The sequence below is a fragment of the Priestia sp. YIM B13489 genome (assembly GCF_042787645.1).
GTDB lineage: Bacteria > Bacillota > Bacilli > Bacillales > Bacillaceae_H > Priestia > Priestia megaterium.
In genome coordinates this window covers 3,500,491-3,557,468 of the sequence record NZ_JBHZOQ010000053.1, presented here as the reverse complement: position 1 = coordinate 3,557,468, position 56,978 = coordinate 3,500,491, and the positions used below count along the sequence as shown (strand labels likewise).

Genomic DNA, 56,978 nt, shown 5'->3' with positions numbered 1-56,978 from the left:
CTGTGATTGGTTAATCATTTTTTCAACCATCTTTAATTGCTTAGCTTCAGAGTCTTGCAGCCTAAGATTGGACTCCGTAATAGCAGACATAAGCATCGAAGCGGCAAATAGCTGCTGACTAACGGAGTCATGCAGTTCTCTAGCAAGCCGATTTCGTTCCTGAGAAACAATTTCTTGCACTTGCTTTTGCTGATTTTCCACTTTTTCCGTTGCCATCTTTTGAGATTGCTGTGCTTGAAGAATCATTTTATGATCTACTTTATTTAAACGGCTTATAATTCGAGACGTTTCTTGAATAAGCTGTTCATTTGCCGACATATGCCGGTGGCCATTTTCTATTTCATATAATCGGTTTTCAACATATGTCCACTGCTGTCTCCACATAAACCCCATGATTCCTCCAATCACGCTTCCAATCGTAAGGCTCAAACTGAAGGAAAACAGCACAAAAGGCATGCCAAATACGCTTGTTTTCCATAAGTCGCTAAGTTGAAAAACAGGATATGCAAAAAACACGGTAAGGAGCACGGATACAAATACAAAAAAACTTAGGAAAATCCCCCATAATAACTGCCGTTGAAGAATACTCATATCCTTTGCACCTCTAAATCTCCAATCACAACAGTTGTAACAATCTTCACCCTATGAGTAGATTGATCAAATTCCTCTGTTTTGATAGACAAATTTTCATTGAACGAAAAGCCGCGCTGATGTCCAAAAACCGTTACGTTTCCTGCTAGTTTAGAATGATTCACAGATACTTCCGTTTCGTAAGGAATAAGCACTTTAATATTTCCAAACACTTGACGAATAAAAATAACCGCATCGCCTTTTGGCAGAACGGTATTGCTTAAATCAACCACAATGTCGCCCCATACGCTTTGAATATTAATATCATCCCATTCGTATACGGAGTCTTCGGTTCTTTGACTACCAAGAAGTTTATTCGTCAAAACCGGCCGGACCTGCACCAAACTTTGGTTTGGCTGCTGGGTAAATTCGTCAGTTGGTCTGAATTCAACCGGATGCTTTCTTGATTGAATAAATCTAAGTAAAAAATACAGAAAAAGAGCAATAACTAAAAACTTAAAGGCAACCGTATTAAATATATTCAACACAAGCCCAATAACGCCAATCCAAAATAAAATGCGCCCTAGTTTTCTTCTCATTTTTTTTCGCCCAATATACATGAACGCACCGGCAATTAATACAGAAAAGATCAAGCCGCTGTGAAAAAACATAATTTCAATAAACAGGACAAATAAACTGCAAATAAAAATGAACATAAGAGATTCTGTTTTGTTTACGCTTTGCACAGCTCTCTCTCCCTTCTCCTCGTAGATGACATAGCGTTCTTTGGATGCCGCAGGTATCTATTCTCTCACCTTAAAAAGACGCAGAAACCTACGCCTTTTTTAGAATACCATGTTTTATGCAGAAACACTGATTTTTTACGATGATTTTACTCTTTTTTCTAATTCAGCAATCTTGCTGTCTACCGTTTGTCTATAGTAATTTGTATTAATTTGATTTTCAAGCTGGTCAATATAGGTTTCCATTTCGTCAAACTGGCTGTAAGACGTATAAGATGCTTCTGTTTTCATTACTGAATTCATACGATGATGCGCACGAGCAATATTTTCGCGCCCCATTAGTTCCATACGGCGAATATGCATATCTTTTACCTTATGCTTCATTTCTTCATACTTTTGTTCGAGCTCTTCTAACTGCTTGGATGCATCTTCATAAGATTCTTTTACGCGCTTTGCTCTCTCTTCGTAGTGAGCATGTTCTTTTAAAATAAATTCATGTAATTCCGCTTCTTCAGCTGCTTGTGCTACTTGTGCTTGTTCATGGCGCTTTTTCATCATGTCAAGGGCCAGATGATATTCGCGATTAAACTGTTCTTTTAACGTGTGCTGTCGCTCAACAAGCTGCCTTACCTTTTCGGTCTCCTGCTCGCATTGACGCAAATAGTGGTTTAGTGCAGCAATTGGATTTTTTTGTTCTTTGTGATCAAGCAATTGATGAAGGTCTGCAGAAATCGTTTCTTTCATTCGAGTAAATAAGTTTCTCATTTTGTTCATCTCCTTAGATAATAAAGTAAACTTTTATTATTTTTGATTTAAGTCAGCCCACTGACGTTCAAAATGCTTAAACGGATCTTCTTTTTCCGTTTTTATAGGGCTGCTGCTGTTCCACTTTTTATATACAATGTAAAGTACGACTGCTGCGATGATACCAGCAAGGGCCGGGAGGTTTGAAACAGTTGTTAAGAGTACGACAACACCAATAAACCCCCAGAGCCATTTTTTAAAGGGGGTCTCTGCTTTAACAAACCCTTTAAATGCTACGTACAAAATAACCAAGCCAAGTGCAAGCCCTACCATCGGACCGGCATTTGCAAGAAGAACGATAGCAGCTACCGCTCCAATCAAAAACAAACCAACTTTTTTCATTTTGTCTCCTCCTTTCGCTTATCTATATACTTAGTTTAAGGATTATGACGTTTTTTCAAAACGAGCTAAAGCTTTATTTTCTCCTAAGACCTGAGGCTGACAACAAGCTCAGTCTGACTGTACAAAAAAATGACAGCTTATGATAAGCTGTCATTTTGACATAAAAAAAGCTCTTCCATTATACGAAGAGCTGGGTTGGATTAAAATATAGTGTATAACAACAAGTGTCGATTGCTTTTCAATAACGTTCTGTAAGCCATGTTTTGTACCATTGTACTGCAAGCGGCTAGCTACCTCGTACTCCGGTGGCAATTATCTATCTACAAAATGTAACCATTTTGTCCTTCCTTCCGTTCAGTTCCTTCCAGAAAGTTCCCCTACCATTATTTGGGTTTCTCGCTCGAGGGGTTTACCTCGTTCCACTCTTACCATTTCTGATAAGACTTCGTCACTGTGGCACTTTCAGAGTAGTCAAGCCATATCTTAAAAAAGACTTAGGCTTTTTCCCCGCCGTTAGCTTTTAACAGCTACCCTAGCTTATGACTTCGCTAGGCACGAACACTACAGACATCGCAGTCTGTGCGAGCATGGACTTTCCTCTACATCCTCATATGTGATGCAGCAATTACCCGAACGTTATTGATAACGACTTTCCTTAGTATAATAAAAATAGGAGTTGAATGCAACTCCTATTTTTAGGTTATTCGTATAATTTACTTCCAAACACATGTTTTTCTAAGTTCGACAAACGTTTTAAAATATCAAAGTTTGTCGTACCCGCTTGCTGCTGCTGTTGAGCCGGCGGCGGGGTAAACGAAGGTTGTTGCGGCTTTTTAGATAACTCTTCTACTTGCTTTTTTAAGCGTAAATTTTCGGTTTGTAATGCTTCAATTTCTTCATGAAATGCTTCATAATCTTTAATAACAGAATCTAGATACTTATCTACTTCTTCTTGATTATAGCCTCTCATGCCTGTTTTAAATTCTTTTTCTAAAATTTCTTTGGCCGTTAAACGGATTTTATCAGCTAACATCTCTATCACCTCGAATACGATAAACCTTATCTTTATTATAATTCATTTTTTCAAAAATAGCTTCAAATGTCAATTTATCTTTTAAAATGTTTCGCCAAGTGGCGTTAAAAAGACGAAAATTTTTCTTCATCCACGATATCCTGTAAGTCGTGAGACGTCACCATTATAATAGGGTATTCTTCTCGTTCAGCACGTTTTTTAGCCGTTTCTAACATATACTGAGGACTTCCTTCGTGCTCTTCGTCGTAAACTAAACAAATACCTTCACTTTTTTCTACTAAAAATTGATTTTTCAACCGAAACTGTGCTGGACTTTCATATTTCTTTTTTGTGATGCTATCTACATAATCTGCTTGACTTAAGACGAATTCATACAATTCTTTATTGACGTCATTCCATTTTTCTTCTTGCTCCAAAAACGGTGTTAAAACAGCTAACTGAAGCTCGGGATAATCGAGCTGAAGATCAAATACCACTTCTGCTGCCCAAATTTCTACTCCTAGCTGGCCGCTAATCAATACCCATTCTAATCCATCTTCTACTAATTCCTGTAATTTTTTATAGAGCGCTTTTTTTATATATGTAATACCTTGATGTTTTTCATTAAAAATGCCAAGTTCGAATGGCTTATAACCGGTAACTGTTAGCACCTTCATTATATAACTCCTTTGTAACAAAATAGAATAGGAACTGATGTAATCAGCTCCTATTAGCGTACATTATCTAAAATACCCTGAATTTGGTCCTTGATGCGCGCCTTTTGTATGACAGCTTCCTTGGCCACAGCCTTTGTGTCCCGGATAACTAGCACCTGCTACTTGACCTGGGTAGCCTGCTCCTGCCACTTGACCTGGATAGCCTCCCATTTGACCTGGATAACCAGCACCTGCTACTTGGCCTGGATAGCCTCCCATTTGACCTGGATAACCAGCACCTGCTACTTGACTTGGATAGCCTCCCATTTGACCTGGATAGCCTGCTCCTCCTACTTGAGTTGGATATTGCTGCGCGCCGCCAAAAAACTGTTGGTTTGAAGTTTCATTTACAACAGATTGCGTTTGCGGGAAGTAATGTACGTGCTTCACATTTGTATGATTCACCAATGTATTATGACTTGGATGAATGTGAGGTACTACTACCTCCTGAGAAGTAAACTGCGTGCAGCATTTTGTTGGATGCACAATTGGTGGCATACATTTTGTTGGTCTTGGATACATATCCTTTTTCCCCTTTCACTGTTTAGTTATTACACTATTACAATATGTGAAGGGCAATGTACATGTACTAAGACAAACACCTATTTTTGACCTACATAAAGGAGTTATACGAATTTTTTAAACTGCTTAAGACAATTACTGTTAAACAAATTAATGCGAAAAATGATACTAAAATCACATTTTTCATGGGGCCTCTCTCCATCTCACCAAAGTTCTATTTTTAAGCTGTAAGAATAAGTCTTACATTGACTAATTTTATCAATGACTGAAAAATAGAACAATATAAAACATCTACAAAAACAAAAGAATAATAATTCTGAATTTTTTAAAATAAATCAGCTGAAGTCTATGCTTTAGCTGATTTATTTTTTAGTCTAAGAAGTCTTTTTTCAAGCGCTTCCTTCGACGTTTTTTTAGTCATTCCTCTGAGTTGATTCCACTTCTCCAAGGCTAGCTCAGTATATAGAAGTGCTTGATGAACATCTTTGAGACGATGCTCATAAATTTTAGCTAGCTCAACCAATGCTTCTATAGCGACGTCACCTTCACATGTTTGAACCAAGGGTTCAAACATGTCCACTGCCTCTTTCCAACTCTTCTCTTTTTTATAATGATAAGCCATCGCTAGCTGAGCTTTTTCATGCTCTTCTTTTTCTTTTTCTGCTACGCCCTGATAAAGAGAGAAAGCGTGCTTGTTCTCCCCTAACTGCTCGTACCACCTTGCTACTTCGTACGTTTCTTTTTCTGTAAACTCCTCACTAGTAAGGAGATGCTTTGATAAATGAATGTATAAGGTAATAAGCGATAAAATATCATGTTCATTATGTTTCATAATATCGAATAAGCCTCTTGGATTCTTCGTTTCAATAAAATCAAAATAAATCATGGGAGCTAAAAAACCTGGAATATCATCAACTCGTTCAATTCCAAGTATTTCTTTTTCGACATTCGCAAGCTTCACCGAACTCATTTTGTGTTTCCACAGCCTTCTTGACGCATGCAGCAAATCAAAGTGACCGAACTTAGGCAGCTTGGGCAAATGATCTCTCAATAGCGTATGGCGAGTCTTCACGTGAGGCCAATCGAAAGATTTCCCATTATAAGTCACAAGCGTCGTATAGTCTACTTCTTTTAAAAAACTTTCGTAAAATGCTACTTCTCCACTTGGCTCCGTTAATATATGCTGACGAAAAACGACGGAATCTTTTAGCACCCTTGCATATCCTAGCAAAAAGATAGTCGTTCCCGTACCTGTACTAAGCCCCGTCGTTTCCGTATCAAAGAAAAATAAATCTGAATATGTGTGGCCTTTCGATGAAAGCGGATGAGCAACTGTAGACCGATTCCATACTTCCACTACTTTTTTCAGCTCATTAAATTCATAATGTCCATGTTTGTAGTCGAGCGGGTAAACCACTTCTCTAATCATACAGTAGCTGTCTTCCGCAAAGTAAGGCACAGCATAATTCCCCTTCCATTCCTGCTCATAGGGAATAGATGCGCTCTTAGGTCGCTGCGGGTTACTTTCAACCGGCGGCTTTGCTTCTGTAACATGAAGATGCTTTTTCATACGGTTTAATTTATTTTTAAAAGACAAGAGTTCACCTACTTTGCAGTTGTTGTAGCAGCACGAGCGCATCGCTTTTTGCGCGTTCTCCCTGTGCTTCCATACCGATACAAGACGGACAGCCGCTTTCGCAAGAACAATTTACAATTAATTGATTGGTTTGACTTAGCACATCATTCATTTGTTCGTACACTTTGTCACTTAGCCCAATGCCTCCCGGGTATCGATCATATAAGAAGATAGTCGGCTGTTCGTTGTGCACCGCTTTTACCTGAGGCACTACATGTAAATCAGACGGATCGCACATCACCATAAGCGGTGCAATTGACTGAAGGGCATTTGCCACGGAAATGAGCGCTTGTTCCAATCGTTCTTCAGATTCGTAAAACTGTTCTTTTTCAAAGCTTAGCCACACGGCATTTGTATGAAGCTCTTCTTCTGGAAGTGAAATGGGACCTGACCCTATGTTTTCATGCGTCTCAAACTTTATTTTTTTAAATATCGTAGCCATAGCGCTGACCATTACATCGCCATAACCAATTGAATATGTTCTCTCCATCCGTTCTTTATCAGCTTCTAGCACCTTTAAGTTAACCGCTAAGTTTGCATCGGTGAAATAGTCTACATCGACTTCACGAACATACGCTTTTTTCTCATCCCAGTCCAAGTATTCTACCTGATACTGAATGCCTTGATGCAAGTAAATCGCCTCATCATGAAGAAGCGTCATGGCACTAAAGCGATCCATTTCTCCAATTACTTTCACATTTGCAACGTCCGATTGATCAATGATGACAACATTTTCTTGGGATGCAGAACGCAGACTGATATTATGAGCTGGGAACGAATCATTCATCCAGTACCATTTGTCTCCGCTAAAATGAATCACTCGCTCTTCTTGCAAAAACTCCAGCACATCTTCAATTTCTACCCCATCAAATGTTTCTCCCTGCTTAAACGGCAGCTCATAGGACGCACATTTTAAATGATCGACTAAAATAACAAGATTATCAGGATTAATTCGAGCTGTTTCTGGGTTTCTGCTAAAAAAGTAGTCCGGATGCTGAATCATATACTGATCAAGCGGACTTGAACTTGCGACCATCACAATGACGGCTTCTCCGTGACGTCTCCCTGCTCGTCCTGCTTGCTGCCAAGCACTTGCAACCGTGCCTGGATAACCTGTCATCACGCACACCTGCAGCTGCCCGATATCCACTCCTAGCTCTAAAGCATTCGTACTGACTACCCCGTAAATACTCCCCTCTCGAAGTCCTCTTTCTATTTCCCGTCGCTGCTTCGGCAAATATCCTCCGCGGTAACCTTGAATAGACTTATTTTGAAGCTGGTTTTTTACGAGCTCCTGCAGATACGTTAAAATAATTTCTACTCGTACTCGGCTTCGTGCAAATACAATCGTTTGAATTTTATTTTTCAAAAACTCTCCTGCAATATTTCGCACTTCAAGCGTAGCACTTCTTCTAATGTTTAACGGTTTATTAACAATAGGCGGGTTATAAAAAATAAAATGCTTGCGGCCGCTAGGCGCTCCGTTGTTATCTACTAACATAACATGAGCTCCCGTTAAATGTTCAGCGAGTTCTTTTGGGTTAGCGATGGTGGCTGATGTACAAATAAAGATAGGATTGCTTCCATAGTAGCGGCAAATTCGCTTTAACCGGCGTATAACGTTGGCTACGTGGCTTCCAAAAACACCGCGGTACGTATGAAGTTCATCAATCACAATGTACTTCAGGTTTTCAAACAGTGATACCCATTTAGTATGATGAGGTAAAATAGCTGAATGAAGCATATCTGGATTCGTAATAACAATATGACCTGCTTTTCTTACCTTTTGACGGATATTTGCCGGAGTATCTCCATCATACGTGTAGCTATTGATTGGTACTTCCATTTCTTCAATGATTTCATTTAATTCACTTTTTTGATCTTGGGCAAGGGCTTTTGTTGGAAACAAATAAAGAGCTCTAGCCTGATCATTCTCCATAATACTTTGGAGTACTGGCAAGTTGTAGCACAATGTTTTCCCCGATGCTGTCGGCGTCACAGCCACAACATTCTTCTTAGCTGTCGCCAAATCAAACGCTGTTTTTTGATGCGTATAAAGCGAACCAACTCCTCGGTTCTCAAGTGCTTGCCGCAGTTTCGTATGCAAAGAAGCCGGAAATGGCGCAGTTTTAGCTTCTTTCTCTTCGATTGTATGCCAATGAACAATATTTTTTTGATATGACGGATTCGTTTGCAAGATATCCATTACTTCTTGTAAGTTTTTTCGTATTCTCATTTTCATCACCTGCTTCTATTTTAACGAATGAACGTTCGATAGAAAACCATAAGTTTTTGTATGTTTTTGGGGGATTCGGACATGGTATTAATACAGTAAATTTTTCAAGGAGATGTTAAAAATGGGAAGCCCTTATCTTTGCCCTAGCTGCAAAACAAATCGAACGCGCTTTAATATTATTGAACAAAATGCAAAACCTGTAAAAATGGACCCAAGAAGCGGAGACGTCGTAGAAGAATACACAAACGATACGCTCGATGCCTTTCACGCTGCTTATAACGGACCGCAAAAACGTATTCAGTGCGGAGCTTGCGGCTTAGTAGAAGATGAGACCATGTTTGTACGGCATGCTGAAACCAATAAACTTCAATAAAAAAGGTGAGGCTCTTTGGCCTCACCTTTAATCATGTAAATCTTTATGCTTTTTCTTGATCAAAAAGCAGACATTCTCATCTAAAAAATTCATGTCTTTTCTTATACAAACATGCTAAAATACCTAAAAAAAGATATGGAGATGATGGTCATGTCATTTCTTCTTTCGCTTTTACCTTTCTCCTTTCTGAAGAAATGTCATTTTCCTTCAGCAAGAGAAGTTAATGAAGATAAAATGTTCGATAAAACGAATGTAGAGATGCTTCAACAGAGAGTCAAGCTAGTTTCACTTGCTCTTGTAGTTTCCTATCCTATTTATATTTATATAGGGTTTTCTTTACTTCAACATGCGGGGACACCTCAGTTTAGACATACACTAATTGGTATTCATTTCACTAGTTTTGCTCTCTCCTCTCTTTATTTATTTTTCTATTATGTTAGTAAGAGAAAAGAACGGTTTGCTAACTACTTAAGCACCATTGTATATGGCTATATATTTTATTACGTATTTGCTGCAGCACTTTCTACTATTAACAGTCAGCTTTTCACAGGTCGCGTAGACGTGTATATGATGCTCTTGATTTCCACAGCTGTTTTATGTCCTATGAAATTAAAACATCTGTGCATCATTTTTATTCCTAACCATCTTTTTTTACTATACGGCTTATCACGATATGTACCAGATTCTTTTTCTCTTATTTCAAAGCAGATCAATACAACTGCAGCAGTTGCTATCGCTTTACTTATTTCGTACATTCTTTATACATACCGTCACAAAGAATATATGAATCATTTACAGCTAAAAGAAAGCGAACGTAATTTTTTTACGCTGTTCAAAATTAATCCCTATCCTTTACTATTAACGAGATTATCCGACCACAAAGTGCTGCTCATTAACAATAAAGCTATTCATTTTTACAATCTTGCTTCTCAAGATCTTGATCAAATAGACGGATTTATAATCTATCCTACTGATGAAGATCGAGAGGAGATTTTAAAACGTCTTCAACAAAAGAAATATGTAAAAAACCACATCCTAGAAGCACGTGAACATGGAGATTCTAAGTGGGTTATGATCAATTATGAATTACTAGAGTATCAAAGCGAAAGCTGCATACTCGCAGGTATTACCGATATAACCGATTTAAAAGCGGTTGAGCATGAATTGAGCTTGCACGCTTCAACTGATATGCTAACCGGAATTTTAAATCGAAGAAGCGGAATGGAAAAACTGCAGCTGGAACTGCTGAGAGCTAAAACCAATCATACATCTTTTCTATTATGTTTTATCGATATTAATTCTTTAAAACTAGTAAATGATCAATACGGTCATAGAGAAGGCGACTGGCTTATTAAAACAATAGCAGAATCAATTAGTGGTTATATTAGCAAAGATGATACGCTCTTTCGCTACGGAGGCGATGAGTTTTTATTAATTGCTCCTGAACAAACGGAAGAATACGTACAAGAGCTGTGGCAAAATATTAATGAACAGCTAGAAGATAAAAAGAAAGAATTTAATAAGCCATATGCACTGTCTGCGAGTTACGGATTTATTATATGTGCGCCTTCAGACAACACCAACCTAGATACATTAATTCAAAAAGCAGATGCTGCCATGTATAAGCAAAAACATACGCGCGTTTCTTCCGCCTTTAAGTAAATCATCGAAGTTCTTGCGCCATCGATTCGCTAAATAGAATGATCAAGGAATAAATCCGTGCATGGATTAAGCATGCACTTTCTTTCTTTGCAAAGAAAAACTATAATAGATGATGCAAGCATTTTACTGATATATGGAAAGGACGTACATATGTTTACAATTAAAGAATATACAGCTGAACAATTGCAGGATCCATTTGGTCTCCTTCTAGGTGAACGCTATGAATTTCATTTATACATTGAGGTAGAAGAAGATGATGAATTATATACGGGCAACGACCTAGCACTACGCTTAGTATATATTAAAGGCAAAGATAACACTTCTATTGCCCAAACTCATTTTTACGAAGTTTCAACAAATAAAGTATTAGACTTCGACCTTGAAGAAGAGGAAGAAGAAGCTGTAAAAGAGTTTTGCGGGAAGCACTTACCTTCAGAGGAAGGTACAAATAACGAGGAATAATTAAAAGAGACTGGGACAAACGTATTTTAGTTGAAGGAAAATCCGAACGATGAATCGAGATTCTTGGTGGAGAATCAAACTCGTTCGGATTTTTTCATTGGTAGAGTGAACATAGGTTTTATGTATGTAACTGCTTCTAGCTGTTGTGTAAAAAACGATCCCTACTAGCTCATTTATCTCATTTGTTCGTCTGTAGATTAAATTGATTGCGTTATGTCCAATCCTCATTTTTGATTTCGTTTTTCCATTAGCTTTTTAACTACTTCTTTTGGCTCCCAGCATGTAAACTGATAAGAAGGACGGGTTTCATAGCCCAGTCTTTTGCATCGATATTTCATTCCCTTATCCAATTTAATACTTTGAAAATGTTGACATGTGGCACAGCAATGAAATGAACTCATGCCTTCCCTTCTTCCCTACTTTAATCTATTTTCTTAATCATACAAATAAAACAAATTTGTATAAAAAAAGCTGCCTGTCGGCAGCTTTCATATGTAGCGTTGAATTATAATTTTACAACATTCTCCGCTTGAGGTCCACGTTGACCTTCAACGATTTCAAATTCAACTTTTTGGCCTTCTTCTAATGTTTTGAAGCCTTCAGATTGGATAGCTGAAAAATGAACGAATACGTCATTTTCGCCTGGTACTTCGATAAAACCGAAGCCCTTTTCACTGTTAAACCATTTTACTGTACCTGTAGTAGCCATGTAAAAAACCTCCAAAAAATGTAAAAATTTTAATATGTTACTCTATATTTACATTTATACCGCAAATAAAAAATTCACATATTATAAAAGAGACCTACGCGAAGTAGATCTCCTTTATAACAAGTGAATTTTCACTAAATCTAATTCGAGTGTATGGTCAAACGTAGTATTCATTACATTTATTAAATTTGGTTGCGTTTACATTATACTATACCTATATTTAAAATGCAAATATTTGGCCATTCTTAGTATATGGCTCAGCCGTTTTGCAAAATATTGATCTTCCTTACGTCAACATGTTATCAATATGGGCGTCGATAATTTCTTTTCGTTTATTTTGCAGGGTCTCAAATAATAACTTAGCTTCTTCTGAAGTTAGTGCAAACGTTGTTGTTTCTTCATGGTTTTCTTCTTTTGTATGAAGCACAAATATGCTTTGTTGAATTCCACTCATACATATTCCTCCTTTTTCGATAGTATAGGCTTTTTTATATTTTTCATGTATGCTTCACACGTTTTTAACAAATTATAAGAAAGGTTAAAACTTATAAGGAGTGATACTATGAAGAAATCGTTTTTGTTTGTTGTAGGCTGCATGACGACCCTTTCTTTATTCGGCTGCAGCACAGCAGATCAAGGTAAAGATGGCGTCATTGATGATGATACAGTCCGCAACGTCACATATGAAAATGGAAACAATAAAACGAAAATGAATGACGTGAACGATACGCAAGATGTACAGCGTAACGAAAAAGAACAATATAACCAGTCGGGCGGAATGAGAGTAGCCGATGTGGCGGCTGATCGTATCGTAGCATTAAAAAACGTTAAAGATGCTAACGTAATCGTAACCGATCATACAGCTTACGTAGCAGCTGTATTAGACGATAACAAAGAAGGTAATCTCACAAAAGATATGGAGCATAAGATCGCACATGAAGTGAGAAAAGCTGACGGCAGTGTTCATCGAGTGTTTGTATCAACAAACCCTGACTTTGTAAACCGTATGAACGGATATGTAGACAAGCTTCAAACCGGCAAACCAGTCTCTGGACTGTTTGATGAGTTTTCAGAAGTTGTTCGCCGCGTATTCCCGAACTCACGCTAATATACATGAATGTCAAAAGAGCATTTTACGAAATGCTCTTTTTATTTTATTTTTTGCATAAAATATTGCATAAAAAATGCGCTTATAAATTTCTGAATATTTTTATTTTACTTTATTTTGAAAACGATTTCATTTCTATAATATAAAGGTTTAGGGGATTTTAGACTTAGGTAATTTACGGTTTTGTGGGTTGATAGTAAGGGGAAAGTTTGTTAGTTTTAGAAACCATAAGATGTTTGCATGGCGAGCACCGCTCGTTTCATGCATAAAAAATGCATAAAGGGGAGATTTGGTGGATATTGGTGTTTATATTTCACTGGGCATTTATTTTGTAGGAATGCTTGGAATAGGATGGTATGCCTACACAAAAACAACTCAGGACGTATCGGGTTACATGCTAGGCGGACGTGGACTAGGTCCGGCCGTTACTGCGCTTTCAGCTGGCGCTTCAGATATGAGTGGATGGATGTTAATGGGGCTTCCAGGATCCATGTATGTGACAGGTCTTTCAAGTTTATGGCTTGCAGTAGGTTTATCTATTGGTGCTTATTTAAATTATTTAATCCTCGCTCCGCGTCTTCGCACTTATACGGAAGTAGCGAATGACTCCATTACAATTCCAGACTTTTTTGAAAATCGCTTTGGCGACCATGCCAAGATTCTTCGAACCGTATCAGCGATTGTTATCTTTATTTTCTTCACTCTTTACACTTCAGCTGGTATGGTATCAGGCGGACGATTATTCGAATCGGCATTTGGTGTGAATTATCAAATTGGCTTATTTGTAACAGCATCTGTTGTTATTGCCTACACCCTTTTCGGTGGATTTTTAGCCGTTAGTTTAACAGATTTTGTTCAAGGTGTTATTATGTTTCTTGCCTTAGTTTTAGTACCTATTGTAGCTTTCACCAATGTTGGAGGCGTTAACACAACAATAGATATTGTACAGGACATTAATCCAGCATACCTTGACATTTTTAAAGGTACGACCGTTTTAGGTATTATATCTTTCTTAGCCTGGGGACTTGGCTATTTCGGACAGCCTCATATTATCGTTCGCTTTATGGCTATCTCTTCTGTTAAGGAGTTAAAACCCGCACGTCGTATTGGAATGAGCTGGATGATTATTTCTATTATTGGTGCTATGCTGACAGGACTTGTTGGGATTGCATATGTAGAAAAAACAGGTATGAAATTAGCAGATCCTGAAACTATTTTTATTAAATTTGCGGATATACTCTTCAATCCGTTAATTACTGGATTCTTATATGCAGCTTTACTAGCGGCAATTATGAGTACCATTTCTTCTCAGCTGCTTGTAACGGCAAGCTCTGTTACAGAAGACTTTTATAAAACATTTTTCCGACGCAAGGCCTCTGACAAAGAGCTTGTAACGGTTGGAAGAGCTGCGGTTTTAGGTGTTGCAATTATTGGCATTTTGCTTTCTTTAAAACCTAGTGATACGATTTTAGGACTGGTTGGATATGCTTGGGCTGGATTTGGTTCAGCTTTTGGTCCTGCTATTTTACTAAGTCTTTACTGGAAACGTATGACTCGATGGGGAGCACTTGCAGGGATGATTGTAGGTGCTGCTACAGTATTAATTTGGGTAAATACTCCATTGAAGGATGCCCTTTACGAAATGATTCCTGGATTTTTCTTAAGCTTGCTGGCTGTTATTGTAGTAAGTCTGTTAACAAAAAAGCCTTCAAAAGCTGTAGAAGATCAATTTAGAAACATGGAAAGCGTATTAGAACAGCATACAAAATAGTAAAAAAAGTACACAAGTCGTAACTTGTGTACTTTTTGCTTTTAATGCAAGCCATGTTGTCATATATATGTACTAAAGACAGATTAAGGAGGGTTTTTACATGCAACATTCTTATTTCCCTTACGAACCTACACAGCAACTGCGCGTAGATACACAAAATAGAGAAATTAAAGTAATTGGTGAAGGAAGTGTTTCAGCAGTTCCAAATGAAATTTCCATGACGATTGGAACCCGTACGGAAAACCGAGACGTTCAAGAAGCCTTAAAAGAAAATTCAGCTGTTTCAAATACTTTGCTGCAAGAAATAAAAAAACTTGGAATCAATGACCAGCAAATTGAAACAGCTTCGTTCACCATAAATCCTAAATATGATTACAGTGATGGAAAATCGACTCTTACTGGATACGAAGTACAGCACTTATTTAGAGTAAGAGTACAAGATGTAAAACAAGCTGGCGATGTCTATAACGCTACTTTTTCAAGCGGAGCCAACGTAGCGCAAGCTCTTCAATTCCACGTTACAAATGATGATAAATATGAACAAGAAGCGATAAGTAAAGCTTTGCTTAACGCTAAAGAAAAGGCCTTTACCATTGCCAACACGCTGCAGCTCCCTATTAACCAAATCCCCATTTTAATCGAAGAAGGCCCCGTCTATCAGTCATCTGGCTCCTCGCCTAAGTTATTAGCAGCCTCTCCCCCTATTCAAGCTCAGTCCTTGACTGTATCTGCTTCTGTAAAAGTTACGTACACGTATTAATACTTATGGTAAACTATAGATTATTATAATGAAGAAACTAATCTAAAGGAGCTCTTTGCACAATGACTTCTGAACATTTACTAGCAGCTTATCAAACCCTATGGTTGAACCGTTCGTTCGCTTCTAAACAAGCCATGACAAGTGAAGATCAGCTTCACGAAGCCATTATGAAGGATTTAAAAGATGAAATGACTCATCCACGCGTCCGACAAACACCGTATGTAAAATATCACCTTGGCATAAAAAGAATTCTAAACAGCAGTCTTTCCTCTGATGAAAAAGTTGCGCTTACGTCCCTATACACAAACCTTTTAGATAGCTGTATATAACGGATATCAATCCAGTGTAAAGACGAACAAATGGGATAAAGGAGCTGAACCGCTAGAAGCAACGAAATAGATGAAACCTACGTTCACCGTGACAACAAAAAACAAGAACTATTAATCAGTAATTTTGATTAATAGTTCTTGTTTAACTTTAACTAGAATACTTCTGCCCCAGTCTCTTTTCTTTATTTAATTAACGCCTTTTCTTCTAAGCTTTGAAAAACAGCGTTAAAGTCTTGCTTCAAATCCTCAAATTCCTCTAACCCTACTGAAAGGCGAAGAAGTGAATCAGTAATTCCTTTTTCTTCACGCACTTCTTTTGGGATACTCGCATGAGACATTGTTGCAGGATGCGTTAGAATGGATTCAACTGCACCTAGACTAACGCCAATTGAAGCCAATTTGACTCCTTGTAAAATATGTCGCGCTACTTTTTCATCCTGTACTTGGAAAGAAATCATAGCTCCGTATCCATTTGCTTGTTCTGAAATCAGTTTGTGGTCCGGGTGACTTTTTAAGCCCGGGTAGTATACACGGCTCACTAGAGATTGTTCTTCAAGCCACTTTGCAAACTGCAGCGCTGTTTTTAACTGCTGATCTAAACGAACTTTTAATGTCTTAATTCCTCGAAGCAGTAAAAAACAATCCTGCGGTCCTAAGATAGCACCAAAAGCATTTTGTACAAACTTTACTTCTTCTGCTAGCTTTTCATCGCTTACCACAACTAGACCGCCAATGACGTCACTGTGACCGCTGAGATATTTTGTAGCACTATGAATCACAATATTTACACCAAGGTCAATCGGCTGCTGTAGATAAGGTGTTAAAAACGTGTTATCCACAATTGTAAGGAGGTTGCGCTCCTTCGCCAAACTTGCTACTGCTTTAATATCCGTTACCTGTAAAAATGGATTTGAAGGGCTTTCGATATAAATAGCCTTCGTATCTTTTGTGATAGCTTCTTCTACTTTCTCAACCTTCGTTGTATCAACAAAAGTTGTTTTGATACCAAACTTTGAAAATAATCGTGTTAATACACGATATGTCCCGCCGTACGTATCATGTGAAACTAAAATTTCATCCCCTGATTCAAAAATAGATAACACCGATGAGATAGCAGCCATACCTGATGAAAAAGCAAAACCAGCGTATCCATTTTCTAGCTGAGCAATGGTGTTTTCTAAAGCCTCACGAGTTGGATTTCCTGAACGAGAATAGTCATAGCGGCCGTTGTTCGTCTCATCTTCTTGGTTAAATGTAGATACCTGATAAATAGGTACGTTAACCGCTCCAAAATGACCGTCAATTCCTGTATTTGCATGAATTAAGTTCGTACCAAATCTATGTTTATTATTGTTGGTATGCATCAAATGCCTCCTTCAAATCTTTAATTAAATCATCTGCGTGCTCAATTCCAACTGATAACCGCAGTAAACAGTTTGTTACTCCGACACGATTTCGAATTTCTTCCGGAATATCAGCATGTGTTTGACGAGCTGGGAATGTCATTAAACTTTCCACGCCTCCTAAGCTTTCTGCAAATGTAATAACTTTGACATTTTCTAAAAGTACTGACACGATGTCAGGGTGTGAGACAGCAAAAGAAATCATGCCTCCAAATCCAGTTGCTTGTTTCTTCATGATTTCATAGCCTGGATGTGTTTCAAGACCAGGGTAATACACTTTTTCCACGAGATCATGAGCAGTAAGCCAATTTGCAATTTTCAGTGCATTTTCATTATGCTTTTCCATACGAAGCGCTAGCGTTTTAACACCGCGTAATAACAGCCAGCTATCCTGTGGACCTAAGATTGCCCCAGCTGCATTTTGATAAAAACGAATTTTCTCTCCTAAGCTACTACATCGAGCGACTACAAGACCAGCAACTACATCATTATGACCCCCAATGTATTTGCTTGCACTATGTATCACAATATCTGCTCCAAGCTCTAAAGGACGCTGATAATAAGGGGACATGAAGGTATTGTCAACGATGGTAAGCAAATCATGCTGTTTAGCTAACGCAATTGCTTCTGGCAAATCAGTCACGTGCATCATTGGATTCGTAGGTGTTTCAATAAATAAAGCTTTCGTATTGGGACGAAGCGCATCTTTTACTTGTTCGAGATGGGCTGTGTTGACGTACGAAACAGTAATTCCTTGCTCTGAAAAAATTTCATTTAGTACTCGGTACGTTCCTCCGTATAAATCCTCTGATACAATTAAATGATCTCCGTTTTTAAATAGTGCTAAAACTGCCATTACACCCGCCATTCCTGAAGCGAATGCTACTCCTACTTCTCCTTTTTCCAAAGCAGCAATTGCTTCTTCCAATGCTGTACGAGTAGGATTTGCCGTACGTGCATAGTCAAATCCTGTACTTTGCCCTAAAGCAGGATGAGCAAATGTTGATGCTTGGTAAATGGGGGTTGTAATAGAACCTGTTGAAGGGTCACGACCTACTCCTGAACGAACTAATAAAGTTTCAATTTTCATCTATTTCTCTCCTTAACTCAAAATAAAAAACACTCTTCACAGATGGAAGAGTGTTCGTTTATACACGATTTCTCTCATCTGTTAGAACAATACTGATGTTCCACAGGAATTAGCACCGTTCAAATGAATGTTTCATTTGATGGTTGCCGGGCATCGCAGGGCCAGTCCCTCCGCCACTCTGGATAAGAGTTCTATATAATTGTTGGTGGTTAACGTTTGTTGTTAATAACTTTAATAAAGATTTTCTATATTGTCAACATAATTTTCTAAAAAATTTAAATCGTCTCATTTGTTTATTCAATATACTTGTCCTGATAAACACATAAAAAAAGAGACGAAAGCGAGGTCTCTTTTTTTAAGGCAAGTGTACAGATTTTACGTGAGCTAACTTCCAATACATACTTTCTCCATTTGCCGTAATTAGTTCAACAATATTATTAGAAACTTCTTTAAGTACGCCAATCTTTTCTGATTGATCCCCTAAATCTAATACGACCAGCTGATTTTCATATTTTTTAAGCTGCTCTTCAAAGTTTCTGACAAAAGGTGCAGAGGCGGGCCTTACGGGGAGCTCTTTGTCACTTAAAGAATAAGGGGTTAACTCATTACTGTAAGGGGTAAGCCATTTCAAATGATGCAGAGAAACAAAGACATTTTTATACACTGGAGAATAAAACACAAGATAATCATTCAGCACGCTTGTGATATAGCCATGCAATGATTTCCCTCCCGTTACATAAATTTCAATAAATTTCCCTTTTGCCTGCTGTAAAATATTACGATAAGAAATCCGCTGACTTTCTTCTATCAAATTCTCTTCTATTTCACGTAAAACCGTATAGTCTTCTTCGGATACTTCCCGCAAACGATGCATGTGTAAAAGAGGAATATACAAATAATCATGTCCATTATACAAAACCATAATATCTAATCCAAGATCAATAAGTCTGCCAACAAATCTCGTTTTACCTGAAATATCCAACTCCACAATTTTATTGATATAATGATTCATACTCATACTCATTCTCCTCCTTTTTCCTATATGTTAGAAAAGGTGCTTTATAAGCACCTTTTATGTTCCATTTCATCATGCTTTCCAACGATAATTTTTCGTTTTAATAACTTTCTCGGCCGGTGCTGAAGAGCGTGAACCCGTACGGCGTCCTCGAGAGCGATCGTCTGTGCGTCCACCCGTACGGCGTCCTCCCGAGCGATCGTCTGTGCGTCCACCCGTGCGGCGTCCTCCCGAGCGATCGTCTGTGCGTCCACCCGTGCGGCGTCCTGTACGTTCTCCCGTACGGCTTCCTGTACGTTCTTCTGTAGACTTCGCAGCTTCAGCCTCTCCATTTTCTTCTGTTTCTTCATTATTTTGATTGTTATCGTTTTGCTTAAAAGCCCCTTTTGCTCCCACACAAATGGTTTTAACGTGTCTTGGCTGTAAGCGTAATACTTGATTATTCTGCACAAGTGTAAATGTACCATTTCGGCTTTGTACTAACACGCCCTCTACAGCTTCAGGTCCTCCATTATTGATTGATACCCATTTATGAGAAAGGTGGGCAAAAAGATCGTTAAAGCTTTTGGATTTCATATATTCTGGTTCTTGGCTCACTAAGAGTTCATTTGCAGATTGACTAGTTTGATCTCCGTTGTTGTTTTGATATTCACTCACACTCTTAACGTGTTCAGTATTAATATAGACGACACCGTCGTCCTCTGTGAGTAATACTATATAAGCAGATTCAAATGAACCTAAGACATCAAGAAGCTGACCTGCTTTTTTCTCAGGTCCACCTTGGTTAACCTGCACATATTTAGTTTTCATCAATGATAAAGTTGTAGCAAAAGTTTTTCCTCGATATAATTCTAATTCTGCGCTAATTCCAGTAAACGTTTGTGCCGAATTTGACATAGTATCTTCAGTGATACTTTTTACATGCGCTAAGTGATAATATACAAGTGTATATTCTTGTTGATTATTATTTTGGTTGTTTTGGTTGTTATTTTCACCATTATTGTTATTATTGTTATTGTTGCTTTCCACTGCTAAGATTAAATAATCTGATTGCACGTCAACCAAATAACCTGTTTTAGATTCAGGTCCTCCACGATAAACGGTCACCACTCTTCCTTTTAGGGGTTTGAAGTGAGAAGAATAGCCTTTATCAGGCATTTGTATATTTCGGCTGCGTTTTTGGCTTGATTTTTGGCGTGGATTTTGATTTTGCCCTTGTTCTTGGCCATAGTAATAGTTACTCATTGTTTTTCCTCCTTATTAGTTATCCTTATTGGTCATTCATACTGTATATATACGTATCATGTACAGCTATTGATTTCCTGCATTTGCCTATTATTAACAAAATCCACTGTTGCCTATAAATTGCCTATAAATCTACCTCTTTTTAAAGAGTCAAAAGGTTATTTTCAATATATGCTGTTCGTTCTTTTATAAAAGACAGCATAAATTCCGGTTCTTTGTGAAATTGTTCCAAGTTATCTTTTACGTAAGGATCTTTTAATACATAAGGAGCAATATACTCATGCAGTTGATAAATGATTGGTTTCATGTATTCTATTGTAAATTGATTATTTAGAACATTGTTCATTTTTTGAATATATCGCTTTTTAATGCTGTTCACGGCCAGTAAGCGAGCTGTAAGCGTATTAAATCCTTGTGCGCGGACATAGTCTCCTTCCATTACTTTTCCATTTACATCTCTTCCCCAAGTTGCATCATAATCCCATGGAATCAGTTCAAAGCGCCCGCTTTCATGATTTAGATAGAGGGCATAGTTATGGACAAAACCGTCGTAATTCTGCATACAAATAATACCGACTAACCAAGATAAGTAGCGGTCGACGTTCAGGTACTTCTCAATATTCTGTTCGAATTCCGTATTTGTCCACGTATTAAGATTAAATATAAACTTTTCTAATTTTTCCTCATCCCCTTCTTTCACTGCTTTATCTTCATATCCAGATAACAAAGTTGTTTTCGGCCTTTTATCCAAATCGCTCATCAAAGAAAAATTAGCATCTCCGTCCACTGCATAAAATATGGATCCATCCGCTAAATTTCTTTTTTTCAAAAATAGTTCATCTACCGATTCGAGTTGAAGATATATTCCTTCATTTTTCCCATTAATCTTAAGAGTGACAAACTGAGAATGAGGAGATAAAACGTCTAAAGAAGAGAAAAAATCGAGGGACAATTTGTTGCGCATAAGCGATGGATCTTTGTATTCAGCGTTTAGGTGTATTTCTTTGGCTCGCTGAAATATTTTTGGAGAATAAAATTCAATATAATATGACTTTTTTTTCATCTTCCGAATGTGGGAGCCTCTTAGCAGCAAATCAATATCGTAGCGTTTTTTGTTAAACTTCATCGTTGCCTGAACCGCTTCTTCTGACCAAATATCTCTTTGCATTTCCTTTAAATCTTTTACATTCACAAACAGAGCGTATTGAGGGATTTCTTTTTGCTTCATTATTCGACCACCTTTCTTCAATTATTAAAGTATATGAAGGGTAAATTCTCCATGATACCCCACCTCATCAACTATTTGCGCAAACTCCACTTTTGACTCATATCAAGGACAAGCATCAGTGCGTATTCTATTAATGCAAGACCTAGTCCAATTGACAAGGAGGTTTTTGTATTGCATATTACACCTGAAAAAATTAAAGAGGCTGCTGAAGCCCTGGAATGTACAGAACTGAAATCTTTTATGTTTCAAGAGCCAACTGCCGGTCCACTAACAAAGCCGCGTCGCTCTTCTCGTAGCACTGGCCGCTCTCGTCGTTCTACTCGTCGTTCTACTCGCCGTTCTACTCGCCGTTCTACTCGCCGTTCTACTCGCCGCTCTCGTCGTTCACGTCGTTCACGTCGTTCTTCTCGCCGCTCTCGTCGTTCTTCTCGTCGTTCACGCCGTTCTACTCGCCGCTCTCGTCGTTCTACTCGTCGTTCACGTCGTTCTTCTCGTCGTTCTTCTCGTCGTTCACGTCGTGCTCGCCGTTCACGCCGCTCTTAATTTCTCTAAACACTCATCTTTATTGCAAAAAAAAGCCGAAGAACCATGAGTGTCTTCGGCGTTTTTTTCCACTTATAGTAGGGCACATTTGGAAATATACTAAGATGGGATGTTATTCATTTTACATAGAGAAGGAGAGGTTTTATGAAAAAAAGCAAGCATCAAATTTCAACTTCATCAACAACAGATGTCGAAGAAGTCAAACGTTTAAATGCTCAGTCTGGATTAACTTACAATGAAGTATTTACACTTCTTGGAGAAACCTATTTGAAAAATCAAAAGAAAAAATAATAAGCAGGGACTAGAAAACACCTTCTAGTCCCTATACTTTGAAAATCCCGGAAAACCCTTTAACTAGGGATGTTAATTGGTTCATGGCTCCCATCATCTGCCCCGCAGTATTCATCATCTTGTTCATATCGTAATTGCCATCACTCGATTTAAACTGAGACATTAATGACTGAAATTGAGAAGGCTGAGGCTTTTGTTGCTGAGCTTTAGGGTATGGATTAAAAGGCGCACCTGCATTATTGTACATGGGCTGCTGGTACATTCCGTTCATGTAGGGAATTTGCTGAGGACCAAAAGGCATTTGTTGCTGAGCGTACGGATGTTGCGGCATATAAGCTTCCGTCCATGGCTGCTGATGATACTGCGGAAATGGATGTACCTGACTTAAATCAAAACGTTCTGGTTGATGTTGCTCATAATACGGATAATGCTTACTTGTATACATGCAAAATCAATACCTCCTTTTTAATATTACATAATATATAGTATGTATGCAGAAATAAGAGGTGACGTTCGTCTACTTGTACTTTTGGAAAACACATTCAAAAATATGTAGGTTTCTGTCGAAAGTTTAAATTTTTCAAAAAAACGAGATTATTTAAATATATGGTACGATAAGAACAAGTGATACTACGATACGTAGTGGCACAAATGGGGATTAGGAGGGAATTTACATGTATGTGAACGAACTTCAAGAAGCTTTTATTGCGGTGAAACAGTATGAGCCGCAGTCAAGTAATGAATTACTCGATTTTGCTCAGCAGCAGTATTTAAAAGGTTTTTTAACTCCTATGAATTACAAAGCCGCTGTACGTGAACTCGAACAAATTGGAGCTACTAAGCCCGATTTTAGTGCACAAGATGATTAATTTTTTTTACTACCACCGAGAAATCGGTGGTTTCTTTGTTTCCTATAAAGTGGACACATACTTCTTTTTTGACTTGTTTATACTATAAAAGCTTTAACGTAGTATTCAATAAAGGAGGTCTATCTCATGAGTCGTGGAAAACATTTTGATCATAAAAAGCAAGGCCAAAGTGCAGTAACTAAAACAAATAACGCCGTTGCTTCTAAACATACTGAAAAAGTTGATTATCATATCGATACAGTCGCTTCACAAGATCACCCAGCTGTTTCTATCCAATCTCAAAAAGATTTTGATTAACTTTTTTGATTGATATGATAAAAAGAGGCTGGGACATAACAAAATGAATCCAATCTTGAGACGAACAAATGGGATACATGAGCTGAACCGCTTATGACACCGCAGTTGATCTCCGTGCAAGGCTTCGCTTTCCGCGGGCGGCCGATGAGCCTCCTCGTCGCTTGCGCTCCTGCGGGGTCTCATCTGTTCCGCTTTTCCCGCAGGAGTAGGAGCCTTCGCCTTGCTCTCCAATCAACTGCTAGAAGGAACAAAACAAATGAAACCTATGCTTCTCATCAAAAAAAAAACGAACTACGAATCAAAAATTTTGATCGATAGTTCGTTTTTCATTTCGTGTAAAATACTTTTGTCACAATCTCATACATAGAAAATCCCCACCTTATAAGTCTCAACGGAAGGCCGGGATTAATTATTCAATATCGACTCGAGCACATACTTATTTGAGTGATACATCTTTTTAAATCGCTTTTCTCGCGTCTCGGGATAAAACGACTGTAGTACAACGTTTTGTAAATTTTCTTTTAACGTCTCTACTTGATTAACATGAATATATTTTGGTCGCTCTTTCTTCAGCCATTCCGTTACGAGACTAGCCCATTCATCAAGTTCTTTGAAGAAAATATCTCCATAAGGCTTTACTTCTTCAAAAAATTTCACTTCATAATTTTCTTCCTGTTGAATAGACGCTAATCGTTCTACAGCTACTTCATTATATTGAAACATGATCTCCGTACTTTTTTTCACATCTTCATTCATCGTTATTCGTCACCTCTACGATGACTATTGTAACATAAACAGTCTTTATACTGTATGAAGAACCATTTCTCTTCGGCTTCTATTCCATTCTGTTTCGGAAGGCATGCTTTCATACACAGCTACTTCAATTTCTTGCAGTGATTGGTCAATGCGATGAACTTGTTCCATATATGTTTCTTCACAATGTGTAAATGCTTCATTTATAGATGTAGACATCGTTTTATCCACTAAATCTACTTGCTCTAGTAAGCTATCTAATAAAGTCATCATTTCGCTTGTTTTAACCATACTTTGTTTCATCGCCATCCCTCCAAATTTTCCTTTGCATAACGTATTCTCTCTTTTCTTCATTGTCCCTTCACACATGACAAAACTAGTTTCTATTCGTCAAAGAAAGATGTTTTCGACATTTTCATTTATGGTGAATCGAAAGTGAACATATTGAAAACACTAGTATAGACATTTCAGCTAAGCAGATACATTCCGCTGCTGAACGTTTATTACAACATGATAGGAGGTGCCTAGATATGGCCAACAAACAGCAAAAATCACAGCCTAAAAATAAGCCTGAAACAAAAACCTACGGTGATCCTAAAAAGTTAAACGGTCCTAACCAGCCTTCTACTTAAGAACAAAACGGTCACTTGTGACCGTTTTTATTTACATTAAATACTTGCGCTACTTTCATTAATATATACAGCTGCTTTTGCTTTTGAAGATACCACTTTGTAAAATGAACTTTCTTTGGAAAAGACGGCTTTTTCATGAGCTTTTGTTCCTCTTTTTTCGTTAAAAACCACTCTTCTCTCTTCTTTTCATGATGTCTAATAGCCGGATACACCTTTCGAAGAGCAGGTGTACGGCAGCTGGCTTTATTCACAAAATACTGCTCATAATCGTATCTCGAACCCGTATGCTTTGTTTTCAAAGAAAATTCATAAAACAAGGGATAATACTTTTCATGAAATAATAAAGCCGCTAATTTCTTCCCCAAATCAATCCGATTATTTACTTTTGTAAAATCATGAACAGAACAACCGTATAATTCCCCTTTTGTAGTAGGAAAAAGGACGGAACTAAAGTGGAATATATCTTGAAAAAAAAACAGCGTACTTTTAAACACTCTATCTTGATAAAAAGGCTGTTCAATAACGGGCTGTTGAATAACATGCTGCTCATTCACAATTAACGCATGAATAAGCTGCAGTTCACAAGGTCTGTGCATAAATTGTCTCCACTTCTCTTCGATAAAAGATGAAACATTTAAATAGGGAAGTAAATGAACGTAAGTGACATGTTTTTTACGTGAAACAGCATACAATAGTAATTGCGGGAAGACATCTTTAAAAATAAGCCAATTTGCTCTTTCATACGTCAAAAATAATAAATCGCGCGTTTGCTTTGATAACGCTTTTTTCATGTTTTCCCCTTGCAAATCACACATATTCCATCCTGCGTTTCGTGACACCATACTTGCGAGAAATGCCCACTTTACTTCAGGATATCTATGATAAAAAGTTGCATAAGCCTGGGTTCTTGATATATTATCAATATTCAGCTTGTCTGTGGTTTTTTTAATCGCCGTCAACAGCGCTTGTTCCGAACTATTGAGTGACATCTCTTCATCTTCTTTCATCTATTTTTATTTGTAGGATTTGGTATAATAGAATTTGTTTGTTTAATAGATTTACACTAAAGGAGTGATGGTTATGATTCGCTATCCTAACGGAAAGGCCTATAAGCCATTGAATACCAGCAGTCCTTCCCCTAAAAAGCTAGAAGCTAGCTATAGCAATCGTGGTATGACGCTGGAGGACGATTTAAACGAAACAAACGAATACTATGTTTCAAAAGGAATAGCCATTGTTCACAAAAAACCAACCCCTGTTCAAATTGTAAAAGTAGACTATCCGAAGAGAAGTGCCGCTGTTATTAAAGAAGCTTATTTTAAACAGGCTTCTACTACAGACTATAATGGAGTCTATAAAGGAAAACACCTTGACTTTGAAGCAAAAGAAACGAGAAATAAAACCTCATTTCCGCTGCGTAATTTTCATGAACATCAAATTGAACATATGAAGCAAATTGTGAAACAAAACGGGATTTGTTTCGTTATATTAATGTTCTCTACTTTACAAGAAATATACTTGTTCGAAGCACAGTTCCTTTTTCCTTATTGGGATGCCATGAAAAAAGATGGACGAAAATCAATCCCTAAGGCAGATATTGAAAAAAAAGGACATTTCATCGAACTTGGTTACCATCCGAGAATCGATTACATAAAAACTATAGATAAATTATACTTTTAAGAGTATGATATATATGTTTACGGAAATCATTCTCTTACAATGCGTTGAAAGGTAGGAGTTTTTATGTCAGATAATTATCGCTCTCGTGAAGAACGACGAAGAGCTTTGAATGACAACAAACCAGAAGGTAAATCTCAAGGAAAACCGAAAAAGAAGAAAAAAGGAGGCCTATTTCGTAAAATTGTTGCCGCAGTTTTACTGATAGGAATCATCGGGCTCATTGCCGGAGTCGGAACTTTTTTTGCTATGATAAGCGATGCTCCAAAAGTTGATGACTCGGTATTAAAAAACTCTTTTTCATCTAAAGTATATGCAAACGATGGAAAGACAGTTGTAAAAGAAATTGGAGCTCAAAAACGTACATATGTGCAATACGATGAAATCCCTCAAGTCGTCAAAAACGCATTTATCGCTACGGAAGACGTTCGTTTTTATAAACATCATGGCGTCGACTTTTACCGAATTGGCGGAGCATTAATGGCGAACTTTAAAAACGGCTTCGGTGCTGAGGGCGGTAGTACGATTACTCAGCAAGTGGTAAAGAATTCGTTCTTATCACCAAAGAAGACGGTTAAACGTAAAGTACAAGAAATGTGGTTAGCTTACCAGCTTGAGCGTAAATATTCCAAGCAACAAATTCTTGAAATGTATTTAAACAAAATATATTTCGCATCAGGTGAAGTATACGGTATTGAACGAGCAGCTGAGAAATTTTACGGAGTTAAAAGCGTAAAAGATTTAACTCTTGATGAAGCTGCTATGTTGGCAGGCTTACCAAAAGCGCCAACTACTTATAACCCAGTTACAAACCCAGAGAATGCTACTAAACGCCGTAACACAGTATTAAACTTAATGGCTAAGAACGGCTTTATTACACAAGCCGAGGCAGACAAAGCAAAACAAGTAGATGTACAAGCTCACTTAGCTAAACAAACTGAATCAACATCTAAGTACGATGTATTTATTGATCAAGTAATCGAAGAAGTAAAAAAGAAAACAGACGCAGATCCATTTTCTGCGGGCTTAGAAATTTATACAACGCTTGACACTAATGCTCAGGACTATGTGGATGATGTGATGAATAACAAAGTAGTCAACTTCCCGAATGATAAATTCCAAGCAGGTCTTGTCGTTGTAGATAATGAAACAGGCGGTATTCAAGCAATTGGAGGCGGACGTAATCGTGTGTCAGGCGGCTTAAACTTTGCAACAAATATGAGACGCCAGCCCGGCTCAACCATTAAACCGATCTTAGATTACGGCCCAGCGATTGAGAACTTAAAGTGGTCCACTGGACAACCGATAAAAGATGAAGAATATCATTATTCAAACGGCACGCCAATCCGAAATTTCGGACGCAATTATAAAGGGTGGGTTTCAGCGCGTGAAGCTTTAGGACGCTCACTGAACATCCCTGCTTTAAAAGCGTTTCAAGCAACCGGGGCAGACAAAGCAAAAGAGTTTGCTACGGGCCTTGGGCTAAAATTAGACGAAGAAGACGGCGAAGCTTATTCTGAATCTTATTCTATCGGAGGCTTCCGTACAGGTGTTACACCGCTACAAATGGCTGGAGCCTATAGCGCTTTTGCAAATGAAGGTATGTACAATGCACCTCATACAGTGACAAAGGTAAAATTCCCAGATGGAACAGAAATTGATTTAACACCAAAATCAAAACGCGCAATGCAAGATTACACGGCATTTATGATGACGGACATGATGAAATCTGTTGTAAACGAATCATATGGTACAGCTCGTGCTGTTCGTACACCTGGATTAGAAATTGCGGGTAAAACCGGAACTTCAAACTTTAGTGCTGACGAGAAAAAACGATACAACATTCCAGACGCTGGTGAAAAAGACGTTTGGTTTAATGGGTTTACGCCAAACTATACGATTTCCGTATGGACAGGCTATGAAACTGCTAAAGACGGCTATATTTTAAGTCCTAATGAAACAGGCATGGCAAAAAATATCTTTAAGCATGTTATTACTCATATTTCTGAAGGCAAACCTAAAGGAAGTTTCAAGCAGCCGGACAGCGTAGTTGAACGTTCCGTGGAAAAACCAACGGGCAAAGACTTAAAACGCCCAAGCGGCTCTACTCCTTCGAGCTTAATTACTAAAGAATACTTTGTACGCGGTACTGCACCGACAAAAGTATCTCAAACGTTTGTGAAGAAAGAAAAAGAAGAAAAGAAAGAAGATAAAAAAGAGGACAAAAAAGAGAAAAAAGACAATAAAGATGTGAAGCCAAAAATTACTGCTTCGTATAGCGGAGGAGCAATTTCAGTTAACTGGTCAGCGTCAAACGCAGCCAGTGATACGACCTTTACAGTCACAATGTCATCTCCTAACGGTTCTGAACAACTCGCATCTGGCGCAGGAGCCGGTGGAAAAACAATTTCCAACCCAGCACCAGGCGCAACGTATAGTTTCACCGTAACAACAAATACGGGCGAAAGCGCTAGTTCTTCTGTAAAAGTCCCTGATTCATCAGATCAAGCTACCGAAGATGATTCTACTAAGCCTGAAGATGACGGAACAACGAACGATAATCAAAATGAAGACAATAGCAACACTGATCAAAACAACGGCTCTGATCAAGGGGACGATTCATCTACTCAGCCGGATGATAACCAAAACAACAATAATGGCAGCAATAACGGCGGTAACAATAGCGGCAATACCGATAATAACAATAATAACAATAATGATAGCGGCAACAACAGTAATAACGGAGGCACAACAACTCCTCCAGCAGACAACGGTGGAAGTGACTCAGGAAGTCAGACACCACCAACAACCCCTGCTACACCATCGACGCCGTCAACACCTGCTACACCGCAGCAAGAGCCAACAACTGAAAATTAACGTAGCAGTAAAAAGCCCCTACACGTGTAGGGGCTTTATTTCTTGTGAAGAATAAGCATTTTTGCATACTGCTTACGTAGCTCATTAAATAACTCTGTCAGCTGAATATACGCTTGATAAGAAGAAACTCGCTGCAGCAAAAACATAAGTCTCTCAGCACAGTTAATAGGCTTATAGGTTAGGTCCGCTATATCTTCTTGCAGCCGATTTAAACGCCGAACGGGCTGTCCGTTAATCCAAAACAGTAAACTAATATACATAGCAGCAGCTTGTTTCATACAAGGGGCTGCTTCTTTTGCTTTTCGCAGAGAAAAAAGCGTATACAGTTCTTCCCTTTGAGTTTCCCACTTTTCAAAAAATGGCCGTATGTTCTTTTGAACATCCCTCCAAGGTGTTTTCGTTTCTTTATGTACATCGTATAAAATATCATAAGCAAAATAATTTTTTCCACCCACTTCAAGAATCCGGTCTTCTTTTGAATAGAATGGTTCGCATATGAAATGTGACGGCACTTCAATCGGTAACATCTGTCTTCTTCTCTCTTCCTTTCATTCGTTTCTTTCCTTCTCGGCAAAGATCAAGGAGCGGGCAGACATGACATTGAGGAGACTGTGCTTTACAGTGATAGCGTCCAAAAAAGATAAGTCGATGATGCGTGACTGACCATTCATCTTTCGGAACTTTTCTCATTAGCGTTTTTTCTACTTCCAAAACAGAATCTTTCCACCTGCAAATCCCAAGGCGTTTACTTACACGTTCTACATGCGTATCTACTGCTATTGACGGTACTCCAAAAGCTACGGATACAACAACATTAGCCGTCTTACGCCCTACTCCTGGAAGATTGGTCAGCTCATCACGATCTGTTGGAACTTCTCCTCCATACTCATCAATGAGCATACGGCAGAGCTTTTGAATATTTTTAGCTTTGTTTCTATATAAGCCGATTGATCTAATATCTTGCTGCAGCTCTTCTAACGAAACGGCTAAATAGTCTTCAGGCGTTTGATATTTTTTGAATAAATCCGCTGTTACGCGGTTGACTAGAGCATCTGTGCACTGAGCAGATAGCGCCACAGCAATGACTAAATCAAAGGGATTCCGATGATTTAACTCACAGTGGGCGTCAGGAAACATTTCCGCCATAGCATCTAGGCACTGTCTGATTTGTTTTAACGTTAACATACTAGTTCTCCTTCTCCTTACAGGTAGTTCCCTCCTATTTTACAATAGGGTTCCTGTCAAATGCTACTTTTGTCCATATTCTTTTAAAAAAGCTGCTTCAAGATTCAATTACTTGGATCTTGAAGCAGCTTTTTATCCTGTCATTGCTCTAGCCAGTTAAAAAAAGGAATGGCTGATGTAGACTGAGAAGGGTTAACAGAAGATAGTTTTTTGGGCTGTTGATTTTGACGAAATTTTTGGCTATGCTTGCGGGCTTGATCAATGGTCTGAATACCATTTTTCTTCCATTCAAATAAAATCCGATCAATATACCGGAAGTTTAATTTTCCAGACATCACCGACTCTCTTAGTGCCGCTTTAATAATAATGGGATCATGATGATCTTGATCAATCCACATCGCTAGCGTTTCGCATTCAAACGGAGACAATGCTCTGCCGAACTCTTTTTCAAACATTGTATATAAATTAAGCTCTTCTTGTTCTTCTTCACTTTTTTCTACTTCCCTTGTTTCTTGCATCATATGATGAATAAGCTTTTCCCAAAGCGGTTTTAATGAATAACGTTCACAAATAAGGGCGTTTTGCTGTTGATCTTGCTCAATAGATAAAAAGCCGCGCTGAATTAATGCTCGCAGCGTATCCATACAGACAGCACTTGAAATACTCATTTTTGCCGCCAATTCGTTAGGTGTCGGGAAACCTTCACCGCCTTCAATGGAAACATAAATATGCATTAACGTCATGAATTCCGTTTCGTTCATTCCCAAATCGCTATAGTGATTAAACAGCAGCTTCGGAATTGAAACTGTGCCTTGTTCAAACCATTCAATTAACGTTTCTTTTTTCATATCCGAACACCTCAGTAGTTAGTATATCATGAAGTTTATAGTCAAAGTAATAATTATTCGAAGCTAAAAAAGCTTCTATGTAAAACTTTCCGCTGAAACCGTACCATTGCTCTGCACATATAAAATATATACGAACGATGACTTCCTTCCAAGAATATTACACTAACTTATTTTTTCGAGAATTGCAACTCCCTTTTAAGTTAGGCTCTTTTCTATGTTTGCCTTTGTTTCCTTATGATATAAGTAAAATCCACGTTTTTCTTTTCTTTTTATAATTCATAAAAAAAGCTAAAAAAGTATCCTGACTACAAGAGTCAGAATACTTTTTTCACTTCCTTACGGGTATAGACGGTTTAATAAGCGTGGGAATGGAATCGTTTCACGAACGTGTTCTACGCCGCTAATCCATGCTACCGTACGCTCAAGGCCTAAACCAAATCCTGAATGTGGAACTGAGCCATACTTACGAAGCTCTAAATACCACTTATACGTTTCAGTATCTAATTTGTGCTCTTCTACACGCTGAGCTAAAAGCTCTTGATCATGAATACGTTCAGAGCCTCCAATGATTTCCCCGTAGCCTTCTGGTGCGATTAAATCTGCGCATAATACTACGTCTTCATTTGTTGGATCTGGCTGCATATAAAATGGTTTTAATGACGTTGGATAGTGTGTAATGAATACCGGCTTGTCATAGCTTTCTGCGATAGCCGTTTCATGCGGTGCTCCAAAGTCATCTCCCCACTGAATGTCTGTAAATCCTTTTTCATGTAAGAATTTAAGAGCGTCATCGTACGAAATACGAGGGAATGGCGCTTTAATTTGTTCTAACTTAGATGTATCACGGCCTAGTACATTTAACTCTAACTTACAGTTTGTTAAAACAGACTGTACGACATGAGACACATACTCTTCCTGTACTTTCAAGTTATCTTCGAATTGGTAGAAAGCCATCTCTGGTTCAATCATCCAAAACTCAATTAAATGACGGCGTGTTTTAGATTTTTCAGCACGGAACGTTGGACCGAATGAAAATACTTTTCCAAGCGCCATTGCCGCTGCTTCCATATAAAGCTGTCCACTTTGAGAAAGATATGCATCTTCGTCAAAATATTTCGTGTGGAATAATTCTGTTGTTCCTTCAGGAGCACTTCCTGTTAGGATTGGCGGATCTACTTTTGTAAACCCGTTTTCGTTAAAGAATTCATACGTTGTACGAATAATTTCGTTACGAACCTTCATAACAGCATGTTGACGTTTAGAACGCAGCCATAAATGACGGTTATCCATTAAGAACTCTGTTCCATGTTCTTTTGGCGTAATTGGATAATCAACAGCTTCATGAATAACTTCAAGGCTTGTAACTGTTAATTCATAGCCAAACGGTGAGCGCTCATCTTCACGTACTACACCTGTTACATATAGTGATGATTCTTGCGTCATAGATTTAGCTAATTTAAAAGTTTCTTCTTCTACTTCAGCTTTTACAACTACCCCTTGCATAAATCCTGATCCATCGCGCAGCTGTAAAAAGGCAATTTTACCACTTGAACGTTTATTCGCTAACCAAGCACCAATTGTTACTTCTTTTCCTACATGCTTGCTTGCTTCTGAAATCGTAATTTTCACGATTAATATCCCTCCAAAAAACTTACATTTCGTAATTATGTATGCCATCCTATTATACATTTCGACAAACATAATAACAAGTAACAAACCAAAAGAGCCTTCTAACACGTGTGATTTGTGCTAAAAGGCTCTTTTGTTTCTACCTATTGTTACTTTTTTATTTCATGCGACGAGTCATGAATGATTGAATTCGTTCCAATGCCTTTTCTAGCAAATCTAGTGATGTAGCATAAGAAAGACGTACGTTTTCTGGTGAACCGAATCCTGATCCAGGCACTAGCGCTACCTTCTCTTCTTCTAAAATAGCTTCTACCCATGCATCAACTGTATCAAAACCAGTTAACTTTGCAGCTTCAATTGCATTAGGGAATAAGTAGAAAGCACCCTGTGGTTTTAAGCATGAGAATCCTGGAATATTAATCAGCTTTTCATGAATTACGTTTAGACGCTCTTCAAAAGCTTGTCGCATCATTTCCACCGGCTCCTGAGTGCCGTTATAAGCAGCAATTGTTGCATATTGAGCAATAGATGTTGGATTTGACGTGCTGTGACTCGCTAGGTTTGTCATCGCTTTAATAACTGTAGCATCACCAGCTGCATATCCAATGCGCCAGCCCGTCATGGAATGTGACTTAGAAACACCGTTAATGATAATTGTTTTTTCTTTTAACGCTGGTGAAAGCTGTGCAATCGATACATGTTCATTTTGACCATATACAAGCTTTTCATAAATTTCATCTGATACGATAAAAATATCGTGCTTCAAGCAAACTTCTCCTAAAGCTTGAAGCTCTTCTCTTGTGTAAATCATACCTGTTGGGTTGCTTGGTGAATTGATAATAACAGCTTTGGTTTTAGCAGTAATAGCCGCTTCTAATTGTTCAGGTGTGATTTTAAATTCGTTATTTTCAGAACCTTCAACGAATACTGGTGTACCTTCTGCTAACTTTACTTGCTCAGGATAACTCACCCAGTAAGGAGTTGGGATAATCACTTCGTCACCTTCGTCTAACAGAACTTGAAATAACGTATACAGTGCGTGCTTAGCACCTGTACAAACAATAATTTCAGAAGGTGAATACGTCAGGCCTTGGTCGCGTTTGAATTTTTCAATTACCGCTTCTTTTAATGGTGCAAGGCCGCCTGCTGGCGTATATTTTGTCTGACCATCATTCATTGCTGTAACAGCCGCTTCTAAAATGTGCTGCGGCGTATTAAAATCAGGTTCCCCTGCTCCAAGTCCAATCACATCATGACCAGCCGCTTTCAATTCTTTCGCTTTTGCTGTAATCGCTAATGTTGATGATGGCGTTAATGCTGATACACGTTTTGCTAACTTCACTAAAATCTCCCCCTATGAACTAAAGCTATAATCAGCCCGCGAGCTGATTATAGATAAAAAATTGGCTTCATTTTCATAAAGCGCTGAAACCTTATATTATGACACATATGGTATTTCATATGGTATAAACGATTTATGATTGAGATAAGCTGTATCGTTTTATAAATTCACCGCTAGAGAAATCAAGATAATAGTATGTTAAATGTTTTTTATCTTTATCCACATATGTTACTTCCCACAGCGGCTTTTTATTTTCAATGCCTAGGCGCACCGACTTAATTTCCTGCGGGTTTTTATCATTTTTCACAATGGAAATGGCTTTCTCTTTTGTGATCCCGCTGCTTGCTTTCTTTAAAACAGCTGTTTGCTTTTTGCTTTTAGGCATCCAAGCAATTACCTTTTGATTGCTTCGGTTTGTACCTTCTACTACATAAAATGCATGATTGCCGAAATATGGCTGGGTGCTTGTGACAGATTTCAAATTAAATTCTTTTTTTGCTTGGGATGCTGCTTTTTCCTCAGCAGACTGAACATCCTTCACGGACGAGTGATAAATGCTAAAAGAAATGCCTCCGATAATTAAAAGCACAGCAGCTACCGCTACAATAATTAACTTTTTCATAAAATCCCTACTTATGTACGATAAATTGTAAATACAGCTTTGCTTTGATCTTCTTCATCTAACGCTAATCCGAACATCAAATCTTGCTTTTTCAACGTGCGATTCAAACTATCAACAATTTTATATAAATCCGAGGAATTTTCCACGCGGACAGTTGATAATACTTCAATCCTACTTTCCATTGTAAACCTCCTAGCTCGTCTATCACGACGCAAAAATGACGATATTCGTATTATAACAGGTATCAAAAACCATCGTCATCTTTTTCACTCATCAATCCCGTCTGTACGTTTTGCGTAAAAACCGAATAAATAAGTAAACATATATAATATTATAAGGAATTTACCTCTTTTTGCAAAAGGAAATTTGTTTATTTTGCAGAAAATTTCATCACATCATAGGATTTTAGCGACATTTTAATAGAGTAAGCGCTCCCCTCTCTTACGTCATACAATTCAATCCATTCAGCTGTTAAATTTGAAAGCAGTCGAGGGGAATAGGAACGGCCTGGTTTCGTAAAAGAAACGGCAAGCTGTGTATCTAATTGCTTCAAAAATGCATTCGAAAAAAACGTTCCCTCTCCAAAATCAGGAATTTTCAATACATCTACATGGGTAAGAGGAATGCGTAAAAACTTTTCTTCTACTTCATCTGAGCTGCTCATTGCATATAGGATCCGATGTTCTCCGATCGTAAATAATAGATCCATAGCCGCTATTTTTTGCTTCGATGCATGCAAGATATCAACGTGTATATTATTTGTTAACTGAAATAAATCATTTTCTTTCCACTTCTCTGTTTGAAATTCCGCCTGGTACTGAGCGGGGACAATAATACGCTCTATATGATAATCATTCACAGCTCGCTGAACATTTGAATCATAGTACTTTTGCTGTTTCGTAATCACTAATTGGTTGATTTTTTTCACTTTATATCGCTTCAACCACTTCTTCAGCTCGGGATAGGAAGATGCATTCCCGGTATTTATCAAAATAGTCTCACCGCTTCCGTCTTGAATCAGACTCGCTTCTCCAGCTGAAAGAGGTAAAAAGGTGATCACTACTTCATCAGCTTGTAAACCAAAATCTACGTTTTTAATGACGGCTGCTGAAACCGAGCAGTTCATAAAACTAAAAAACAGTACGGCGCTTATTAATATTTTAATCATACAATGTCCTCATTTGCTTATCATAGTATATTACTATCGTCTCTCAAGTGAAGAAACAGTATGCATAAAAAAAGACTTAAGCGTATGCTCAAGTCTTTTCATTCCACCATTCTTTGTAGTCCAGTAAGATATTCGAAAACGTTTTTTGAACAACCTGGACTTTTGGAAGTGAGTGAAGGAAATGGTACCCATATGCTGTTCGCGTAATACGATTATCAAAAATAAATATAGCTCCTCGGTCACTTTTCGAACGAATCAACCGTCCAAATCCTTGTTTAAAACGGATAACGGCCTGAGGAAGTGAATAATTCATAAAAGGACTTTTTCCTTCTTTTTTCATCTGCTCAAATTTAGCTGTCAGCAAAGGTTGATTTGGAGATGAAAAAGGAAGTCTGACAATTACGAGACATGATAATAAATCTCCTGGCAGATCAATTCCTTCCCAAAGGCTGTTTGTACCTAATAGAATGGAATGCTCAAACTGGCTGAAGTCCTTTAGCAGTCTATTACGATTTCTAGTTGTGACTCCTTGACCGAGCAGTACAAACTCTTCAAGATCGTTTAACTCTTTTAAATAACCATACGTAGCTTTCAGCATGTCATATGAAGTAAAAAGCACCAGCATACGACCATTTGTTACTTTAGCTACGTCAAGAATACTTTCTGCCATCATAGCGCTATACTCATATAATGATACTTCGTTAACAGCAGGCATATCTTGAGGAATATAGACTCTAGCTTGCTTCTCATAATCAAACTCAGAAGGGAGAATGAGTTGAGCAGGCTGAAAGTCATATAACCCTAGCTCTTGAATTAAATAATCAAATGTTCCATTCACCGTCAATGTAGCCGATGTTAAAATAACGCTTTGTTTCTTGGCGAAAAATTCATCAGCCAGCGTATCGGCAATGGAAGTAGGCTGACTATAGATATACGTAGCATTCGCTGCTCCTTTTGGTTCAATCTCAAACCACGTTACGTGATGACTCTGCTGTTTGAACAAAAGCTTTTCTATTTGCTGAGATATGTGTTCAAATCCTTTAACAGCCGTTTGAAATTCATGAAGAGACGACTGTTCATTTTTTGTGACTTTGTCATATAGTTCGTCAAAGGAATGTCTTGCCCCATCATTCCATGTAAAAAGATCGTGAATTAAAAAACGAATGCGCGACGCTGCTTCTTGAATAGCCGTCCAGTAATGCCCATGCTCTTTTTCCACTTTATATCGATAGCTGCTTCTTCCAATCTCGCCCTGCTGATTGCCGATTCTTTTTTGGACAAAAGAATGAATCAAACGAAATAAGTCATCGCACTCAGAATGGAGCTGCACAAACAGGTTTTGAAGAAATTCAGTGTTAAGCTCGATGCTATACTTTACAAACGTATGATGAATTTTTTTTAACAGCCCTTTGTCTTGAATGGTTCCGATTCGGTTTAATAGCGCATGAACCGCAAAATAATCTAAGCGCTCCCCCAGCTCTTCTCCAGCAATGTCTTCTAAGTGATGAGCCTCGTCAATAATAATCTGTTCATACTCAGGCAGCAGCTCATGATTACTCATCACATCCATCAACAGCAAGCGATGATTTGTCACTACTATATGGGCATTTTGCGCTCTGTTCTGCGCTCGTTCATAAAAAGAATAAAGTTTCCAAGGATGCTTAAAGTCACTCGGAGACGGATTGCTTTCATTTAGCTGTTCCCAAAAAAGTTTGCCGCCAGAAGGCAGGTTGATTTCATCGCTATCGCCCGTTTCCGTTTCCGTCAGCCAAATAAGCAGCTTCGCTTTTGTAAGAATTGCATCGTAATTATTATTGCGCTCTTTTAAGAGCTGAATAAATTTTCTTATACTAATGTAGTGTTCTCTTCCTTTTAAAACAGCTGCCGTAACAGGAAACGGAACAATCTTTTCTAGAATGGGCACATCTTTTTCGATGATTTGCTGCTGAAGCGTTACCGTGTTAGTTGAGATAATAACTGGGCGGTGATGAACAGAAGCATAAAACACGGCAGGAACTAAATAAGCGTAGGTTTTACCAATACCGGTCCCGGCTTCAATTAAAGCATGCTCATTACCTGCAAAGCACTCTTGTACAAAGTTCATCATCTCCCACTGCCCTTTTCGTTCTTCAAACAATGGCAGAGCCTGATGGAACAGCTTTTGCTTTTCAGTTTCAAATATTTCGTAAGTATGAGAGTGCTGCTTTTCATTAGCTGAATGCGGCTGATATTTGTTTAGCGCAATGCCATGTATAAATTCATAAGAATCATCCTCGGCATAGCTTTTATCATCTATAACTTGTTGAATCAGTTCTCCAATTTCACTTTTAAAGTGCAAGCTTAGCGCATACAGCTGCTTTAAGGTTGTTAGAGGTAGCTTCTTTAATTTTTCAATTAGTAACAGTAAAATGCGTGCCGTTACTTCTGCATCACTATCTGCTTGATGAGGGTTTTCATGTTCAATATGTAAATACTCAGCTAATTGGCTAAGTTTGTACCCATCAACTGTAGGCAGCAAAATCCGGGCCAGTTCGACGGTATCTACGGTTGAATTATAAAGCGTCTCCTCTCCGCACTGATAGAGTTCTTCTTGTAAAAAAGTTAAATCAAATGCCACATTATGCGCAACAAAATAAGCATCATCTAGCAATTCTATAATTTTAGGTGAAATTTCTTCAAATAAAGGCGCATCTTTCACCATATCATTTTGAATGTTAGTTAGTTGTGTAATAAAAGGCGGAATATCCATACCAGGATTTAAAAAACTAGAAAAACGTTCAACAATATTGCCGTCTTCTACTATGACAGCAGCAAATTGAATCATTTTATCTCCTTGTTTTGGAGAATGTCCCGTCGTTTCAAGATCTACCACAACAAAGCGTTTATTCACGGTCAACACCTCGCAAGTCTGTCTTTTTATAGTATAAAGTGAAAGCCTGCTCTATATGCTTTAAAAGCGCAACTCCTTCTCGTAAAAACAGAGAGGCTTTCATACATAGAGTTTTACTTTAGTGTGTATAGAGGTTTATACCGTTCACTTACTAGCGTATGTATTCAAATAAAAATCCCCCTCATAAAGGGGGACTGTTCTTATAGAATTGTACCAGCTGGTTCTTGTTTAAGCAATTGTTGGATTTTATTCTGCTCATTCATAATCGCTACGGTTGGATGATGGTGGGCTACTTCTTCATTTGCCACGAGCGCATAAGAGATAATAATGATAATATCTCCAGGCTGCACAAGTCTTGCAGCAGCTCCATTTAAACAAACTACGCCGCTCCCGCGTTCGCCGGGAATCACGTAAGTTTCCAAGCGAGCTCCGTTATTATTGTTTACAATTTGGACTTTTTCGTTTGCTGCTATTCCTACTGCGTCGATGATATCTTCATCAATGGTGATACTGCCAACATAATTTAAGTTGGCTTCAGTTACATGAGCTCTGTGTATTTTAGCGTTCATCATCGTGCGAAACATTTAGTTATCCCCCTGTACGTCTACAATTACATTATCAATCAAACGTGCTTTAGAGAATTGAACAGCTAAAGCAATAATGATTTTGCCAGCGGCTTGTTTAATCGGTTTTAGCTTTGGATACGTATAAACCTCGATATAATCCACTTTACCGCTCGTATATTGCTCAATTTCTTTTCGAATGGTCTGTTTAATAATTTCTACGTGCTTCTCTCCGCTTTCAAGCAGCTGCAGAGCGCTTTGTAAACTCTTAAATAAAACAGGTGCCTCTTCTCTTTCTTTATCTGTTAAATATACGTTACGAGAACTTTTAGCTAAGCCATCTGCTTCTCTCACCGTATCTACTGCTCTAAGCTCCACTGGGAAATTAAAGTCTTCAATTAAGCTATCTACTACAGCAACTTGCTGTGCATCTTTTTTACCAAAGTATGCACGATCTGGTGTTACAATGTGAAAAAGCTTTGTTAGTACCGTGGCTACTCCGTCAAAATGGCCGGGACGCTTCTGTCCACACAATACGTCTACACGATCTGTCACGGTTATAGCAACTGAATGGCTTGACTTATACATTTCCTCTACTGAAGGATAAAATAAATAGTCGACGTTAGCTTCTTTTGCCACGCGCTCATCGCGCTCAAAATCTCTTGGATACGTATCAAAATCTTCATTCGGCCCAAATTGAGTCGGGTTCACAAAAATACTTAGCGCCACTACTTCATTTTCTGTGCGGGCTGCTCCAAGTAAAGTAGCATGGCCTTCATGCAAATAGCCCATCGTCGGGACAAATCCAATTGAACGTCCAAGCTGCTTTTCTTTTTTCATCTCCTGCTGCATGTCTTTAATTGTTGTAATGACTTTCATCTTATTTTCCTCCGTACAGTGCCGTTAACTGCTCTTCTTTCATTGAAAAAGTATGTGCTTCTTTCGGAAACTCTCTTTTTTTCACTTCACTTACATATTGAGAAAGCCCCTGTAAAATAGGCTCATTTATTTTCGCAAATGACTGAACGAATTTTGGCACACGCTCTACTCCGTACGTTAATACATCGTGGTATACAAGTACTTGACCATCCGTATCAGCTCCTGCTCCAATTCCGATTGTTGGAATGCTCAAGCGTTCAGCTACTTGTTTTGCTACTTGTTTAGGAACACATTCTAATACAACAGCAATAGCTCCCGCCTGCTCACACTTGATCGCGTCTTGGATTAGCTGTTTAGCTTCTTTTGCTTCTTTTCCCTGCACTTTATAACCGCCCAGGACACCGACAGACTGAGGAGTTAACCCGAGATGTGCCACAACCGGAATACCAGCTTGCGTCAATTCTGAAATTGTATAAAGAACATCCTTTGCACCTTCTACTTTTAAAGCATGAGCCCCGCTTTCCTGCATAATGCGAGCAGCATTTTTCATCGTGTCTTCTTTCGACACGTGATAGGACATAAATGGCATGTCGGTGACGATAAATGTATCAGCAGCTCCTCTTTTAACCGCTTTTGTATGATGAATCATATCATCTACCGTTACAGGAATCGTAGAGTCATATCCTAAAACGACCATTCCTAGAGAATCGCCTACTAAAATCATGTCTACGCCTGCTTCCTCAGCGTACTTAGCTGACGGATAATCGTAGGCAGTCAGCATCACAATTGGTTCATTGTGCTGTTTCATACGTAAAAAATCTAATTTTGTTTTCACTAACTTTCTCCTCCTTCTCAGAGGAGATGAGCGCACGTCTGCACACAAAAAGTCCTTCTACCTATAAAAGGAAGAAGGACTTTGACAGACTTCATCTATAAAAAGCACACTTTACCTAATGTGCTTACCTACGCGTCATCCCTCTGTCCTAGTCCTTAATGGATCAAGGCAGATTTATTATCGTATTTAAAATAAAAAAACGAGTATCAAGTGAAGTTCTTGCGATACTACCTTGATACTCGTATTATAATAAAAATTTCTTTATTTTTCTACTATTTTTTAGCAGAGAGCTCAATATCTGCAGAATGAATTCGGTGTATAACTCCTTCATCATCTTCAATTAATAGAACGCCTTCATCTGTTATACCTTTTGCAAAGCCTTCAATGTTGGCTGTCATCGTGCGTGCTATAATTCGCTTGCCAATACTGATCGCATACGTTTCCCAAAGAACTTTAATTAAACCAAAGCCATTTTTTAAGTATTCTTCGTAAAGGGTTTCTAACTTTAAGAAAAACGCTTGCATCAAAGCCGCACGATTAATTTCTTCACCTTTTTCAATACGTAAAGATGTGGCAATGTGTTTGATTTGTTCATTAAAATCCGTTTCCTGCTGATTCACATTGATGCCGATTCCAATGATGACTGAGTGAATCCGGTCAAAATCAGCCTGCATTTCTGTTAAAATCCCAACTAGCTTCTTCCCATTTAATAAAACGTCATTAGGCCATTTAATGTCTGGAGAAAGGTTCGTCACTTCTTGAATGGCCTGTACAACAGCCACTGCTGATAGTAGAGTCAGCTGAGGAGCCTGCTGCGGAGGGATAGAAGGACGCAGTATAATACTCATCCAGGCACCAGTATATTTTGGGGAATACCAAGCTCTATCAAGTCTTCCTCTCCCTGCCGTTTGCTCTTCAGCAACTACGACCGTTCCTTCTTTTGCTCCTTCTTGAGCAATTCGATGAGCAATTTTCTGAGTAGAATGCACGCTTTCCTCATAATGAATATACTGACCGATTTTTGTTGTTTGGAGCCCTAATAAAAGCTCGTTGCTGCTTACTTTGTTCGGCTTCCCTACAATGCGATAGCCTTTTTTACGAACAGCTTCAAGTTCATAGCCGTCTTTTCGCAGCTCTTCGATATGCTTCCATACAGCTGTTCTTGAACAGCCTAATAAATCGCTGATCTTTTGGCCGGAGACATAGTCCCCATCTGCGTTCGTAAACATTTCAAGCAGCGTTCTTCTTATATCTGACTGCAAGACTGCACCCACTTTCTTATTGAAGATTTCGTGTTCATTAACTCATTGTATAGAACTTTCTCCTCAATTTCTTTTAACAGTTGAGACACCCATGGACCACCCTTTTTACCTGTCCACACTAAAAGATCTTGACCATTTATATCTAAATCTTTTAAAGAATGAATAGGCAGCTCGCTATAGATGTAAAGAAGCTCATGTTCATTCATATGCTCATTGCTTCGAAGAAGTTGTAAAATACGATTCACGCTTACGCTGGCCTGCTCTCCAATTGTATACATGATGCGTTTTGACCATCCATTTTCCAAAACGTCTCGAAGGCCAATAGACTGAAGCTGAATATCTTTAATTTGCTTATTAGATAATTTCCAGCTTTTAAAAAATGCCTGCTTGTCTTGAATATCGAGTAGATGTACCAGAAGTGTCCATGACTCCGATACTCGCTGAAGCATCATCCAATCGTGTGCACAAACAGACCGGAATTTTTGCGGATCTACATTCAATTGGGGCAAGTAGCGATACAGCTCCGTATCTGCTACAAGTGCTAATGCTAAAGACGGACGCTTTCCGCTCAGCATTTTTTCGAATTCAACTGTAATGCGTTCAATAGAAACATGCCTCAGCAGTTCACCGTATTGCTGAATGGCTCTTTTAGTTTGATCAGACAGCGAAAACGCCAGCTGACTGACAAAGCGAACGGCTCTCATCATACGAAGAGCATCTTCATGAAAGCGTTCTTTAGCATTTCCGACAGTGCGAATCAGCTGATTTCGCAAATCTTCTCTTCCATTAAATGGATCAATGATTTCTCCTTTTGCATTCATAGCCATTGCATTGATTGTAAAATCGCGACGCTGCAAATCTTCTATCAGAGATGAAATAAACGTAACGGAAGAGGGACGACGAAAATCATCATATTCTCCCTCAGAGCGAAAAGTGGTTACCTCATAGGTCTCGTTCTCATGGACAACGACAACCGTACCATGCTCGATTCCTACATGAATCGTCTTAGGAAAGAGTTCCATCACTTGTTCAGGCCTAGCCGACGTAGCGATATCAATATCTCCAATCGTGCGATTTAAAATGAGATCCCTGACCGCTCCTCCAACAAAATACGCTTCGTAACCGGCTGTCTCCAGTTTTTCAATAATATAAAGCGGATGAATGAACGGTTCTTTCATAACTTCCTCCATTCTTCAACCCTGTACCAATTTATAATAAAGTTTTTCATATTGACTCACAATCTCTGTTGAATGAAATTTATGATTAACTGCGCTTAGAGACGCTTCCCTCATTTGGTGATGCAGCTGTTCATTTTGAAGTAGCTGAATTGCTTTGCTCGCTGCCTCTTCGACGTCTCCCACTTCGCAAATATATCCTGTTTTTTCGTGTTCAATTACTTCGGGAATTCCGCCTGTATTTGTTCCGATGCATGGAACACCACAGGCCATAGCTTCTAAAAGCACAAGCCCAAAGCTTTCTTTTTCAGATAATAACAGTTTTAAATCGCTAATCGAATATAGTTCTGCTACATTTTCTTGTTTCCCAAGAAATAACACAGAATCTTGAAGATTTAGCTCTCTTACTAATTGAGACACTACCGTCATTTCAGGGCCGTCTCCTACAAGGAGCAGCTTAGACTGAAGCTTTTTATTAATAATAGCAAATGTTTTGACTATATCTGTAACTCTTTTGACTTGACGAAAGTTTGAAATATGAATAACGACTTTTTCATTTTCTAATATGCCATACTCCGCTTTTAAATACTGCACTTCTTTTTTATGATAAACTCGTTCATCAATAAAATTATACATCGTTTCAATTTCTTTATCTGGACTAATCAAATGGTGAGTTTGATCAACAAGTGACTGAGATACAGCCGTCACTGCATCTGATTTCTCAATTCCAAATTTAATTAAATCTTTTAACGATGGATCCTCTCCTAGAACCGTAATGTCTGTCCCATGAAGAGTCGTCACAATTTTCACTTCGTGCTCCACCATTTGTTTAGCTAAAATCCCGCAAACGGCATGGGGGATTGCATAGTGCGTATGAATAATGTCAAGCTTTTCTCTTTTAGCCACTTCAGCCATTTTACTGGATAAAGCCAAATCATACGGAGGGTATTTAAAGACGGAGTACTGATTTACATCTACTTCGTGAAAATAAATATTTGGATATACTTTCGTCAATCTAAAAGGCATGCTAGAGGAAATAAAATGAATTTCGTGCCCTTTTTCAGCCAGCAGCTTCCCTAGCTCCGTTGCTACCACTCCTGAACCTCCAACGGAAGCATAACATGTAATACCAATTTTTAACTTCATTTATTTTCCACCTACTAAATCGTCGTACATCAAAATCGGTTTTTTAGATAAAAAACCTTCACCGTATGCTACCCCGACTTCTTTGCCAAATAATCGCTCTCTGCTCTCTACCGTTTCAATATATCCGTTTACCAGCGGCGTATCAAACGTATCTGCTGTTTTTATAAATTGACTTTCATAAGCCTCTAGACTAGCTACTTTCTTTTGAAACGTGCTTGATACATCTACGATAAAATCTGGCTTATGAAATCCATTTATCATATAGAAATAAAGAGACTCAGCACGATGAGCTTTTTGCTTTTTATAATCGATATAATTTTTAACGCCAGCGGAAAACATGGCCTCTTCTACAAGCTTTGCACAATTTCCATGATCAGGATGACGATCTTCAAAGTAAGGAGCAAATATAATCCTTGGTTGATACGTGCGAATGACTGATGCTATTTCAGCTATATACTCTGCCTTTAAAACCAAACCTCTGTCTGGCAAATGCAGATGAATTCGCTCATGAACACCTAAGACATCAGCAGCTTTGGACGCTTCTTGTTTTCGAATTTCAACCGTTCCATTTGAAGAAAGTTCAGCTTGCGTCAAATCGCAAATAACTACCTTCAAACCTTGTTCACTCATTCTTGCAATGGTTCCACCCATGCCGATTTCTACATCATCGGCATGAGCACCAAAGGCAAGGATATCTATTGTTTCTTTCATTATCTTCACCCTATTTTTTTATAATTGAACGCCAATGCAAATCGCCTCGTTCAAGTCCATGAATTAAAATCTCTGCTGTTCCCATATTCGTTGCAAGAGGAACCGCATAGACGTCACATAGGCGCATCAGAGCTGAAATATCAGGTTCATGAGGCTGAGCTGTTAACGGATCGCGGAAAAAAATAACCATATCCATTTCATTTTGAGCAATTAAAGCTCCTATCTCCTGATCTCCTCCAAGCGGTCCTGATTGAAAGCGGTGAACCTTCAAACCTGTTGCTTCTGAAATACGCGTTCCTGTTGTTCCTGTTGCGAACAGCGAATGTTCCTGTAAAATCGCTTGATAGGCTGTTGTGAATTGGACCATATCATTTTTCTTTTTATCATGTGCAATTAAGGCGATTTTCATTTTTCTCGCTCCTTAGTCAATAATATTTTCTAATCCATATACAAGGGTGTCTACGTTCATAACTGTATCAACAGCTAGCTTCACACCTGACATAAAAGAAGCACGGTTGTATGAATCATGACGGATTTTTAATGTTTGTCCAAATCCTCCGAACATCACTTCTTGGTGAGCAATCAGCCCTGGCAGGCGTACGCTATGTAGGCGGATTCCTTCATAATCTGCACCGCGCGCCCCTTCTAGCAATTCTTTTTCCTCAGGATGACCCTGTTTTTTTGCTTCACGAACTTCACTGATAAGCTCCGCTGTTTTTAAGCCTGTTCCTGATGGTGCATCTAACTTTTGATCGTGATGCATTTCAATAATTTCAACATCATCAAAGTATTTAGCTGCCATTTGTGAAAACTTCATCATTAAAATAGCGCCAATCGCAAAATTAGGTGCAATGATACAGCCAAGTTCCTTCTCTTCAGCAAGCTGCTTTAATTCTTTTAAATCTTCTTCTGAAAAGCCAGTTGTTCCTACAACAGGTCTTACTCCATATGTTAGGGCTGTTTTAGTATGAACGCGTCCAATTTCAGGTGTTGTCAAGTCAACTAAAACATCTGCCTTAACGTCTTGAAAACATTTCTCAATATCCGTGTAGATTGGTGCTTGTACATTTGGCATTCCTTCAATATCACTTATGTATTTTCCTTCATTGATACGATCTACCGCTGCTACTAATTCAAAATGCTCTGTTTCTTCTATTAATAATGCAGCTTCTTTTCCCATACGACCTCTTGGTCCTGCAAGTACAATTCGAATTTTGTCCATTCTTTTTCTCTCCTTAGTCTTCTTTTTTCGTCCAGCGATCTTTGTCACGCGTATTAAATTTATTCATAACGCGATCATGCGCTTCTTGTAAATCGATATTTAATGAATTTGCAAAGCAAATTAATACAAATAAAATGTCGCCCATTTCTTCTTCGACCGTACGTTCTGCTTCAGTCGTTTTCTTCGGCTTTTCACCATAATAGTGGTTAATTTCGCGCGATAATTCGCCCACTTCTTCCGACATGCGCGCAAGCATAGCAAGAGGACTAAAATATCCTTCTTTAAATTGGCTAATATATGCATCAACTTCTTGCTGCATTTGCTCCATCGTTTTTTTTGACATCTTTTTATTTCACCTCTTTTAGAAGTACACTCAGCTTACTATTATAACATCTTTACTTCAAATTATTTAGTGTAATTACTTCTTCTTACCAAGCCTTTATCAGATGCTCTTTCACAATATTCCTCACGTTTCCCTTAATTCTCAAAAATCTGTCTATATTTTACGAATTGAGGATACTACTAATACATAGCACTAGAAGAAACATCATCACTTTTTACTATTTTCAAAAATCTTTTCGATAGTTATTTACGAAATGAAATATATTCCTTTATGATAAGGTAGTGCAAAAACGGTCATAGGAGGTTTGTAAGTATGAAAGGTCTCAGATTAAAAAATATTATTTTTATACTGCTTGGTGCTGCCATATTTGCGTTTGGACTTGTTAATTTTAACATGCAAAACAATTTAGCTGAAGGTGGATTCACAGGCATTACCCTGCTTTTATTTTTCTTATTTAACATTGATCCCTCTTATTCTAACTTAGTGTTAAATATTCCTTTGTTTTTTGTAGGGTGGAAACTATTAGGGAGAACAGCATTTATTTATACCATGCTCGGAGTCGTTAGCTTATCGCTATTTTTATGGATATTCCAGCGCTTCCCAGTGAATATGCCCCTGCGTCATGATATGACTCTAGCAGCTCTTTTTGCCGGTGTTTTTATTGGAGTGGGTCTTGGCATTATTTTCAGGTTTGGAGGAACAACAGGAGGAGTCGATATCATCGCACGTGTTGTTCAAAAATATATCGGGTGGAATATGGGGAAAACGATGTTTCTTTTTGACTTTATTGTGATTAGTGCGTCTCTCATTTATTTATCTTACAGAGAAGCTATGTACACACTTGTTGCAGTCTTTGTCGCTGCACGGGTTATTGACTTTATGCAAGACGGCGCGTATGCCGCAAAAGGAGCAACGATCATTTCAAATCATAACGAAGCCATATCGGATAAAATTATGAAAGAAATGGATCGAGGCGTGACGATTTTAAAAGGACAAGGTTCTTTTTCTAAGCAAGATACCAACGTGCTATACTGCGTGGTTAGTAAAAATGAAATTTTCCGTTTAAAGCAAGTTATTACTTCTGTAGATCCACACGCATTCGTTGCAGTTACGGATGTTCATGATGTCTTAGGCGAAGGATTTACCCTTGATGAAAATAAAAAACCGCTTGAAAGATAAAAAAAATACCGCTAATGCGGTATTTTTTTTAGTCGTCGTTATTCATTCCTGTATAAATCATGATTAAACGAACCAACTCAAGAACTGCTACTGCTGCAGCTGCTACGTATGTTAAAGCCGCTGCGTTAAGCACTTTACGCGTCTCGCGCTCTTCGTCATTTCGAATCGCTCCGACTGAGACGATTTGCGTCATCGCTCGGCTTGAAGCATTAAATTCAACAGGCAGTGTTACAACTTGGAATACGACCGCTGCTGCCATAAAAATAATACCTAACAATAGCAACGGCTTAATCGACGCAATAATTCCAATCATAATTAAAATCCAAGAAGCGTTTGATCCAAGGCTTGCCACCGGCACAAGCGAGTGGCGAAGACGTAAAAACGAATAGTTTTCTTTGTCTTGAATCGCGTGGCCCACTTCGTGAGCCGCAACGGCAGCGCCCGCGACAGACGTTCCGTAATAGTTGTCTTCTGATAAACGAATTACTTTTGAACGAGGATCGTAGTGATCCGATAAAAATCCGCCTACAGGCTCTACGTGAACGTTGTACAACCCGTTTTCATCCAAAATTTTTCTTGCCACTTCTGCGCCTGTCATTCCTGATGAGTTGCTTACTTGTGAATATTTTTTGTAAGCACTTCTCACCTTAAACTGTGCCCAAATTGGCACAAGGATAATAATGAGAAAATAAATCAAAAAGCTCATTTACCCACACCTTTCATTATGTGTTTGACTACTCTTTTATTTTAGACAATTCTGCGCTTTTACGTCAATCATTACGCCCTCTAGCTGACTTTCTTTTCTGGTCAGCAAAATATTTTCGCGCTCCTACATAAAAAAGTGTAGCAATAATAATACTTCCGGTGGTAATTGTAACCCAAATAAAAGACGGGTCTGTACGATTTTCTTTTACTTGTTCAAAAAAATCTTTTAAGTTTTGTTCCATTTGGTTAAACTGCTCATCGTTAATCTCACTTAGCGTTCCTTCAGTTTGTAAAAAGTGAACGTCCGCGCTCACACGCTGTACGTAGGGAGACGACACGTCTACCTGCGCGCTCGGTAAGATCATATCATATTCCTTCAAAAATTGCTTAAGCTGCGCTTCATAAGCCGATTGTTCTCCTTTTACCGCTTCATTTCGCATCTCTTTAAATGTTGCTAGCATACTGCCTTCGAGCTCAGTCCACATAGGCTGATGCTTGCTGTGCAGCGCATCGACTAACAATCGAAATTGAGTAGCTTTTTGAAGACGTTCTTCATCACTGGAATCAGAAGATAAAAGAGACCTTTCTACCTGTTCATAACAAAGAGTTAAAATACGTATATCTTCGGCCGATACGCCCAAAGAAGCTGTATTGAGACTGGTAAATTCATTCGAAAAGTTTCTGAACAAATGTTGGGCTGCTTTATACTCCTTTTGCTCTACAAGCGATAGCGTTTGATCAGATAAGTTATCAAGCTTTTCCCACTGCCCTTCAGCTGCATGTACAGTAGTCGTATATGCAAAGAAAAGTACGAGCAATATTCCTACTATTCTTCCTTTCATTCTCGTCCCTCCTCTAACCTCTACTAAAACTTATGAGAAAGAGGACAAGAGTAGACCTATTTTCAAAAGGAAGTTTTAATCTTACTATTCATTCATCGGAGTGATAAAGTTTTGCGTGTAATATTTCTCATATACACCTACACCAAGACGCGTAAACTCTTTATTGAGTAAAGCCTTACGATGTCCCTCACTATTAAGCCACCCTTCAACCGCAGCGATTCCATCCTGATAATTCGAGGCAATATTTTCGCCCGCAATACGGTATACTACATCACCTTTTTGCAGACGGTTGCCTAAATCACCTTGTGCTGGTGAAACGTGAGAGAAATAGTTTAAGTCGCTCATTTCTTTGCTGTGTAAATAAGCTACTCCGGCAGTGGCTTCGTCCCAAGCTAAAGGTGACAGCTGAAACCGGTCTCGAATTACATTTGTAATATCGATAATTTGCTGCTCTTCTCCTTCTTGGACACTTTTCCACTCCTCCGATGTCAATGACGGAGCTGTGGGAAGTTCGCCGCGATAAACAATTTCGTACGGACGCTGTTTTAATAGCGTCTCCATGTCCATAATTCGAATACTTGAGATTGTATTAAGGAACTGATCAAAATATAGTTGGACGTATACATCTCCATATTTAATAATGGGACGCATTTTCATATCCTCTTCACTCAGGCGAAATCGGTATTCATTTCCGTCTTTTTGAAGCGTGAGTTCGGATGAAAGTGAAACTCTTTTTTCTACTTCCTCTCGCTTCTCACCAATCTCAAAAGGATCTGTATTTGTTTTTGAGCCAATGACGTATACAGATACGACTTGATTATTTTCTACTCCTACCTGCGCATACGTTTGACGATTCTTTTTGTAAATCCACCAGTCATAGCCATATGCAGAAGAATCAATACGATCCGGCTCTCCAAGCATTCCAATTAACTGTTCTGAATGATCTCCAATGAGCCTCATCATATTTTCACTTTGTTTTTCATAAGAAGCCACTTCTTGTGTGGGCTGACTTTTGGAATCCGTTTGGTTTTGCTCAATATTTTGACCCGTTAGATATTTTTCTAGCTGAGGTAAATAATCCTCCGCGTATACAAATGCCACTATTAATACGAGAATAAAAATAACTTTTTTCAGCTTTTCTTCCTCTCCTTACACCTGTTTTCTTTACCTGTTTAACTTATTTTTATCTCTATTATACATGCATTCAAAAAAAAATAGCTATCGGTATGAAGGAAACAAAAGAAAAAGCCAACTATTTACGAATATACTGCAAACAGTTGGCTTTCGCTTTTTAATGCGTTTGTTGTGAAATGTCTGAGAGCGCTTCTCCTGCACGTTCATTTGCATAGCGAAACGTTGATAAATCACCTAGCGATACAATCCCTACTAGCTTTTGATTTTCCACAACGGGAAGACGACGGATTTGATGTTGAGCCATAAGCTTAGAAGCTTCTTCTACAGAGGCTTCCGCTGTAATAGTTATAAGCTCTTCACTCATAACATCCGTTACTTTACTTGAATTTGGCTTCTTTTCTGCAATGCCTTTGATAACTAAGTCTCGATCTGTAATCATTCCTACTAGCTGATCTCTATCGACAATTGGAATTGCTCCTACATTCCATTCCTTCATTTTCACTGCTACTTCATATACGTTATCAAGCGTGGTGCATGTTTCTGTATCAGCTGTCATTACCTCTTGTACAGTTTTCATTGTTTTATCCTCCTTTACATCGTGTGTTCGTTTTATAGTGTGACCAACTTTTTAGTAAACTTTCGTATTTAAAACGTTTAAATAAAAATAGATAACGTTTACATTTTTCCTTATTAGATATTGCAAGTTTTATCCATTCGGCTTATGATTTAGTTGGGGTATATCTGTTTTGGGAGGGAGTTCATATGAAATTTGAATATGCAAAATTTGATTCATTAAAGGTTGATTTAGATTTATTAGATGAGATTATGCATCAATTTGGTCTGGTCCGCGCCGGACAATGGGATTATGAACGCGTCACGTACGATCGAAAATTCGAGTTTCAGCGAGATACCTTCTATTTGCGAGTCCAAGGACATGCTATTTCAGGCGACGTAGGGGGCAGGCATGCTGTTATTCATCTTATGACACCTCTACTAGGAAAACATTATTATCCTCACGGTGTAGAATATGGTGACGGCGAATACTTTCCGCCATCCCTTGTAGAACAGTGTGAAAAGATATTAACACAAATCAAATCACAGCTTGAAACCGTTCAGCTATAGAATTAGAAAAAGCGCAGGAATCACACTGCGCTTTTTTTAATTCAAAGGAGGAGTAGACGGAAATTCCTTTGGTTTTATATCTTGAGGCTCAGTAAAATCGGGCATGTACGTATCTTTCTCTCGTTCTTTTCGAGCCCACTGAAAAAAAATAAAGCCTAAAACCGTTCCATACACAATTTCTTGAATGATCTTCATAATAACGCCGCCTAGCTGCTGATCTTCCACGGGCGGCAGCGTATTAAACATCTCGGGAGCAAGCTGCCCTAAACTTGCAATCATAGAAGGCGGTACACAAAGGGAAAGAGCTTGTACCCAAGCGCTTGAGTCTGTATACGTCGCATATAAAGAATGATTTGCAAAAATAATCAGCGCGCACGCTGGAGTAAGGAGTACGCCATCTGCAAAAATGTATCCAAGCTTTTTTAAAGAACTTAGCGTCTGTTCTTCTTCTAGCTGATTAACGAGTGGCCACCACATGCAAAATGCAGCGATAAATAATACAACACTCACGATTCCGTGGAGCATCATATCCGTTTTAATAAAATCAAAAAGCAGCGGAATATGATACAAAGAGAATAACCCATTGAATAACAGTAGCGCAATTAAGGGCTGTGTAAAGAATTTAAAAATAGGTTTAACCCCTCTTACATAAACAACAGAACGAGCTAACCACGCCGGAATTCCTAAAATAAAAAGCGGAGGAATCACCAAGTAAACGATTGCCATTTGCGTCATATGAGCACTAAACATAAAATGCCCTAGTAAATCTACAGGTCCTCCTTTACATATATATAAAAGAACCATGCTGATAACAAAATACGCTTTTGTTTTTCTGTTTACGGCCACCGCTCCTATAAAATTCCCTCTCCATCTACCAACGATGAAAAAATATAAGACGGTCACCAGACAAATGGTTAAAAAATAGTAAGGACTCCAAAGTGCTTCAAAACCAAACATCTGCAAATTGTTAATCAACATCTATTCCTCCTTCTACAGATGATGAAAAGGACTGGCGCATGCCAGCCCTTTTCTTTACCACCAAATAATGGTTACAAAAGCTAAAATGGTTAAAAGAGCTACCAATACGCCTGAATACAAGAAAAATGCTGGTATGGTATGTCCTTTGTGGTTCATATGCATGAAATAATAAAGTTGAAAGATGACTTGAACAACGGCCAAGAGCACAATCACCGGCATAATGTACCATCCGCTAAACTCTTGATAAACCGCAAAAAAAGCAATTAGCGTTAGAAACAACATCATCCCAAAAGAGATAACTTGCATTTTCATATCTTCTGCGTTTCTTTTTTTACGATAATCTAAATTGAGCCTTGGGTTATCTGAGTTTGATTGATTTGTCGTCATCAGCTTATCCCACCATTCCCATTAAATATACAACCGTGAAAATAAAGACCCACACAACATCGATAAAGTGCCAGTATAAACTTGCGACATAATATTTAGGAGCGTTATATAAGTTTAACCCCCGCTTTGCATTTCGAATCATCAAAGAACCAATCCAAAGCAATCCGAACGTTACGTGAGCTCCGTGGGTCCCAACCAGCGCATAGAAAGAAGAACCGAATGCGCTGCTTGTAAACGTATGCCCTTCATGAACATAATGCCTGAACTCATAAATTTCTAGCCCTAAAAACGCTAAACCTAAAAGCCACGTAACGCCTAACCATAGCTGCATCTTTTTAAATTCAAAATTTTTCATATGATACATAGCATATACGCTTGTTAGTGAACTTGTTAATAAAATCATGGTGGCTGCAAAAACAAGCTTAATATCAAACAATTCTTCTGGCTTAGGTCCTGACATCGTTGAATTACGTAAAGCTAAATAAGTAGCAAAAAGTGAAGCAAACAAAACCGTCTCTCCGCCTAAAAAGAGCCAAAAGCCAGTAAATTTATTTTTCCCTTCAAGCGTTGCTTTTTCAGGCGAAGCAGGGAAAGTTTCAGCAGTTAGCTTTTGTTCAGTCTCCATTACATCTTCGCCTCCTTGTCATCATCAACTAAGTCTTCTTTGTGAATATGGAAGCCGTGATCATCAATCCATGAACGGAAGAACATTGATAAAAACATGACGATCATTCCGATAATCCCTACAATATCTCCCCACGCATGATCATTTCGATACAAAAAGCCCATCCCTGCAATAAACATTCCAAGCGATATCATAAATGGAATAAACGACGAGTTTGGCATATGAATATCACCAAGAGGTTCGGCTGGCGTCATTTCTTTATTTCCTGCCATTTTTTCAATCCAATATGCATCTAACCCGCGTACAAGCGGCGTTTGTTTAAAGTTATACTCTGGAGGCGGAGATGAAATAGCCCATTCTAATGTACGTCCGTCTCCCCAAGGGTCTCCTCCTACCCTTTGTCCTTTGGCAGTTGTTTTTATAATATTAACCAGTAAAATGAGCGTAGCAACCGCCATGAAAGCAGCTCCTGATGAACTGATTGCATTCCCAAGGTCGAGACCTTGATTAGGCAAGAACGTCCATACGCGGCGAGGCATCCCCATTAGGCCTAAGAAATGCTGAATAAAGAACGTTAAGTGGAAACCAATCAAAAAGAGCCAGAACGTTGCTTTGCTTAACTTTTCATCTAACATCTTCCCAAACATTTTTGGCCACCAGTATGTGACACCTGCTAATATAGCGTATACGACACCGCCTACGATAACGTAATGGAAGTGGGCAACGATAAAATAAGAATCTTGAAATTGATAATCTGCAGGTGCTACAGCTGCCATAACTCCTGTTACTCCCCCGATAACAAACGATGGAATAAAGGCGACAGCATACAGCATTGGAGACGTAAACTCAATACTTCCTCCCCAAAGCGTAAACAGCCAGTTAAAAATTTTAATTCCAGTTGGAACGGCGATAGCCATCGTAGCGACAGCAAAAATGGCATTTGCAATTGGACCAAGTCCGGTTGTAAACATGTGGTGAGCCCACACCATGAACCCTAAAAATCCGATTAATACGGTAGCAAAAACCATCGACGAGTACCCGAATAATCTCTTTCTTGAAAAAGTAGGTAAAATTTCAGAGAAAACACCAAACGCTGGAAGAATTAAAATATATACTTCCGGATGACCGAATATCCAGAAAAGATGTTCCCAGATAATGGTGTTCCCACCCATTGTGGCGTCAAAAAAGTTTCCCCCGAATAAGCGGTCAAAAATCATTAAGAACAATCCAACCGTTAGCGCTGGAAACGCAAACAAAATAAGAGCTGATGCAACAAACGTCGTCCACGTAAACAGCGGCATACGCATATAAGTCATACCTGGCGCCCTCATGTTAATGATTGTCACGAGAAAGTTGATACCTGAAATCAATGTCCCGGCTCCGGAAATCTGCAAACCTATCGCATAAAAATCAATTCCGTGACCAGGTGATGCAATAGACAGCGAAGCATATGATGTCCACCCTGCATCAGGTGCTCCTCCTAAAAACCAGCTTAGATTTAAAAAGAGTCCCCCAAAGGCAAACAACCAAAAACCTAACAAATTTAAAAATGGAAATGCTACATCTCGAGCTCCAATTTGCAGCGGAACAACTGCATTCATCATGGCAAAAAGAAGCGGCATTGCGGCTAAGAAAATCATTGTTGTTCCATGCATTGTTAAAATTTCATTATACGTTCCTGCACTAACAAAGTCATTGCTTGGTATAGCCAGCTGAATACGTATAAATAGCGCTTCCACTCCTCCGACTAGAAAAAAGATACCGCCGGCGATTAAATAAAGAATGGCGATTTTCTTATGGTCAACGGTTGTCATAAAATCCCAAATTGTTCCACCTACACCCTTCTTTTGACTGAGTGTACTCATCGCTAAACCTCCCCTTTTAAAAACGACTGGACGTTTATTTTTCTTTTAAACTCATTAAATAGTCTGCTAGCTCATTCACTTGTTCATCTGTTAAGTCAGGATATGTACCACTCATCTTATTACCCGGCTTAACTTTTTCAGGGTCTTTTAACCATTTTTTGATATTTTCCTTGTTGTGAGGAAGCACCCCAGCTACACGCTCACGTTCAGAAAAACCGGCTAAGTTTGGTGCTTGACGAGCTTGCTCTGGACGATTGTCTTTGACGTCAACAGCATGACATCCGATACAGCTTTCATTAAAGACCTCTTGACCAGCTTTTGCGGATGCTGTTTCTACATCAGGCTTTGCCTTTTTCAAATCTTTTGCCCACGTATCAAATTCATCGCTTGATACAGCCCGTACTTTAAAGTCCATAAGAGAATGAGATGGACCGCAAAGCTCAGCACATTTTCCGTAGAAAACCCCGTTAGCTTCCTTCGATTTCTTAGAATCAAACACTAGCCAGAATTTATTATCATTTTCTGTGTTAGCATCGAGCTTTCCTCCAACTGAAGGAATCCAGAATGAGTGCTTGACGTCAGAAGCTTTAATGTTAAAGTAGACTTTTTTATCCGTTGGAACAACTAGATCTTGCGATGTAATAAT

General features: G+C 38.6%; 65 protein-coding genes, 1 other RNA gene and 1 riboswitch (2 of these 67 only partly in view). Of the genes, 16 read left to right on the top strand and 50 right to left on the bottom strand.

All coding sequences use genetic code 11. The features are described from left to right. The 10 genes from ACFX4W_RS24100 to ACFX4W_RS24055 all read right to left on the bottom strand — a co-directional run. Positions 1-591, bottom strand: partial view of a sensor histidine kinase gene (locus ACFX4W_RS24100; protein WP_043979448.1) — the 5' portion only. The gene continues 456 nt to the left of window position 1, outside the view; only the first 591 of its 1,047 coding nucleotides appear in the window; its start codon is at positions 589-591; its stop codon lies beyond the left edge, outside the window. Then, complete coding sequence (gene liaF, locus ACFX4W_RS24095) at positions 588-1,316, bottom strand: cell wall-active antibiotics response protein LiaF (RefSeq protein WP_043979451.1); 729 nt, start codon at positions 1,314-1,316, stop codon at positions 588-590. The genes ACFX4W_RS24100 and liaF overlap by 4 nt, the downstream gene beginning before the upstream one ends. Before the next feature lie 135 nt (positions 1,317-1,451). Next, positions 1,452-2,078, bottom strand: coding sequence for a PspA/IM30 family protein (locus tag ACFX4W_RS24090; RefSeq protein WP_013056142.1), 627 nt, complete (start codon positions 2,076-2,078; stop codon positions 1,452-1,454). 36 nt (positions 2,079-2,114) lie between these two features. Continuing rightward, entirely contained in the window at positions 2,115-2,459 is a 345-nt protein-coding gene (locus ACFX4W_RS24085; protein WP_014460940.1) for a lmo0954 family membrane protein, read from the bottom strand. Between the two features lie 247 nt (positions 2,460-2,706). Then, positions 2,707-3,096: RNase P RNA component class B (rnpB, locus tag ACFX4W_RS24080), an RNA gene on the bottom strand. A gap of 63 nt (positions 3,097-3,159) precedes the next feature. Beyond that, entirely contained in the window at positions 3,160-3,492 is a 333-nt protein-coding gene (gene gpsB, locus ACFX4W_RS24075; RefSeq protein WP_013056140.1) for a cell division regulator GpsB, read from the bottom strand. A 104-nt stretch (positions 3,493-3,596) separates the two neighbouring features. After that, positions 3,597-4,148: an SLOG family protein gene (locus ACFX4W_RS24070; RefSeq protein WP_043979456.1), complete on the bottom strand. Its 552-nt coding sequence runs from the start codon at positions 4,146-4,148 to the stop codon at positions 3,597-3,599. A gap of 63 nt (positions 4,149-4,211) precedes the next feature. Further along, positions 4,212-4,709: a spore coat protein gene (locus ACFX4W_RS24065; RefSeq protein WP_043979458.1), complete on the bottom strand. Its 498-nt coding sequence runs from the start codon at positions 4,707-4,709 to the stop codon at positions 4,212-4,214. 346 nt (positions 4,710-5,055) lie between these two features. Continuing rightward, positions 5,056-6,306 (bottom strand): ribonuclease H-like domain-containing protein, encoded by a 1,251-nt coding sequence (locus ACFX4W_RS24060; RefSeq protein WP_162213877.1) that lies wholly within the window; start codon positions 6,304-6,306, stop codon positions 5,056-5,058. A gap of 4 nt (positions 6,307-6,310) precedes the next feature. Next, positions 6,311-8,581, bottom strand: a complete 2,271-nt coding sequence (locus ACFX4W_RS24055) for a DEAD/DEAH box helicase (RefSeq protein ID WP_043979462.1) — start codon at positions 8,579-8,581, stop codon at positions 6,311-6,313. Positions 8,582-8,702: 121 nt separating this feature from the next. Here ACFX4W_RS24055 and ACFX4W_RS24050 point away from each other — a divergent pair, with 121 nt between their 5' ends. From ACFX4W_RS24050 to ACFX4W_RS24040, 3 genes are all read left to right on the top strand, one after another. Then, positions 8,703-8,954 (top strand): hypothetical protein, encoded by a 252-nt coding sequence (locus tag ACFX4W_RS24050; protein ID WP_043979463.1) that lies wholly within the window; start codon positions 8,703-8,705, stop codon positions 8,952-8,954. A gap of 150 nt (positions 8,955-9,104) precedes the next feature. After that, positions 9,105-10,616, top strand: coding sequence for a sensor domain-containing diguanylate cyclase (locus ACFX4W_RS24045; protein ID WP_043979466.1), 1,512 nt, complete (start codon positions 9,105-9,107; stop codon positions 10,614-10,616). Between the two features lie 150 nt (positions 10,617-10,766). Next, positions 10,767-11,078, top strand: a complete 312-nt coding sequence (locus tag ACFX4W_RS24040; RefSeq protein ID WP_043980580.1) for a DUF6509 family protein — start codon at positions 10,767-10,769, stop codon at positions 11,076-11,078. A gap of 224 nt (positions 11,079-11,302) precedes the next feature. Here ACFX4W_RS24040 and ACFX4W_RS24035 read toward each other — a convergent pair whose 3' ends face one another. The 3 genes from ACFX4W_RS24035 to ACFX4W_RS24025 form a co-directional block, all read right to left on the bottom strand. Further along, on the bottom strand, positions 11,303-11,479 hold the full coding sequence (locus ACFX4W_RS24035) for a hypothetical protein (protein ID WP_165575379.1): 177 nt from the start codon (positions 11,477-11,479) through the stop codon (positions 11,303-11,305). A 104-nt stretch (positions 11,480-11,583) separates the two neighbouring features. Beyond that, positions 11,584-11,787, bottom strand: coding sequence for a cold-shock protein (locus ACFX4W_RS24030; RefSeq protein ID WP_013056130.1), 204 nt, complete (start codon positions 11,785-11,787; stop codon positions 11,584-11,586). A gap of 286 nt (positions 11,788-12,073) precedes the next feature. Then, entirely contained in the window at positions 12,074-12,241 is a 168-nt protein-coding gene (locus tag ACFX4W_RS24025) for a hypothetical protein (protein WP_013056129.1), read from the bottom strand. A gap of 108 nt (positions 12,242-12,349) precedes the next feature. Between ACFX4W_RS24025 and ACFX4W_RS24020 the strand changes: the two genes are divergently transcribed. The 4 genes from ACFX4W_RS24020 (at position 12,350) to ACFX4W_RS24005 (ending at position 15,755) form a co-directional block, all read left to right on the top strand. Beyond that, positions 12,350-12,895, top strand: a complete 546-nt coding sequence (locus tag ACFX4W_RS24020) for a YhcN/YlaJ family sporulation lipoprotein (protein ID WP_016763474.1) — start codon at positions 12,350-12,352, stop codon at positions 12,893-12,895. Positions 12,896-13,232: 337 nt separating this feature from the next. Further along, entirely contained in the window at positions 13,233-14,666 is a 1,434-nt protein-coding gene (gene putP, locus ACFX4W_RS24015) for a sodium/proline symporter PutP (RefSeq protein ID WP_372482328.1), read from the top strand. Positions 14,667-14,766: 100 nt separating this feature from the next. Next, on the top strand, positions 14,767-15,426 hold the full coding sequence (locus tag ACFX4W_RS24010; protein WP_043979472.1) for an SIMPL domain-containing protein: 660 nt from the start codon (positions 14,767-14,769) through the stop codon (positions 15,424-15,426). Positions 15,427-15,488: 62 nt separating this feature from the next. Continuing rightward, entirely contained in the window at positions 15,489-15,755 is a 267-nt protein-coding gene (locus tag ACFX4W_RS24005) for a hypothetical protein (protein ID WP_013082344.1), read from the top strand. Between the two features lie 182 nt (positions 15,756-15,937). On the opposite strand, the gene ACFX4W_RS24000 is transcribed toward ACFX4W_RS24005, so the two are convergent. From ACFX4W_RS24000 to ACFX4W_RS23980, 5 genes are all read right to left on the bottom strand, one after another. Continuing rightward, entirely contained in the window at positions 15,938-17,119 is a 1,182-nt protein-coding gene (locus ACFX4W_RS24000) for a trans-sulfuration enzyme family protein (protein ID WP_043979474.1), read from the bottom strand. After that, positions 17,103-18,248 (bottom strand): trans-sulfuration enzyme family protein, encoded by a 1,146-nt coding sequence (locus ACFX4W_RS23995; RefSeq protein WP_034653411.1) that lies wholly within the window; start codon positions 18,246-18,248, stop codon positions 17,103-17,105. The genes ACFX4W_RS24000 and ACFX4W_RS23995 overlap by 17 nt, the downstream gene beginning before the upstream one ends. A gap of 71 nt (positions 18,249-18,319) precedes the next feature. Next, positions 18,320-18,437: riboswitch (SAM riboswitch) on the bottom strand. A 166-nt stretch (positions 18,438-18,603) separates the two neighbouring features. Beyond that, positions 18,604-19,266 (bottom strand): hypothetical protein, encoded by a 663-nt coding sequence (locus ACFX4W_RS23990; RefSeq protein WP_043979476.1) that lies wholly within the window; start codon positions 19,264-19,266, stop codon positions 18,604-18,606. Between the two features lie 69 nt (positions 19,267-19,335). Beyond that, entirely contained in the window at positions 19,336-20,508 is a 1,173-nt protein-coding gene (locus ACFX4W_RS23985; protein ID WP_043979478.1) for a hypothetical protein, read from the bottom strand. A gap of 142 nt (positions 20,509-20,650) precedes the next feature. Further along, positions 20,651-21,736: a CotH kinase family protein gene (locus ACFX4W_RS23980; RefSeq protein WP_043979479.1), complete on the bottom strand. Its 1,086-nt coding sequence runs from the start codon at positions 21,734-21,736 to the stop codon at positions 20,651-20,653. 171 nt (positions 21,737-21,907) lie between these two features. Here ACFX4W_RS23980 and ACFX4W_RS23975 point away from each other — a divergent pair, with 171 nt between their 5' ends. Together ACFX4W_RS23975 and ACFX4W_RS23970 are read left to right on the top strand one after the other, a co-directional pair. Continuing rightward, complete coding sequence (locus ACFX4W_RS23975) at positions 21,908-22,279, top strand: CotG/ExsB N-terminal domain-containing protein (RefSeq protein ID WP_377560178.1); 372 nt, start codon at positions 21,908-21,910, stop codon at positions 22,277-22,279. A 144-nt stretch (positions 22,280-22,423) separates the two neighbouring features. Next, positions 22,424-22,570, top strand: coding sequence for a hypothetical protein (locus tag ACFX4W_RS23970; protein ID WP_016763466.1), 147 nt, complete (start codon positions 22,424-22,426; stop codon positions 22,568-22,570). Positions 22,571-22,601: 31 nt separating this feature from the next. Here the strand turns inward: ACFX4W_RS23970 and ACFX4W_RS23965 are convergent, their stop codons facing one another. After that, a complete protein-coding gene (locus tag ACFX4W_RS23965) occupies positions 22,602-23,015 on the bottom strand; it encodes a YppG family protein (protein ID WP_013056116.1) in 414 nt (137 codons plus the stop codon). A 229-nt stretch (positions 23,016-23,244) separates the two neighbouring features. Between ACFX4W_RS23965 and ACFX4W_RS23960 the strand changes: the two genes are divergently transcribed. Together ACFX4W_RS23960 and ACFX4W_RS23955 are read left to right on the top strand one after the other, a co-directional pair. After that, positions 23,245-23,439: a YppF family protein gene (locus tag ACFX4W_RS23960; RefSeq protein ID WP_013056115.1), complete on the top strand. Its 195-nt coding sequence runs from the start codon at positions 23,245-23,247 to the stop codon at positions 23,437-23,439. 126 nt (positions 23,440-23,565) lie between these two features. Further along, the gene (locus ACFX4W_RS23955; RefSeq protein WP_013056114.1) at positions 23,566-23,736 is read left to right on the top strand and encodes a hypothetical protein; all 171 of its coding nucleotides are present in this window, start codon (positions 23,566-23,568) and stop codon (positions 23,734-23,736) included. A gap of 405 nt (positions 23,737-24,141) precedes the next feature. Here the strand turns inward: ACFX4W_RS23955 and ACFX4W_RS23950 are convergent, their stop codons facing one another. Both ACFX4W_RS23950 and ACFX4W_RS23945 read right to left on the bottom strand, forming a co-directional pair. Next, positions 24,142-24,492: a YppE family protein gene (locus tag ACFX4W_RS23950; protein WP_013056113.1), complete on the bottom strand. Its 351-nt coding sequence runs from the start codon at positions 24,490-24,492 to the stop codon at positions 24,142-24,144. 45 nt (positions 24,493-24,537) lie between these two features. Further along, a complete protein-coding gene (locus ACFX4W_RS23945) occupies positions 24,538-24,792 on the bottom strand; it encodes a hypothetical protein (protein WP_013056112.1) in 255 nt (84 codons plus the stop codon). A gap of 227 nt (positions 24,793-25,019) precedes the next feature. Between ACFX4W_RS23945 and ACFX4W_RS23940 the strand changes: the two genes are divergently transcribed. Next, positions 25,020-25,121 (top strand): hypothetical protein, encoded by a 102-nt coding sequence (locus tag ACFX4W_RS23940; protein WP_016763465.1) that lies wholly within the window; start codon positions 25,020-25,022, stop codon positions 25,119-25,121. Positions 25,122-25,132: 11 nt separating this feature from the next. On the opposite strand, the gene ACFX4W_RS23935 is transcribed toward ACFX4W_RS23940, so the two are convergent. Next, positions 25,133-26,128: a DUF2515 family protein gene (locus tag ACFX4W_RS23935; protein WP_043979482.1), complete on the bottom strand. Its 996-nt coding sequence runs from the start codon at positions 26,126-26,128 to the stop codon at positions 25,133-25,135. A 73-nt stretch (positions 26,129-26,201) separates the two neighbouring features. Here ACFX4W_RS23935 and recU point away from each other — a divergent pair, with 73 nt between their 5' ends. Together recU and ACFX4W_RS23925 are read left to right on the top strand one after the other, a co-directional pair. After that, on the top strand, positions 26,202-26,801 hold the full coding sequence (gene recU, locus ACFX4W_RS23930; RefSeq protein WP_014460963.1) for a Holliday junction resolvase RecU: 600 nt from the start codon (positions 26,202-26,204) through the stop codon (positions 26,799-26,801). A gap of 63 nt (positions 26,802-26,864) precedes the next feature. Next, the gene (locus ACFX4W_RS23925; protein ID WP_377560175.1) at positions 26,865-29,675 is read left to right on the top strand and encodes a transglycosylase domain-containing protein; all 2,811 of its coding nucleotides are present in this window, start codon (positions 26,865-26,867) and stop codon (positions 29,673-29,675) included. Positions 29,676-29,710: 35 nt separating this feature from the next. Here the strand turns inward: ACFX4W_RS23925 and ACFX4W_RS23920 are convergent, their stop codons facing one another. The 19 genes from ACFX4W_RS23920 to ACFX4W_RS23830 form a co-directional block, all read right to left on the bottom strand. Further along, positions 29,711-30,202, bottom strand: a complete 492-nt coding sequence (locus tag ACFX4W_RS23920) for a YpoC family protein (RefSeq protein ID WP_016763461.1) — start codon at positions 30,200-30,202, stop codon at positions 29,711-29,713. Then, the gene (nth, locus tag ACFX4W_RS23915; RefSeq protein WP_043979488.1) at positions 30,189-30,860 is read right to left on the bottom strand and encodes an endonuclease III; all 672 of its coding nucleotides are present in this window, start codon (positions 30,858-30,860) and stop codon (positions 30,189-30,191) included. Before nth ends, ACFX4W_RS23920 begins: the two co-directional genes overlap by 14 nt. A gap of 140 nt (positions 30,861-31,000) precedes the next feature. Beyond that, complete coding sequence (locus ACFX4W_RS23910; RefSeq protein WP_016763459.1) at positions 31,001-31,708, bottom strand: DnaD domain-containing protein; 708 nt, start codon at positions 31,706-31,708, stop codon at positions 31,001-31,003. Positions 31,709-32,044: 336 nt separating this feature from the next. Beyond that, complete coding sequence (asnS, locus tag ACFX4W_RS23905) at positions 32,045-33,337, bottom strand: asparagine--tRNA ligase (protein WP_377560174.1); 1,293 nt, start codon at positions 33,335-33,337, stop codon at positions 32,045-32,047. Between the two features lie 157 nt (positions 33,338-33,494). Continuing rightward, positions 33,495-34,679 carry a pyridoxal phosphate-dependent aminotransferase gene (locus ACFX4W_RS23900; protein WP_043979493.1) on the bottom strand — a complete coding sequence of 395 codons (1,185 nt, stop codon included), beginning with the start codon at positions 34,677-34,679 and terminating at the stop codon, positions 33,495-33,497. A 133-nt stretch (positions 34,680-34,812) separates the two neighbouring features. Continuing rightward, entirely contained in the window at positions 34,813-35,301 is a 489-nt protein-coding gene (locus ACFX4W_RS23895) for a cell wall elongation regulator TseB-like domain-containing protein (RefSeq protein ID WP_013056103.1), read from the bottom strand. Between the two features lie 11 nt (positions 35,302-35,312). Beyond that, on the bottom strand, positions 35,313-35,483 hold the full coding sequence (locus ACFX4W_RS23890) for a YpmA family protein (RefSeq protein WP_013056102.1): 171 nt from the start codon (positions 35,481-35,483) through the stop codon (positions 35,313-35,315). A 188-nt stretch (positions 35,484-35,671) separates the two neighbouring features. Next, complete coding sequence (locus ACFX4W_RS23885; protein ID WP_043979497.1) at positions 35,672-36,469, bottom strand: ComEC/Rec2 family competence protein; 798 nt, start codon at positions 36,467-36,469, stop codon at positions 35,672-35,674. Between the two features lie 88 nt (positions 36,470-36,557). Further along, a complete protein-coding gene (gene dinG / locus ACFX4W_RS23880) occupies positions 36,558-39,359 on the bottom strand; it encodes an ATP-dependent DNA helicase DinG (protein ID WP_230184587.1) in 2,802 nt (933 codons plus the stop codon). Positions 39,360-39,559: 200 nt separating this feature from the next. Continuing rightward, positions 39,560-39,943: an aspartate 1-decarboxylase gene (panD, locus tag ACFX4W_RS23875; protein WP_013056099.1), complete on the bottom strand. Its 384-nt coding sequence runs from the start codon at positions 39,941-39,943 to the stop codon at positions 39,560-39,562. Next, the gene (panC, locus tag ACFX4W_RS23870; protein WP_043979503.1) at positions 39,944-40,801 is read right to left on the bottom strand and encodes a pantoate--beta-alanine ligase; all 858 of its coding nucleotides are present in this window, start codon (positions 40,799-40,801) and stop codon (positions 39,944-39,946) included. It lies immediately after the preceding gene. 1 nt (position 40,802) lies between these two features. Then, positions 40,803-41,636, bottom strand: coding sequence for a 3-methyl-2-oxobutanoate hydroxymethyltransferase (panB, locus tag ACFX4W_RS23865; RefSeq protein WP_043979506.1), 834 nt, complete (start codon positions 41,634-41,636; stop codon positions 40,803-40,805). A gap of 272 nt (positions 41,637-41,908) precedes the next feature. After that, positions 41,909-42,898, bottom strand: a complete 990-nt coding sequence (locus ACFX4W_RS23860) for a bifunctional biotin--[acetyl-CoA-carboxylase] synthetase/biotin operon repressor (RefSeq protein WP_013056096.1) — start codon at positions 42,896-42,898, stop codon at positions 41,909-41,911. Further along, a complete protein-coding gene (locus tag ACFX4W_RS23855) occupies positions 42,883-44,076 on the bottom strand; it encodes a CCA tRNA nucleotidyltransferase (protein WP_028407961.1) in 1,194 nt (397 codons plus the stop codon). Before ACFX4W_RS23855 ends, ACFX4W_RS23860 begins: the two co-directional genes overlap by 16 nt. 15 nt (positions 44,077-44,091) lie before the next feature. Then, a complete protein-coding gene (gene bshA / locus ACFX4W_RS23850; RefSeq protein WP_043979511.1) occupies positions 44,092-45,219 on the bottom strand; it encodes an N-acetyl-alpha-D-glucosaminyl L-malate synthase BshA in 1,128 nt (375 codons plus the stop codon). Next, positions 45,220-45,930, bottom strand: coding sequence for a bacillithiol biosynthesis deacetylase BshB1 (gene bshB1 / locus ACFX4W_RS23845; protein WP_016763451.1), 711 nt, complete (start codon positions 45,928-45,930; stop codon positions 45,220-45,222). 10 nt (positions 45,931-45,940) lie between these two features. Continuing rightward, positions 45,941-46,339, bottom strand: a complete 399-nt coding sequence (gene mgsA, locus ACFX4W_RS23840; protein WP_013056092.1) for a methylglyoxal synthase — start codon at positions 46,337-46,339, stop codon at positions 45,941-45,943. A 12-nt stretch (positions 46,340-46,351) separates the two neighbouring features. Next, the gene (gene dapB / locus ACFX4W_RS23835; protein WP_043979514.1) at positions 46,352-47,152 is read right to left on the bottom strand and encodes a 4-hydroxy-tetrahydrodipicolinate reductase; all 801 of its coding nucleotides are present in this window, start codon (positions 47,150-47,152) and stop codon (positions 46,352-46,354) included. A 13-nt stretch (positions 47,153-47,165) separates the two neighbouring features. Then, positions 47,166-47,495 carry a nucleotide pyrophosphohydrolase gene (locus ACFX4W_RS23830; protein ID WP_013056090.1) on the bottom strand — a complete coding sequence of 110 codons (330 nt, stop codon included), beginning with the start codon at positions 47,493-47,495 and terminating at the stop codon, positions 47,166-47,168. Positions 47,496-47,807: 312 nt separating this feature from the next. Here ACFX4W_RS23830 and ACFX4W_RS23825 point away from each other — a divergent pair, with 312 nt between their 5' ends. After that, complete coding sequence (locus ACFX4W_RS23825) at positions 47,808-48,674, top strand: YitT family protein (RefSeq protein WP_013082317.1); 867 nt, start codon at positions 47,808-47,810, stop codon at positions 48,672-48,674. A 28-nt stretch (positions 48,675-48,702) separates the two neighbouring features. Here ACFX4W_RS23825 and ACFX4W_RS23820 read toward each other — a convergent pair whose 3' ends face one another. From ACFX4W_RS23820 to ACFX4W_RS23805, 4 genes are all read right to left on the bottom strand, one after another. Beyond that, on the bottom strand, positions 48,703-49,380 hold the full coding sequence (locus tag ACFX4W_RS23820) for a zinc metallopeptidase (RefSeq protein ID WP_013056088.1): 678 nt from the start codon (positions 49,378-49,380) through the stop codon (positions 48,703-48,705). 64 nt (positions 49,381-49,444) lie between these two features. Beyond that, positions 49,445-50,221: a sporulation protein YpjB gene (locus ACFX4W_RS23815; protein ID WP_013082316.1), complete on the bottom strand. Its 777-nt coding sequence runs from the start codon at positions 50,219-50,221 to the stop codon at positions 49,445-49,447. Positions 50,222-50,305: 84 nt separating this feature from the next. After that, positions 50,306-51,322 carry a CAP domain-containing protein gene (locus ACFX4W_RS23810; protein ID WP_043979519.1) on the bottom strand — a complete coding sequence of 339 codons (1,017 nt, stop codon included), beginning with the start codon at positions 51,320-51,322 and terminating at the stop codon, positions 50,306-50,308. A 190-nt stretch (positions 51,323-51,512) separates the two neighbouring features. Beyond that, a complete protein-coding gene (locus tag ACFX4W_RS23805; RefSeq protein ID WP_013056085.1) occupies positions 51,513-51,932 on the bottom strand; it encodes a CBS domain-containing protein in 420 nt (139 codons plus the stop codon). Positions 51,933-52,117: 185 nt separating this feature from the next. Here ACFX4W_RS23805 and ACFX4W_RS23800 point away from each other — a divergent pair, with 185 nt between their 5' ends. Next, entirely contained in the window at positions 52,118-52,477 is a 360-nt protein-coding gene (locus ACFX4W_RS23800; RefSeq protein WP_013056084.1) for a YugN family protein, read from the top strand. A gap of 36 nt (positions 52,478-52,513) precedes the next feature. On the opposite strand, the gene ctaG is transcribed toward ACFX4W_RS23800, so the two are convergent. The 5 genes in view from ctaG to coxB are tightly spaced (at most 57 nt apart) and all read right to left on the bottom strand, a layout consistent with a single transcriptional unit that may run on beyond the window. Beyond that, on the bottom strand, positions 52,514-53,452 hold the full coding sequence (gene ctaG, locus ACFX4W_RS23795; protein ID WP_080781642.1) for a cytochrome c oxidase assembly factor CtaG: 939 nt from the start codon (positions 53,450-53,452) through the stop codon (positions 52,514-52,516). A 57-nt stretch (positions 53,453-53,509) separates the two neighbouring features. Beyond that, positions 53,510-53,842, bottom strand: coding sequence for a cytochrome c oxidase subunit IVB (gene ctaF, locus ACFX4W_RS23790; protein WP_013082313.1), 333 nt, complete (start codon positions 53,840-53,842; stop codon positions 53,510-53,512). A 4-nt stretch (positions 53,843-53,846) separates the two neighbouring features. Further along, the gene (ctaE, locus tag ACFX4W_RS23785) at positions 53,847-54,467 is read right to left on the bottom strand and encodes a cytochrome c oxidase subunit III (protein ID WP_013056081.1); all 621 of its coding nucleotides are present in this window, start codon (positions 54,465-54,467) and stop codon (positions 53,847-53,849) included. Next, positions 54,467-56,332, bottom strand: a complete 1,866-nt coding sequence (gene ctaD, locus ACFX4W_RS23780; RefSeq protein WP_043979522.1) for a cytochrome c oxidase subunit I — start codon at positions 56,330-56,332, stop codon at positions 54,467-54,469. The genes ctaE and ctaD overlap by 1 nt, the downstream gene beginning before the upstream one ends. Positions 56,333-56,366: 34 nt before the next feature. Further along, a protein-coding gene (gene coxB, locus ACFX4W_RS23775; protein ID WP_016763448.1) for a cytochrome c oxidase subunit II crosses the window boundary here: on the bottom strand, positions 56,367-56,978 show its 3' portion. The gene runs 444 nt beyond the window's last position; the window shows 612 of its 1,056 coding nt (coding positions 445-1,056); its start codon lies off the right edge, out of view; its stop codon occupies positions 56,367-56,369.

Bases quoted from the DNA above. Each gene is read 5' to 3' on its own strand.
- gpsB (WP_013056140.1), bottom strand. From the start codon at position 3,492: ATGTTAGCTGATAAAATCCGTTTAACGGCCAAAGAAATTTTAGAAAAA.
- ACFX4W_RS23995 (WP_034653411.1), bottom strand. From the start codon at position 18,248: ATGAAAATTGAAACTTTATTAGTTCGTTCAGGAGTAGGTCGTGACCCT.
- ACFX4W_RS23920 (WP_016763461.1), bottom strand. From the start codon at position 30,202: ATGTTACCGATTGAAGTGCCGTCACATTTCATATGCGAACCATTCTAT.
- ACFX4W_RS23910 (WP_016763459.1), bottom strand. From the start codon at position 31,708: ATGAAAAAAGAAACGTTAATTGAATGGTTTGAACAAGGCACAGTTTCA.
- ACFX4W_RS23990 (WP_043979476.1), bottom strand. From the start codon at position 19,266: ATGAGTATGAATCATTATATCAATAAAATTGTGGAGTTGGATATTTCA.
- ACFX4W_RS23805 (WP_013056085.1), bottom strand. From the start codon at position 51,932: ATGAAAACTGTACAAGAGGTAATGACAGCTGATACAGAAACATGCACC.
- ACFX4W_RS24000 (WP_043979474.1), bottom strand. From the start codon at position 17,119: ATGCATACCAACAATAATAAACATAGATTTGGTACGAACTTAATTCAT.
- dapB (WP_043979514.1), bottom strand. From the start codon at position 47,152: ATGGACAAAATTCGAATTGTACTTGCAGGACCAAGAGGTCGTATGGGA.
- ACFX4W_RS23890 (WP_013056102.1), bottom strand. From the start codon at position 35,483: ATGGAAAGTAGGATTGAAGTATTATCAACTGTCCGCGTGGAAAATTCC.
- ACFX4W_RS24035 (WP_165575379.1), bottom strand. From the start codon at position 11,479: ATGAGTTCATTTCATTGCTGTGCCACATGTCAACATTTTCAAAGTATT.
- ACFX4W_RS23895 (WP_013056103.1), bottom strand. From the start codon at position 35,301: ATGAAAAAGTTAATTATTGTAGCGGTAGCTGCTGTGCTTTTAATTATC.
- ACFX4W_RS24090 (WP_013056142.1), bottom strand. From the start codon at position 2,078: ATGAGAAACTTATTTACTCGAATGAAAGAAACGATTTCTGCAGACCTT.
- ACFX4W_RS24030 (WP_013056130.1), bottom strand. From the start codon at position 11,787: ATGGCTACTACAGGTACAGTAAAATGGTTTAACAGTGAAAAGGGCTTC.
- recU (WP_014460963.1), top strand. From the start codon at position 26,202: ATGATTCGCTATCCTAACGGAAAGGCCTATAAGCCATTGAATACCAGC.
- ctaE (WP_013056081.1), bottom strand. From the start codon at position 54,467: ATGGAGACTGAACAAAAGCTAACTGCTGAAACTTTCCCTGCTTCGCCT.
- ACFX4W_RS24065 (WP_043979458.1), bottom strand. From the start codon at position 4,709: ATGTATCCAAGACCAACAAAATGTATGCCACCAATTGTGCATCCAACA.
- mgsA (WP_013056092.1), bottom strand. From the start codon at position 46,339: ATGAAAATCGCCTTAATTGCACATGATAAAAAGAAAAATGATATGGTC.
- ACFX4W_RS23950 (WP_013056113.1), bottom strand. From the start codon at position 24,492: ATGAATGAAGATGTGAAAAAAAGTACGGAGATCATGTTTCAATATAAT.
- ACFX4W_RS24020 (WP_016763474.1), top strand. From the start codon at position 12,350: ATGAAGAAATCGTTTTTGTTTGTTGTAGGCTGCATGACGACCCTTTCT.
- panC (WP_043979503.1), bottom strand. From the start codon at position 40,801: ATGAAAGTCATTACAACAATTAAAGACATGCAGCAGGAGATGAAAAAA.
- ACFX4W_RS23955 (WP_013056114.1), top strand. From the start codon at position 23,566: ATGAGTCGTGGAAAACATTTTGATCATAAAAAGCAAGGCCAAAGTGCA.
- ACFX4W_RS23855 (WP_028407961.1), bottom strand. From the start codon at position 44,076: ATGAAAGAACCGTTCATTCATCCGCTTTATATTATTGAAAAACTGGAG.
- panD (WP_013056099.1), bottom strand. From the start codon at position 39,943: ATGTTTCGCACGATGATGAACGCTAAAATACACAGAGCTCATGTAACT.
- ACFX4W_RS24085 (WP_014460940.1), bottom strand. From the start codon at position 2,459: ATGAAAAAAGTTGGTTTGTTTTTGATTGGAGCGGTAGCTGCTATCGTT.
- ACFX4W_RS23980 (WP_043979479.1), bottom strand. From the start codon at position 21,736: ATGAAGCAAAAAGAAATCCCTCAATACGCTCTGTTTGTGAATGTAAAA.
- ACFX4W_RS23830 (WP_013056090.1), bottom strand. From the start codon at position 47,495: ATGTCAAAAAAAACGATGGAGCAAATGCAGCAAGAAGTTGATGCATAT.
- ACFX4W_RS23815 (WP_013082316.1), bottom strand. From the start codon at position 50,221: ATGAAAGGAAGAATAGTAGGAATATTGCTCGTACTTTTCTTTGCATAT.
- ACFX4W_RS24050 (WP_043979463.1), top strand. From the start codon at position 8,703: ATGGGAAGCCCTTATCTTTGCCCTAGCTGCAAAACAAATCGAACGCGC.
- ACFX4W_RS23800 (WP_013056084.1), top strand. From the start codon at position 52,118: ATGAAATTTGAATATGCAAAATTTGATTCATTAAAGGTTGATTTAGAT.
- bshA (WP_043979511.1), bottom strand. From the start codon at position 45,219: ATGAAGTTAAAAATTGGTATTACATGTTATGCTTCCGTTGGAGGTTCA.
- ACFX4W_RS24025 (WP_013056129.1), bottom strand. From the start codon at position 12,241: ATGAGTGGAATTCAACAAAGCATATTTGTGCTTCATACAAAAGAAGAA.
- ACFX4W_RS24005 (WP_013082344.1), top strand. From the start codon at position 15,489: ATGACTTCTGAACATTTACTAGCAGCTTATCAAACCCTATGGTTGAAC.
- ACFX4W_RS23820 (WP_013056088.1), bottom strand. From the start codon at position 49,380: ATGAGCTTTTTGATTTATTTTCTCATTATTATCCTTGTGCCAATTTGG.
- ACFX4W_RS23935 (WP_043979482.1), bottom strand. From the start codon at position 26,128: ATGAAAGAAGATGAAGAGATGTCACTCAATAGTTCGGAACAAGCGCTG.
- bshB1 (WP_016763451.1), bottom strand. From the start codon at position 45,930: ATGAAAGAAACAATAGATATCCTTGCCTTTGGTGCTCATGCCGATGAT.
- ACFX4W_RS24070 (WP_043979456.1), bottom strand. From the start codon at position 4,148: ATGAAGGTGCTAACAGTTACCGGTTATAAGCCATTCGAACTTGGCATT.
- ACFX4W_RS23945 (WP_013056112.1), bottom strand. From the start codon at position 24,792: ATGAAACAAAGTATGGTTAAAACAAGCGAAATGATGACTTTATTAGAT.
- ACFX4W_RS23970 (WP_016763466.1), top strand. From the start codon at position 22,424: ATGAAAAAAAGCAAGCATCAAATTTCAACTTCATCAACAACAGATGTC.
- ACFX4W_RS23940 (WP_016763465.1), top strand. From the start codon at position 25,020: ATGGCCAACAAACAGCAAAAATCACAGCCTAAAAATAAGCCTGAAACA.
- ACFX4W_RS24055 (WP_043979462.1), bottom strand. From the start codon at position 8,581: ATGAGAATACGAAAAAACTTACAAGAAGTAATGGATATCTTGCAAACG.
- ACFX4W_RS23960 (WP_013056115.1), top strand. From the start codon at position 23,245: ATGTATGTGAACGAACTTCAAGAAGCTTTTATTGCGGTGAAACAGTAT.
- ACFX4W_RS23965 (WP_013056116.1), bottom strand. From the start codon at position 23,015: ATGTATACAAGTAAGCATTATCCGTATTATGAGCAACATCAACCAGAA.
- ACFX4W_RS23925 (WP_377560175.1), top strand. From the start codon at position 26,865: ATGTCAGATAATTATCGCTCTCGTGAAGAACGACGAAGAGCTTTGAAT.
- ACFX4W_RS24040 (WP_043980580.1), top strand. From the start codon at position 10,767: ATGTTTACAATTAAAGAATATACAGCTGAACAATTGCAGGATCCATTT.
- ACFX4W_RS24045 (WP_043979466.1), top strand. From the start codon at position 9,105: ATGTCATTTCTTCTTTCGCTTTTACCTTTCTCCTTTCTGAAGAAATGT.
- ACFX4W_RS23885 (WP_043979497.1), bottom strand. From the start codon at position 36,469: ATGATTAAAATATTAATAAGCGCCGTACTGTTTTTTAGTTTTATGAAC.
- ctaF (WP_013082313.1), bottom strand. From the start codon at position 53,842: ATGACGACAAATCAATCAAACTCAGATAACCCAAGGCTCAATTTAGAT.
- ACFX4W_RS23985 (WP_043979478.1), bottom strand. From the start codon at position 20,508: ATGAGTAACTATTACTATGGCCAAGAACAAGGGCAAAATCAAAATCCA.
- ctaD (WP_043979522.1), bottom strand. From the start codon at position 56,332: ATGAGTACACTCAGTCAAAAGAAGGGTGTAGGTGGAACAATTTGGGAT.
- putP (WP_372482328.1), top strand. From the start codon at position 13,233: ATGCTTGGAATAGGATGGTATGCCTACACAAAAACAACTCAGGACGTA.
- ACFX4W_RS24010 (WP_043979472.1), top strand. From the start codon at position 14,767: ATGCAACATTCTTATTTCCCTTACGAACCTACACAGCAACTGCGCGTA.
- ACFX4W_RS23825 (WP_013082317.1), top strand. From the start codon at position 47,808: ATGAAAGGTCTCAGATTAAAAAATATTATTTTTATACTGCTTGGTGCT.
- nth (WP_043979488.1), bottom strand. From the start codon at position 30,860: ATGTTAACGTTAAAACAAATCAGACAGTGCCTAGATGCTATGGCGGAA.